The sequence below is a fragment of the Sphingobium sp. B2 genome (assembly GCF_007693735.1).
Taxonomy (GTDB): domain Bacteria; phylum Pseudomonadota; class Alphaproteobacteria; order Sphingomonadales; family Sphingomonadaceae; genus Sphingobium; species Sphingobium xenophagum.
In genome coordinates this window covers 1,936,956-1,993,496 of record NZ_VDBZ01000001.1, presented here as the reverse complement: position 1 = coordinate 1,993,496, position 56,541 = coordinate 1,936,956, and the positions used below count along the sequence as shown (strand labels likewise).

General features: G+C 62.7%; 53 protein-coding genes (2 of these 53 running past the window's edge). 24 read left to right on the top strand and 29 right to left on the bottom strand.

What is annotated here, in order from left to right:
* From FE851_RS09575 to FE851_RS09550, 6 genes are all read right to left on the bottom strand, one after another.
* Positions 1-1,117: the 5' portion of an acetyl-CoA C-acetyltransferase gene (locus FE851_RS09575; protein WP_130752186.1), read on the bottom strand. Its footprint begins 59 nt before the window's first position; the window shows 1,117 of its 1,176 coding nt (coding positions 1-1,117); its start codon is at positions 1,115-1,117; the stop codon falls past the left edge of the window.
* A 17-nt stretch (positions 1,118-1,134) separates the two neighbouring features.
* A complete protein-coding gene (locus tag FE851_RS09570) occupies positions 1,135-2,313 on the bottom strand; it encodes an acyl-CoA dehydrogenase family protein (protein ID WP_145204296.1) in 1,179 nt (392 codons plus the stop codon).
* Positions 2,314-2,317: 4 nt separating this feature from the next.
* Complete coding sequence (locus tag FE851_RS09565) at positions 2,318-3,466, bottom strand: thiolase family protein (protein WP_130752188.1); 1,149 nt, start codon at positions 3,464-3,466, stop codon at positions 2,318-2,320.
* Positions 3,463-3,885 carry a Zn-ribbon domain-containing OB-fold protein gene (locus FE851_RS09560; RefSeq protein ID WP_145201953.1) on the bottom strand — a complete coding sequence of 141 codons (423 nt, stop codon included), beginning with the start codon at positions 3,883-3,885 and terminating at the stop codon, positions 3,463-3,465. The genes FE851_RS09565 and FE851_RS09560 overlap by 4 nt, the downstream gene beginning before the upstream one ends.
* Before the next feature lie 66 nt (positions 3,886-3,951).
* Positions 3,952-4,749: a helix-turn-helix transcriptional regulator gene (locus FE851_RS09555; protein ID WP_130752189.1), complete on the bottom strand. Its 798-nt coding sequence runs from the start codon at positions 4,747-4,749 to the stop codon at positions 3,952-3,954.
* A 2-nt stretch (positions 4,750-4,751) separates the two neighbouring features.
* The gene (locus FE851_RS09550) at positions 4,752-5,369 is read right to left on the bottom strand and encodes a TetR/AcrR family transcriptional regulator (RefSeq protein WP_017181703.1); all 618 of its coding nucleotides are present in this window, start codon (positions 5,367-5,369) and stop codon (positions 4,752-4,754) included.
* Positions 5,370-5,587: 218 nt separating this feature from the next.
* Here FE851_RS09550 and FE851_RS09545 point away from each other — a divergent pair, with 218 nt between their 5' ends.
* On the top strand, positions 5,588-6,340 hold the full coding sequence (locus tag FE851_RS09545) for an SDR family NAD(P)-dependent oxidoreductase (RefSeq protein ID WP_145201950.1): 753 nt from the start codon (positions 5,588-5,590) through the stop codon (positions 6,338-6,340).
* A gap of 11 nt (positions 6,341-6,351) precedes the next feature.
* Here the strand turns inward: FE851_RS09545 and FE851_RS09540 are convergent, their stop codons facing one another.
* A complete protein-coding gene (locus FE851_RS09540; RefSeq protein ID WP_145201947.1) occupies positions 6,352-7,041 on the bottom strand; it encodes a carboxymuconolactone decarboxylase family protein in 690 nt (229 codons plus the stop codon).
* A gap of 169 nt (positions 7,042-7,210) precedes the next feature.
* Here FE851_RS09540 and FE851_RS09535 point away from each other — a divergent pair, with 169 nt between their 5' ends.
* From FE851_RS09535 to FE851_RS09510, 6 genes are read left to right on the top strand one after another with little or no spacing between them, the layout of a single operon-like run.
* A complete protein-coding gene (locus FE851_RS09535; protein ID WP_145201944.1) occupies positions 7,211-8,098 on the top strand; it encodes an SDR family NAD(P)-dependent oxidoreductase in 888 nt (295 codons plus the stop codon).
* On the top strand, positions 8,095-8,847 hold the full coding sequence (locus FE851_RS09530) for an SDR family NAD(P)-dependent oxidoreductase (protein WP_145201941.1): 753 nt from the start codon (positions 8,095-8,097) through the stop codon (positions 8,845-8,847). The genes FE851_RS09535 and FE851_RS09530 overlap by 4 nt, the downstream gene beginning before the upstream one ends.
* The gene (locus FE851_RS09525; protein WP_145201935.1) at positions 8,844-10,004 is read left to right on the top strand and encodes an acyl-CoA dehydrogenase family protein; all 1,161 of its coding nucleotides are present in this window, start codon (positions 8,844-8,846) and stop codon (positions 10,002-10,004) included. The genes FE851_RS09530 and FE851_RS09525 overlap by 4 nt, the downstream gene beginning before the upstream one ends.
* Positions 10,001-11,440: a DUF1254 domain-containing protein gene (locus tag FE851_RS09520; protein WP_145201932.1), complete on the top strand. Its 1,440-nt coding sequence runs from the start codon at positions 10,001-10,003 to the stop codon at positions 11,438-11,440. Before FE851_RS09525 ends, FE851_RS09520 begins: the two co-directional genes overlap by 4 nt.
* Positions 11,437-12,507: a phosphotransferase family protein gene (locus FE851_RS09515; RefSeq protein WP_145201929.1), complete on the top strand. Its 1,071-nt coding sequence runs from the start codon at positions 11,437-11,439 to the stop codon at positions 12,505-12,507. The genes FE851_RS09520 and FE851_RS09515 overlap by 4 nt, the downstream gene beginning before the upstream one ends.
* Positions 12,504-13,286: an enoyl-CoA hydratase/isomerase family protein gene (locus tag FE851_RS09510; RefSeq protein WP_145201927.1), complete on the top strand. Its 783-nt coding sequence runs from the start codon at positions 12,504-12,506 to the stop codon at positions 13,284-13,286. The genes FE851_RS09515 and FE851_RS09510 overlap by 4 nt, the downstream gene beginning before the upstream one ends.
* Before the next feature lie 565 nt (positions 13,287-13,851).
* Here FE851_RS09510 and FE851_RS09500 read toward each other — a convergent pair.
* Both FE851_RS09500 and FE851_RS27265 read right to left on the bottom strand, forming a co-directional pair.
* Positions 13,852-18,528 (bottom strand): NAD-glutamate dehydrogenase, encoded by a 4,677-nt coding sequence (locus FE851_RS09500; RefSeq protein ID WP_145201924.1) that lies wholly within the window; start codon positions 18,526-18,528, stop codon positions 13,852-13,854.
* A 288-nt stretch (positions 18,529-18,816) separates the two neighbouring features.
* Complete coding sequence (locus tag FE851_RS27265) at positions 18,817-19,068, bottom strand: hypothetical protein (protein WP_409994500.1); 252 nt, start codon at positions 19,066-19,068, stop codon at positions 18,817-18,819.
* 228 nt (positions 19,069-19,296) lie between these two features.
* Between FE851_RS27265 and FE851_RS09490 the strand changes: the two genes are divergently transcribed.
* Positions 19,297-19,899 (top strand): hypothetical protein, encoded by a 603-nt coding sequence (locus tag FE851_RS09490; RefSeq protein WP_145201921.1) that lies wholly within the window; start codon positions 19,297-19,299, stop codon positions 19,897-19,899.
* A 257-nt stretch (positions 19,900-20,156) separates the two neighbouring features.
* Here FE851_RS09490 and uvrA read toward each other — a convergent pair whose 3' ends face one another.
* Positions 20,157-23,075 (bottom strand): excinuclease ABC subunit UvrA, encoded by a 2,919-nt coding sequence (gene uvrA, locus FE851_RS09485; protein ID WP_145201918.1) that lies wholly within the window; start codon positions 23,073-23,075, stop codon positions 20,157-20,159.
* A 575-nt stretch (positions 23,076-23,650) separates the two neighbouring features.
* Positions 23,651-23,785 carry a hypothetical protein gene (locus FE851_RS26705; RefSeq protein WP_019051473.1) on the bottom strand — a complete coding sequence of 45 codons (135 nt, stop codon included), beginning with the start codon at positions 23,783-23,785 and terminating at the stop codon, positions 23,651-23,653.
* Between the two features lie 156 nt (positions 23,786-23,941).
* Here FE851_RS26705 and FE851_RS09475 point away from each other — a divergent pair, with 156 nt between their 5' ends.
* Positions 23,942-24,274, top strand: coding sequence for a UrcA family protein (locus FE851_RS09475; RefSeq protein WP_107123678.1), 333 nt, complete (start codon positions 23,942-23,944; stop codon positions 24,272-24,274).
* An 88-nt stretch (positions 24,275-24,362) separates the two neighbouring features.
* Here FE851_RS09475 and FE851_RS09470 read toward each other — a convergent pair whose 3' ends face one another.
* Both FE851_RS09470 and FE851_RS09465 read right to left on the bottom strand, forming a co-directional pair.
* A complete protein-coding gene (locus FE851_RS09470; protein WP_130752200.1) occupies positions 24,363-25,106 on the bottom strand; it encodes a LytR/AlgR family response regulator transcription factor in 744 nt (247 codons plus the stop codon).
* A 5-nt stretch (positions 25,107-25,111) separates the two neighbouring features.
* On the bottom strand, positions 25,112-26,224 hold the full coding sequence (locus tag FE851_RS09465; RefSeq protein WP_145201912.1) for a sensor histidine kinase: 1,113 nt from the start codon (positions 26,222-26,224) through the stop codon (positions 25,112-25,114).
* A gap of 134 nt (positions 26,225-26,358) precedes the next feature.
* Between FE851_RS09465 and FE851_RS09460 the strand changes: the two genes are divergently transcribed.
* The 3 genes from FE851_RS09460 to FE851_RS09450 all read left to right on the top strand — a co-directional run bounded on the left by FE851_RS09460 (position 26,359) and on the right by FE851_RS09450 (position 27,606).
* Entirely contained in the window at positions 26,359-26,571 is a 213-nt protein-coding gene (locus FE851_RS09460) for a hypothetical protein (protein WP_241763599.1), read from the top strand.
* Positions 26,572-26,653: 82 nt separating this feature from the next.
* Entirely contained in the window at positions 26,654-26,908 is a 255-nt protein-coding gene (locus FE851_RS09455; protein WP_017182022.1) for a hypothetical protein, read from the top strand.
* 149 nt (positions 26,909-27,057) lie between these two features.
* Complete coding sequence (locus FE851_RS09450; RefSeq protein WP_145204293.1) at positions 27,058-27,606, top strand: hypothetical protein; 549 nt, start codon at positions 27,058-27,060, stop codon at positions 27,604-27,606.
* A 73-nt stretch (positions 27,607-27,679) separates the two neighbouring features.
* Here the strand turns inward: FE851_RS09450 and pgl are convergent, their stop codons facing one another.
* The 5 genes from pgl to FE851_RS09425 all read right to left on the bottom strand — a co-directional run bounded on the left by pgl (position 27,680) and on the right by FE851_RS09425 (position 33,419).
* Positions 27,680-28,369 carry a 6-phosphogluconolactonase gene (gene pgl / locus FE851_RS09445; protein ID WP_145201906.1) on the bottom strand — a complete coding sequence of 230 codons (690 nt, stop codon included), beginning with the start codon at positions 28,367-28,369 and terminating at the stop codon, positions 27,680-27,682.
* Between the two features lie 4 nt (positions 28,370-28,373).
* Entirely contained in the window at positions 28,374-28,850 is a 477-nt protein-coding gene (locus tag FE851_RS09440; RefSeq protein WP_145201903.1) for a YbaK/EbsC family protein, read from the bottom strand.
* Positions 28,850-29,848 carry a UDP-glucose 4-epimerase GalE gene (galE, locus tag FE851_RS09435; protein ID WP_017182026.1) on the bottom strand — a complete coding sequence of 333 codons (999 nt, stop codon included), beginning with the start codon at positions 29,846-29,848 and terminating at the stop codon, positions 28,850-28,852. The genes FE851_RS09440 and galE overlap by 1 nt, the downstream gene beginning before the upstream one ends.
* 66 nt (positions 29,849-29,914) lie before the next feature.
* The gene (locus FE851_RS09430; RefSeq protein ID WP_145201900.1) at positions 29,915-32,092 is read right to left on the bottom strand and encodes a 3-hydroxyacyl-CoA dehydrogenase NAD-binding domain-containing protein; all 2,178 of its coding nucleotides are present in this window, start codon (positions 32,090-32,092) and stop codon (positions 29,915-29,917) included.
* 118 nt (positions 32,093-32,210) lie between these two features.
* Positions 32,211-33,419 carry an acetyl-CoA C-acetyltransferase gene (locus FE851_RS09425; RefSeq protein WP_145201897.1) on the bottom strand — a complete coding sequence of 403 codons (1,209 nt, stop codon included), beginning with the start codon at positions 33,417-33,419 and terminating at the stop codon, positions 32,211-32,213.
* Between the two features lie 181 nt (positions 33,420-33,600).
* Here FE851_RS09425 and FE851_RS09420 point away from each other — a divergent pair, with 181 nt between their 5' ends.
* Positions 33,601-35,262, top strand: a complete 1,662-nt coding sequence (locus tag FE851_RS09420; RefSeq protein WP_017182029.1) for an MFS transporter — start codon at positions 33,601-33,603, stop codon at positions 35,260-35,262.
* Here the strand turns inward: FE851_RS09420 and FE851_RS09415 are convergent, their stop codons facing one another.
* Positions 35,263-35,862, bottom strand: a complete 600-nt coding sequence (locus FE851_RS09415) for a nucleotidyltransferase family protein (protein ID WP_017182030.1) — start codon at positions 35,860-35,862, stop codon at positions 35,263-35,265.
* Positions 35,863-36,020: 158 nt separating this feature from the next.
* Here FE851_RS09415 and folE point away from each other — a divergent pair, with 158 nt between their 5' ends.
* The 5 genes from folE (at position 36,021) to FE851_RS09390 (ending at position 42,149) form a co-directional block, all read left to right on the top strand.
* The gene (gene folE, locus FE851_RS09410; protein WP_017182031.1) at positions 36,021-36,626 is read left to right on the top strand and encodes a GTP cyclohydrolase I FolE; all 606 of its coding nucleotides are present in this window, start codon (positions 36,021-36,023) and stop codon (positions 36,624-36,626) included.
* On the top strand, positions 36,623-37,459 hold the full coding sequence (locus FE851_RS09405; protein ID WP_145201894.1) for an SDR family oxidoreductase: 837 nt from the start codon (positions 36,623-36,625) through the stop codon (positions 37,457-37,459). The genes folE and FE851_RS09405 overlap by 4 nt, the downstream gene beginning before the upstream one ends.
* An 85-nt stretch (positions 37,460-37,544) precedes the next feature.
* On the top strand, positions 37,545-38,321 hold the full coding sequence (locus FE851_RS09400) for an enoyl-CoA hydratase-related protein (RefSeq protein ID WP_017182033.1): 777 nt from the start codon (positions 37,545-37,547) through the stop codon (positions 38,319-38,321).
* Positions 38,322-38,550: 229 nt separating this feature from the next.
* Positions 38,551-40,926 carry a TonB-dependent receptor gene (locus FE851_RS09395; protein ID WP_145201891.1) on the top strand — a complete coding sequence of 792 codons (2,376 nt, stop codon included), beginning with the start codon at positions 38,551-38,553 and terminating at the stop codon, positions 40,924-40,926.
* Positions 40,926-42,149: a dipeptidase gene (locus tag FE851_RS09390; protein WP_145201888.1), complete on the top strand. Its 1,224-nt coding sequence runs from the start codon at positions 40,926-40,928 to the stop codon at positions 42,147-42,149. Before FE851_RS09395 ends, FE851_RS09390 begins: the two co-directional genes overlap by 1 nt.
* Positions 42,150-42,247: 98 nt before the next feature.
* Here FE851_RS09390 and mmsB read toward each other — a convergent pair whose 3' ends face one another.
* The 3 genes from mmsB to FE851_RS09375 form a co-directional block, all read right to left on the bottom strand.
* Positions 42,248-43,234, bottom strand: coding sequence for a 3-hydroxyisobutyrate dehydrogenase (gene mmsB / locus FE851_RS09385; RefSeq protein WP_261370886.1), 987 nt, complete (start codon positions 43,232-43,234; stop codon positions 42,248-42,250).
* Positions 43,235-43,286: 52 nt separating this feature from the next.
* Positions 43,287-44,345 (bottom strand): enoyl-CoA hydratase/isomerase family protein, encoded by a 1,059-nt coding sequence (locus FE851_RS09380; RefSeq protein WP_145201884.1) that lies wholly within the window; start codon positions 44,343-44,345, stop codon positions 43,287-43,289.
* Positions 44,346-44,519: 174 nt separating this feature from the next.
* Positions 44,520-45,665, bottom strand: coding sequence for an acyl-CoA dehydrogenase family protein (locus FE851_RS09375; protein WP_130752211.1), 1,146 nt, complete (start codon positions 45,663-45,665; stop codon positions 44,520-44,522).
* Between the two features lie 144 nt (positions 45,666-45,809).
* Here FE851_RS09375 and FE851_RS09370 point away from each other — a divergent pair, with 144 nt between their 5' ends.
* On the top strand, positions 45,810-46,124 hold the full coding sequence (locus tag FE851_RS09370; RefSeq protein ID WP_145201881.1) for a GIY-YIG nuclease family protein: 315 nt from the start codon (positions 45,810-45,812) through the stop codon (positions 46,122-46,124).
* Between the two features lie 29 nt (positions 46,125-46,153).
* Here the strand turns inward: FE851_RS09370 and FE851_RS09365 are convergent, their stop codons facing one another.
* Complete coding sequence (locus FE851_RS09365) at positions 46,154-47,650, bottom strand: CoA-acylating methylmalonate-semialdehyde dehydrogenase (RefSeq protein WP_130752213.1); 1,497 nt, start codon at positions 47,648-47,650, stop codon at positions 46,154-46,156.
* Positions 47,651-47,758: 108 nt separating this feature from the next.
* Between FE851_RS09365 and FE851_RS09360 the strand changes: the two genes are divergently transcribed.
* The 4 genes from FE851_RS09360 to FE851_RS09345 all read left to right on the top strand — a co-directional run bounded on the left by FE851_RS09360 (position 47,759) and on the right by FE851_RS09345 (position 51,181).
* Positions 47,759-48,661: a LysR family transcriptional regulator gene (locus tag FE851_RS09360; RefSeq protein WP_145204290.1), complete on the top strand. Its 903-nt coding sequence runs from the start codon at positions 47,759-47,761 to the stop codon at positions 48,659-48,661.
* Between the two features lie 117 nt (positions 48,662-48,778).
* A complete protein-coding gene (locus tag FE851_RS09355; protein WP_130752214.1) occupies positions 48,779-49,408 on the top strand; it encodes a class I SAM-dependent methyltransferase in 630 nt (209 codons plus the stop codon).
* Between the two features lie 73 nt (positions 49,409-49,481).
* Positions 49,482-50,414, top strand: a complete 933-nt coding sequence (locus FE851_RS09350) for an ABC transporter ATP-binding protein (protein ID WP_145201878.1) — start codon at positions 49,482-49,484, stop codon at positions 50,412-50,414.
* Entirely contained in the window at positions 50,411-51,181 is a 771-nt protein-coding gene (locus tag FE851_RS09345) for an ABC transporter permease (protein WP_019051452.1), read from the top strand. The genes FE851_RS09350 and FE851_RS09345 overlap by 4 nt, the downstream gene beginning before the upstream one ends.
* 107 nt (positions 51,182-51,288) lie before the next feature.
* On the opposite strand, the gene FE851_RS09340 is transcribed toward FE851_RS09345, so the two are convergent.
* From FE851_RS09340 to FE851_RS09315, 6 genes are all read right to left on the bottom strand, one after another.
* Positions 51,289-51,609 (bottom strand): hypothetical protein, encoded by a 321-nt coding sequence (locus tag FE851_RS09340; RefSeq protein ID WP_017182045.1) that lies wholly within the window; start codon positions 51,607-51,609, stop codon positions 51,289-51,291.
* A gap of 85 nt (positions 51,610-51,694) precedes the next feature.
* Positions 51,695-53,065 carry an MATE family efflux transporter gene (locus FE851_RS09335; protein WP_145201875.1) on the bottom strand — a complete coding sequence of 457 codons (1,371 nt, stop codon included), beginning with the start codon at positions 53,063-53,065 and terminating at the stop codon, positions 51,695-51,697.
* Between the two features lie 143 nt (positions 53,066-53,208).
* Complete coding sequence (locus FE851_RS09330; RefSeq protein WP_145201871.1) at positions 53,209-54,138, bottom strand: DUF808 domain-containing protein; 930 nt, start codon at positions 54,136-54,138, stop codon at positions 53,209-53,211.
* Positions 54,139-54,249: 111 nt separating this feature from the next.
* Positions 54,250-54,483, bottom strand: a complete 234-nt coding sequence (locus FE851_RS09325; protein WP_017182048.1) for a hypothetical protein — start codon at positions 54,481-54,483, stop codon at positions 54,250-54,252.
* Positions 54,480-54,809, bottom strand: coding sequence for a hypothetical protein (locus FE851_RS09320; protein ID WP_145201868.1), 330 nt, complete (start codon positions 54,807-54,809; stop codon positions 54,480-54,482). Before FE851_RS09320 ends, FE851_RS09325 begins: the two co-directional genes overlap by 4 nt.
* Positions 54,810-54,865: 56 nt before the next feature.
* The gene (locus tag FE851_RS09315) at positions 54,866-55,195 is read right to left on the bottom strand and encodes an ArsR/SmtB family transcription factor (protein WP_017182050.1); all 330 of its coding nucleotides are present in this window, start codon (positions 55,193-55,195) and stop codon (positions 54,866-54,868) included.
* Between the two features lie 287 nt (positions 55,196-55,482).
* Between FE851_RS09315 and FE851_RS09310 the strand changes: the two genes are divergently transcribed.
* Positions 55,483-56,541, top strand: the 5' portion of a protein-coding gene (locus FE851_RS09310) for a site-specific DNA-methyltransferase (protein ID WP_017182051.1). Its footprint extends 72 nt past the window's final position; the window shows 1,059 of its 1,131 coding nt (coding positions 1-1,059); it begins with the start codon at positions 55,483-55,485; the stop codon falls past the right edge of the window.

The following is a 56,541-nucleotide window of genomic DNA, read 5'->3' as shown; positions in this document are numbered from 1 at the left end:
GACCGTAACGTTGGCCGCGCGCCTTGAGCGCATGGATGAGCGTCGCCATCAGCTTCGTGCCGGTGGCGCCGAGCGGATGACCCAGCGCGATTGCGCCGCCGTTGACGTTCAGTTTGGACGGGTCCGCATCAAGTGCCTTCATCCAGGCCAGCGGGATGGATGCGAAGGCTTCGTTCACTTCAAACAGGTCGATGTCCTTCATCGTCATGCCCGCGCGATCGAGAACGCGGCGGGTTGCAGGGATCGGTTCCTCCAGCATGATCACCGGGTCGCCAGCCGTCACCGCCAGATTGACGATGCGGGCGATGGGCTTCAGGCCATGCGCCCGAACCGCCGCTTCGGATGCGACGAGCACGCCGCTAGCGCCGTCGCAAATCTGGCTCGCAGCGGCGGCAGACAGCGTGCCTCCCTCGCTGATCAGCTTGACCGAGCCAATTGACTCCAGTGATGCATCGGCCCGCACCCCTTCGTCGCGATCATGCACTGCCTGCTCGCCGTCCGCAGTTACGATCGGCACCGGCACGATCTCCCGGTCGAATGCGCCCGCCTTCATCGCCGCCGTCGCCTTCTGATGGCTGGCGAGCGCGAAACGGTCATGATCGTCGCGGGTGAAGCCATATTTGTCGGCGATCATCTGCGCACCGTCAAACTGGCTGAACATCGCAACCCCATAGCGCCGCTGGATGGCTTGGGAGAAGGGATTGGCGCCGATACCGCCAGACTTGGCCAATGTGATGGCTGATCCCATCGGCACGCGCGTCATGCTTTCGACGCCGCCTGCAATGACGATGTCCTGAAGGCCGGACATGACCGCCTGCGCCGCGAAATGCACCGCCTGCTGGGATGATCCGCACTGCCGGTCGATCGTCACGGCCGGCACGCTGTCGGGCAGGCTAGAAGCGAGCACGACATTGCGACCGAAGGCGAATGTCTGCTCGCCCACCTGGCTGACGCAGCCGATGATGACATCGTCGATCGCCGCAGGATCGACACCCGCGTCCGCCACCAGCGCATCCAGTATCAGTGCGCCCAGATCGGCTGGATGACAACCGGCAAGGCGGCCATTGCGGCGGCCACCGGCGGTCCGGCGTGCGGAAACGATATAGGCTTCAGGCATGATGCATCCTTCTTTGTCTAAAGGCCGAGCGCGGCCTTCGCGATGAGTGTGAGCTGAATTTCGCTGGTGCCGCCAAAGATCGACCAGGCGCGGGCGTTGAGGTAGCGCGCCGCCGCGATCTGAGCCTGGGCCGACTCGACAGGGATCGGCACGTCCTCGCCATAAAATGGGCGTTGGACGGGTAGTTGAAGGCCGGCCAGGCCAAAGGCGTCGACCGCCAACGCCTCGATACCTTGCCGGATTTCGGACGCCAACAGCTTGGTGATCAGGCTGCGCGGGTCAGGCGCTGCGCCCTGCTCGATCTCCATCGCCGTCCGCAACTCGGTCATCTCGAGCGCTTCTGCCTCCAGTTGAAGGCGAATGGCGCGATGGGCCAGTTCGCCGGTCAGCGGCCCTCCCGATGCGCGCAATCGGGCGAGATCGGCCAGAAGCAGCGGGGCGAAGCTGGAGCCGCCCCGTTCGTTTTCCAGCAAAAATTTGGCGATTGACCAGCCTTGCCCTTCCTCGCCAACGCGCTCCGAAACCGGCACCCGGACTTCGTCGAGGAACACCTCGTTCAGTTCATGATCGCCCGATGCGCTGAGGATCGGCTTTACCGTCACGCCCGGCAGGGCCATGTCGATCAGCAGGAAGCTGATGCCTTGCTGCGGCTTTACCTCGGTATCGGTGCGGACCAGAGCGAACAGCCGGTTTGCATATTGGGCCTGCGTCGTCCAGATTTTGTGGCCCGACACGACATAATGGTCGCCGTCGCGCACAGCGCGGGTCCGCAGGCTGGCAAGGTCGGAGCCCGATCCCGGTTCCGAAAAACCCTGCGCCCATATATGTTCACCTGTGCGCAGGCGCGGAAGATATTGGTCTTTCTGCGCTTGTGTGCCGAATGTGTAGAGCACTGGCCCCACCAGCTTCAGGCCCATTCCGGGCAGGACCGGCGCGCCTGCGTCCGCGCATTCCTTCTCGAATATCCAGCGCTGGATCGGCGTCCATCCCGGCCCGCCCGCCTCCGTCGGCCAGTGATAGACGAGCCATCCCTTGGCTTCCAGGATCGCCTGCCATTCACGCGCTATATCGGGTTCGGCGAACACGCCCGATGTCAGCGCCGCCCCGCGTCGCAGCTCCGGCGAGAGGGAAGATGCCAGAAATGCGCGAACATCGTCCCGGAATGCACACTGCTGATCGGTAAGAGCCAGATCCATCGCTTTAGCGTTCCACGATCGCAACGGCGGAAACACCGGGCGCACCATAGACATGGCTGTAGCCAAGGCGAATCTTGCCGGGCACCTGCCGCGCGCCGGCCTGTCCGGTCAGTTGCACATAATTTTCATAGACCTGGCGCAGGCCCGATGCGCCGATCGGCTCTCCGCAGGCGAGGCACCCGCCGTCGGTATTGACTGGCAAGCGGCCATCGATCCGCGTGCGTCCCTCTGCGATCCATGCAGCCTGATCGCCATCCGCGCAGAAGCCGTTTTCGGCCATGTGCATGATTTCGGCGCCCGCTTCGGTGTCCTGCAACTGCGCAATATCGATATCCTCCGGCCCGACCCCCGCCATGGCAAAGGCCGCCTGGGACGCTACGCTGGTCGGCGATCCGCCCCGCTCCAGATCAAGCGCTGGCGAGAATACCTCGAATGACCCAGGAGGCCGGGTGCGAACGGCTGCGGCGCGTAGCCGTACGGCCGGAAGGCCAAGTTCGCGGGCTTTTCTGCCGCTGGCCAGCAATAGCGCCACAGCGCCTTCTCCCGGTGAGCAGAACATGAATTTGGTGAGCGGATCGCTGACCATTTGCGAATTCAGGATCGTGTCGATGTCGACAGCTTCGCGCCGCCAGGCATGGTCGGCCAGAACGCCGTTGGCAAAGGCCTTTTCGGCGACCGCGCCCAGCATAGGCGGCGTTATGCCATACAGGCTCATATAGCGCTGGATCTTCATGGCGAAGAACTGGGTGGTGAGCATAAGCCCCGTCTCACCATACCAGTCGGGCAATCCCCAATCCGCCGGCAGAGGGGAAAAGGAGCCGCGCGGATGCTTGTCGAAACCCACGGCCAACCCAAGGTCGAACTCGCCGGACTTTATCGTGCTGTAGGCACCGAACATGGCCGAACCGCCAGTCGCGCATCCGTTGGCAACATTGATGAAAGGGATGCCCGTCAGCCCCAGTTCCGACACCATCGTATCCGCATTCCCCGCAGCATCCGATCCACCGAAGGCGAACTGGACATCGGGCCATGAGAGCCCCGCACGGTCGAGCGCCTGCCGGACGGCGAACACGCCCTGCTGAAGGCCGGACAGGCCGGGCGTACGGCCAAAGGGATGGATTCCTACGCCCACGATGAAGACATCCTCGCTCATGCCTGTGCGCCCTTATCGGGAGCGAAGCCAAAGCTGGTGCGTGGCGTACCGTCCGCCAGCATGAACGGCAGCGGGACGACCCGCATTGCCATGCCGATTTCCAGAGCGTCAAATGCCACGTCGACCAGGCGGGCCTCGACGATCAAGGCATCGTCCAGTTCGATATAGCCCACAGCGTAAGGCTCAAACGCTTCCGGGCCAGCATAAGGCGGCGATTTGGGGCGAAACCGCTGCACCGTCCACGACCAAAGCCGGCCGGTTCCTGGCAGCACCACTTGGGCGTAGCGCGTGTCATTCGCTGGCCGCGCCGGGAAGCTGAGCCGACCGGTCTCACGATCGCGGGATGCAAGCAGGGCAATGCCCTCGCCATAGGGGCAGATCAGGTCATCGGCGATCGGAATGGACATGGTTTCGGGCACGGCTTATCTCCTTCCGAAGATATAGCGCCCGACCGTTCGGTCGGCTTCTGACCAATGCGACAGCTGCTAGTTGATCATCCCCAAAAAGCCGAGCTGCGCTGCCTTGAACATCGTCTGGTCGCGGTTAACGGCGTCCAGCTTTACTGACGCCGAACGGATGTGGAACCGCACCGTCGTGCGTTGCAGGCCCAGGATGATTCCGATTTCCTCGTTCGTCTTTCCGGCAGCCGCCCAGCGCAGACATTCCACTTCGCGCTTGGTCAACGATATGCTCCCCAGACCCGGTCTCGCGCGCGCCGTCACCTTGACATAGCTTTGCACGAACGCGCGGGCCAGCACCGCCAGTGCATCGGCGGCGCGGACATAGGCATCGGACAGGTCATTGGTTTCCGGATCGGGCGACAGGAAACTCGCAGCGCCGATCTGTCCGAATGGCAGGTGGATCGGAACCACGATCGCCGCCGCCGTCATTGCCCGGATGCGGAAATCGTGCAGATCGATGATGTCGAGCAGCGGGTTGGGCAGGCGGGTTCGAAAGCCGTGCGCGTTACACCAGAAGGGTTCGGCTTCCACCCGACATGCGTGAACGATCGGGGAGGAAAGGGCGAGTTGGGGGACGTCCCACCAGCGCGATTCGGCGCCACGAAAGCCGAATATCTCGCTTGCAAGAATAGCCCCATTGCCGTCGCGCATCGGTTCGCGTGAGGCCACATTGTGCGTGACCGCCGTGCTTAGCCCGCAAATCTCCGTAACGGCGTCGCGCAGCCGCTCTGCCGCCGGTGCTATGCCGCCAGGTTCCGAAAAGCGGACCGCGTCGATCAAAGCGCGGGACGGCATCGTGCAGGAATGGTTGGTTGCGGACATGGTCAGTGGTTCTTGAGGCTCAGCCCCTCGAAGAAAGGCTGGCAAATGGCGTCAGCGACATCTTCGGGCGGCCTGCGCTTCGCCAGTGGAGGATACCATTTATAGGCCCAGTTGCACATGCCCAGGAAGCCAAGCGTGGTAAGGCCGGGATCGCATTGCCGGAAATGGCCATTTGCGATCCCCTGTTCGATAATCCCGCGCATCCGCTGAAGATAGGCGTTGCGTTGCGTCCGGATATGGTCGCGCATCTTGCCTTCGAGATCTTCATAATGATCCATGAAGGCCCGGACATAACCCGGATGCTCGGCTATCTGCCGCAATATGTCGATACAGGCGGCGCGCAGGCGATCGAGCGGATCGTCCGATTCTCCCTCGCCATCCAGTCCGGCCAGCAGCGCGCTCATGTGCGCATCGTGCATCGCAAAGAGAATGGCATTCTTGCTTGGGAAATAGTGATAAAGGGTCGGCTTGCCGAGGCCCACCTCGTCGGCGAGCATCTGCATTGACGCCTTGTGATATCCGACCCGGTCGAACAGCGCTGCGCAATGCCTCAATATCTCATTGCGCTTTTCGTCATGCGCTTCAGTCGTCTGCCGTTTCTTTGCTGCTTGTCGCGCCATTGTCGGCTTTGTTCCCTATGTCTGCGCCGGTCAGCCTGGGCCGACGCCTTTCGTTCTGGCCACTGGATAGCCCGAACGGTCGCCGGATCACAATCGATGATGACCCAACTGACCGAGCGGATGCATCCCACCTCTCCAAAAGGTAAGTCGACCGTCTGGTCGGTTCGTTCTAGGGATGACGGCTGGATCACAGGATTGCAAGCATAAGGACGCGAACAATGCAACTTGAAGGCAAGACAGCGCTGGTCACCGGCGCCAGTTCGGGTTTGGGCCGGCATTTCGCTCGCCTGCTGGCGCGGGAGGGGGCAACCGTCTTGGCTGCGGCGCGCCGCATCGACGCGCTTCGCGCGCTCTCCGATGAAATCGAGCAGGAGGGCGGAGCTTGCATCCCTGTCGCCATGGACGTGACTGATCCGGAGGCGGTCATGGCAGCCTTTGCGCAGATTGAACGGGACGTCCCAGGGGGGCTTTCGATCGTCGTCAACAATGCGGGCGTCGCGCATACCCGTGCGGCGCTCGATCTTGACGCGACCGAATGGGCGCAGGTGCTTCAGCCCAATCTGACCGGCGCTTTCCTTGTGGCCCAACAGGCCGCGAGAGCAATGCGGAGCAGGGGTGGCACGATCGTCAATGTGGCCTCTATCCTTGGGGAGCGCGTGTCCAAGGGACTGGCGGCCTATGCCGCCAGCAAGGCCGGCCTTATCCAGTTGACGAAGGCGCTCGCACTGGAATGGGCCACGCTCGACATCCGGGTCAATGCGCTAGCGCCCGGCTATATCGAGACTGACCTCAACCGGGATTTCTTCGCGTCCGAAGCGGGCCAGCGACTCATCTCGCGCATCCCGCAAAAGCGGCTGGGTCAGATGCAGGATCTGGATGGGCCGCTGCTGCTGCTATGTTCCGATCAGTCGCGCTACATGACAGGTTCCGTCATCGCCGTGGATGGCGGGCATCTCGTAAGCGGTCTTTGAACGGGCGTCTTTCAGGCGTCCATGGCTGTCGCGCCGATCACCCAGGCGGAGAGGCCGGCTGTCGGTACAGCGCAGATCACGGCTTCCGCTACCGCCTCCTCGCTGGCGCCTGCGGTGCGCGCACCTTTCATATGAACGGACGCCCACGAACTATAGTCGGCGACAAGCACGGTGACGAGCAGCAACTCGGCATAAATCGGCCCCAACGCGGTGCCTGATAACGTGCCCTCGCGCATCAGATAATATGCGTCGGCACCCAGCGGCTTGACCTCCAACAGCTTGGCCAAGGATGGCGGCATCGTGCCGAAATATTGAAGGAAGTTGGCCTCTGCTGCGCCCTCTTCCACGATCATGTCGTCGTCGGGCCAATCGGGGTCTGCGGCCCCGGAATATATCTCGCGAAAAAGAGCATGGAAGCGCAGCGACGCGCCCTCACCGCGCACGCTCGCCAGGATCGCGATCGCCGCACCGGCTTCCGCCTCGGTCAGCCCGGCCGCCTGCGCTGCCGCCAATTCCCGCGCTGCAAGCTCCCCATAGCCTTTCACCGTGGCTGCGCAGGCGACGAACAATCGTTTCACCTTTGCTGGAACGGCGCCATCGGTATCAATGATGGAGCGCCAGCGACGGAAGCCCGCGACCGTTTTCGGAGCGTCGCGACGCAGGCGGCCAAGACTGGCGAGGGTGGGTAGATGATCAGACATCGTCTCTCCGATAAAATACAGACCGTCCGGTCGGTTGAACATGGCTATGCCGCTTCGTGCGTGGGGTCAACTGTCCCATAGGTGGTTGACGTCCGACCGGACGGTCGACTACATCGCGCCCTATAACGGGCCGATCCAATTCGGCCGACATGAGAGGAGTACGCTCCCGATGAAAGACTTCAAGGGCCGGACGGCAGTCATTACCGGCGCGGGCAGCGGCATCGGCGCGGCGCTCGCGCGTGTCGCCGCGCAAGAGGGCATGAACCTGGTCCTTGCCGACATCAATCTTGCCGACCTTGAAGCGGTAGCCGCGACCATCGACTGTTCGGCAATCATGCTCCAAAGGACCGATGTGGCCGACCCGGAAGCGGTTCAGGCTCTTGCCGACAGCGCTTGGTCCCGTTTTGGTGAGGTATCCTTGCTGTGCAACAATGCCGGCGTCGTGCCTGGGGGGCGTCACCGGCCGGTCTGGGAATATGCGCTGGAGGATTGGCGCTGGGCCTTTGGCGTGAACGTGGATGGCGTAGTCAACGGCATCCGCAGCTTCGTGCCCAGGATGCTGGCAGAGGGACGGTCGGGGCATATCCTGAATACCGCATCCGTCGCCGGCTTCGTGAGTGGCGAAGGCTCGGCTGTCTATGGCGCGTCAAAACATGCTGCCGTGCGCGTTACCGAAGCCCTTTATGCTGGCCTGCGCGCGCGCAATGCTCCGATCGGTGTCACTATGCTATGTCCTGGTCTGGTCGCGACGCGCATTTACGAGGCCGAGCGATCACGGCCCGCCCATTTGCAATCAGCCCTTGGGCAGCCTGTGGAAGCGCCCGAATTTCAGTCTATTTCCGACAAGCTGTTCCAGAACGCGCCGTCTCCGGAACAGGTCGCCGCGGAGGCATTTGACGGCATCCGCAAGGATCAGTTCTACGTCTTCACCTCCGCGCGGTACGACGCGGCTATCGCACAAAGGACGCAAGCCATTCTAAACCGGGAAAATCCCCGGTTCGACAGTTTGATCTCACTCAGCGAAGGCAAGGCTGATCTGGATAAGGAAAAATTATGAACAGGCTGGACTCGCGGATCGCGCTGATTACCGGCGGCGCCTCTGGCATCGGGTTCGCGACGGCCCGGCGTTTTGCGGAGGAGGGCGCCAAAGTCGTGTTGGCGGACCGCAACGGCGACGCCTTGTCGACTGCTTGCGCATCGCTGCGCGGTGACGGGCATGATATGGCGACGATGGACGTAACCGACGAGCAGGCATGGGCGGCGCTTGCCGATCGGATCGGCGCACGGTTCGGGAAACTCGACATTCTGGTGAACAACGCCGGTTTCGGCAAATTCGCGTCCATTGCCGACACGACTTTGGCGCAGTGGCGGTCGATCCTGGCCGTCAATCTGGACAGCGTGTTCCTGGGGACAAAATATATGCTGCCTTTGCTCGCTGCCTCCGGTCATGGCGCGATCGTAAACATGTCCTCGATTCGCGGTATCGTCGCCGGCGTCGGTACCGGTTCCTACAGCGCCGCGAAGGGGGGCGTTCGTATGTTCACCAAGGCGACCGCGATTGAATGCGCGGAGGCAGGCAATGGGGTACGCGCCAATTCCATTCATCCCGGCCACATCGCCACGCCCCTGACCGCGCCGGCCTATGCCGATGCGGAGATCGCCAAGACCCTGCTGGCGGACGTCCCGATTGGCCGGATCGGGCAGGCGGAGGAGATCGCGGACGGGATCCTTTTCCTGGCAAGCGATGAATCCCGTTACATGACGGGCGCCGAACTGGTGATCGATGGGGGGAGCACCGCACAATGACCGATCGAGCCATGGCCATCGCAACGAAGGTGGAAGCCTTCGTCCGCAATGAAGTAATCCCCTATGAAAAGGACAGCCGGCTGGGTTTCCATGGCCCGGAGGAAGCACTGGTCAGGGAGTTGCGCGCAAAGGCGCACTCGGCGGGCGTCCTCACGCCGCATATCCTGCAAGACGGGTCGCATCTGACGCAGCGGGAGACAGCCATCGTCCTCATAAAGACGGGGCTGTCGCCTCTCGGTCCGCTCGCGTGCAACACGGCCGCGCCTGACGAGGGCAACATGTATTTGCTGGGTAAGGTCGGGAGCGCGGAGCAGAAATCGCGCTTTCTTGAACCATTGGTGAGCGGCGAAGCGCGATCGGCCTTCTTCATGACGGAGCCTGCCGAAACCGGGGGGGCAGGGTCCGACCCGTCGATGATGCAGACGACCTGCCGTCTGGATGGCAATCACTGGGTGATCAACGGCCGCAAGAAATTCATCACCGGCGCGGATGGTGCGCGCGTGGGCATCGTCATGGCCCGATCCGACGATGGCGCATGCATGTTCCTGGTCGACTTGCCCGACCCTGCCATCCGAACAGTGCGCGTGATTGATACGATCGACAGTTCAATGCCCGGCGGGCATGCGGAGGTCGACATCGTCGACCTGCGCGTATCGGCAGACCAGATGCTGGGCGCGAGCGGTGAAGGCTTTGCCTATGCGCAAATCCGCCTCAGCCCCGCCAGGCTGTCTCATTGCATGCGCTGGCTTGGGCTTGCGATGCGCGCGCACGAAATCGCGACGGACTATGCCTGCCGTCGCCATGCCTTTGGCAAGCCGCTCGTCGATCATGAAGGCGTCGGCTTCATGCTGGCGGACAATCTCATTGATCTGAAGCAGGCGGAACTGATGATCGACTGGTGCGCGGGCGTGCTCGACACCGGATCGCTCGGCACGGCCGAAAGCTCGATGGCCAAGGTCGCCGTGTCGGATGCGCTGTTCCGTGTCGCTGACCGATGCGTTCAGGTGATGGGCGGAACAGGCGTATCTGGCGACACTATTGTGGAGCAGGCGTTCCGGGAAATCCGTGCCTTTCGTATCTATGATGGTCCAACCGAGGTCCACAAATGGAGCCTCGCCAAAAAGATAAAGCGGGACTGGAAGGGGGGGCAGGCATGATCGCCGGACGAAATGCGCGCGCCGCGAAATCGCTGCTGTTGCTGCTGCCACTCCTGGCATCGACGTCGCTACATGGTCAGGCTGGGAATTTTGCCGCACCCGAAGCCCCTGCTACGCACTCCGGCTATGGCGAGGATCTGCTGCCAAGGGACGAGAAGGACCGCGCCGCCCTGCTTCATACCATCGCGTTCGATGCGACCGTCTATGGCATGTCGGCTTATCTGCATTATGAGCAGCTTTATCGGCAGGTGTTCGATCGCGGTTCGGACAACTACACCGGCTTCAACCGCTTCGCCCATGATCGCAACCTTGCCGGGCCTGACTATGCCACGTTCAAGGTTCCCAACACCGATACGCTCTATTCGACCGCATGGATCGACCTCAGCAAGGGGCCGGTCGAAATCGATATTCCGGCGACGCAGCTCAAATATTTCACGCTCAACATCTTCGACATTTTCGGTAATCCCAGCAATTTGAGCAACCGGACGATTGGATTTGAAGGCGGTCGTTTTTTGCTGGTTCCGCGTGACTGGAGTGGAACCCCGCCCGAAGGCGTGCGCATATATCGGGCGGCCACGCCCCAGCTCTGGATACTCATGCGCGCCTTCGCCCAGTCCGACGGCGATGTGCAGAAGGCGCGCGCCTTTCAGGACGCGGTCAGGATTATTGTTCCGCAGGGCATTGGAATGGCGAACGAATCCGGCATTCCAACCCCGCCGCCGCCTGCGCCGGGGGCCATCGGCTATCTTCGCGTCCTCGACTATGTTCTTCGTGCCAATGGCTGGCAGCCGGGTGAGGACGCGCTGGTATCGCGCTTCCGGCCGATCGGCATATTGGGTGACAAGGGGTTTGATCCCGACGCGCTGAGCCCTTTGGCGCGGGCGGCGATTGAAAGCGGTTATGCAGAGGCGCTGGCCATGCTTACTCGTGCCAAGTCGCAATTGGGCGAACCCACCGGTACTGGTTGGATGAAGGTCAACAAGGGCGTCTATGGTTTCAACTATGTCCGCCGGTCCGTCATCAATATCGCGGGGCTGGGCGCGAATGTGCGCGAAGAAAATGCCTCTTACACGACCTTCGTCGATGGTAAGGGCGCAGTGCTGGATGGTGCGTCGTCCCGCTACACGCTCCGGCTGCAAACACCGCCACCCGTCAACAGCTTCTGGTCCGTCACGCTATACGACGCAAAGACATTTGCTCTCTATCCCAATCCTTTGGACCGCTATTTGGTAAGCGATCGGACCAAAGGGTTGAAGGTGCAGAAGGATGGATCGATCGACATCCGGATTCAGCACAAAGCCCCGGCCGGCGGGAACTGGCTTCCCGCTCCGGCCGGGCCGTTTTTCGTCGTCATTCGCGCCTATGGACCAAAACCGGAAATGCTCAACGGCCATTGGTTGCCGCCGGCCATTGCGCAGGAGCAGGGCGGGCGATGAGCGCTTTGGTCGATGCCAATAGCGGCACCGCCGCCGTTCGCCCTGGTTATGAACTGGACCTGGGCGCGCTGGACCTGTGGATGCGCGCCAATGTTGCCGATTATGCGGGACCGCTCGGCTTAGAGCAGTTCAAGGGTGGCCAGTCCAATCCGACCTACAAGCTGATCACGCCCGGCAAGACCTATGTTTTGCGCAAGCAGCCGCCCGGCCCCTTGCTCAAGGGCGCCCATGCGCTCGATCGGGAAGCACGCGTGCTGACCGGCCTCGCGCACGCCGGTTTCCCGGTCGCCGCTGTCCATGGCCTGTGCAGCGATCCAGCCATTATCGGCACCATATTCTATGTCATGGACATGGTGGAAGGGCGCATCTTCTGGGACGCAGCGGTTCCGGGCATATCAACCGCTGAACGATCCGCGCTGTTCGATGCGATGAACGCGACGATCGCAGATCTTCATAGTATCGACCATATCGCAGCCGGGCTGGCAGACTATGGCCGACCCGGCAACTATTTCGAACGGCAGATCGCGCGCTGGTCCCGCCAATATGCCGAAGATGCAGAGGCAGGCCGTGATCCCTATATGGACCGGCTTGTGGAATGGCTCCCCCTCCATATCCCGCCGGGTGAAGAAACGAGCATCGTCCATGGCGACTTTCGCATCGATAATCTGATCTTCCACCCAACGCAGCCGCGCGTGCTGGCGGTGCTCGACTGGGAGCTTTCGACGCTGGGGCATCCGGGCGCCGACTTCGCCTATCATGCGATGATGTACCGCATGCCGCCCCATATCGTCGCCGGGCTTGGCGGACGCGACCCGGCCTCGCTCGGCATCGCCGATGAAGAGGCCTATCTCGCCGCCTATTGTCGGCGCAGGGGACTAGCGGACATGCCGGGGTACGACTTTTACATTGCGTTCAATTTCTTTCGGCTCGCGGCGATTTTCCATGGCATCAAGGGCAGGGTGATCCGCGGCAATGCCTCCTCCGCGCAGGCCCGTGAGCGCGTTGCGGTGCTGCCGGAACTTATGCGCCTTGCGTGGCAGCAGGCGGAAAAAGCAGGTGCCCGATGAGCAGTCCGGCCATCACGCTCGACATCCAGGACAGCGTCGCATGGCTGACGCTGGCGCGGCCGGACAAGCGCAATTCGGTCGATCCCGCATTCGCATTGCGACTCCATGAACTGGCGGAGCGTTGCGCGGCAGACCCTGCGATACGATGTGTCGTCCTTACCGGAAGCGGCAAATTTTTTTGCGTCGGTGGCGACATTGACGCCTTCTCTGCAGCTGGCGACGATGCCGAAGCGGCGGTTGGCGCTCTCGCGCGGAGTTTCCACGCCGGCATCTATCGGCTTGCTACGATGGAAAAGCCTCTGGTCACGGCGATCAATGGGCCCGCTGCCGGCGCGGGGCTAAGTCTTGCCATCATGGGGGATATCGCACTTGCTGCCGATTCTGCCCATTTCACTTCGGCCTACAGCGCTGTTGGACTGACGCCGGACGGCGGCGCATCATGGTGGCTGCCACAGCTTATCGGCATGCGGCGGGCGCAGGAGATGCTGTTCACCAATCGACGGATCGGGGCGGAGGAAGCGGTATCCATCGGCCTTGTTACGCGCGTGGTCCCTGACGATGCACTGCATGTCGAAGCGTCCGCGGTTGCGACGGCGCTGGCAAAGGGGCCAGTCCGCGCCCTGGCCCGATGCCGCGCCCTGCTGATGGAATCGGCGAACGCTAGCTTGCGCGACCAACTGGATCGCGAGACCGCCTCGATCGCTAAGTCCGCCGGCGCAGTCGAAGGCCGGGAAGGCGTCGCCGCCTTCCTGGCGAAGCGATCACCCCATTTTGTATAGTCGCGTGTTGATCGCCAGGACGCGCCAGTATCCCAACATGCGTTTTACCTGTTCCGACAGGTCTGCCCGCTTTTCATGAGGCCCGCGCAATTCAACATTCCGCTCAACCCAGACTATGGGACCGGTTCACCTTGCGTCGCATCAGTCTGCGTGCGGGGAGCAATCGAGTTGTTGGTCATCTCCTCGACAATATTCACGAGATGCGCTGCTCTGTCCTGCGCGACGCTTCAGTCGTCACTGCCATAGGGCGAAAGCGTCCGCGTACCCACAACGGCCTGCCCAAGGGCAATCGACCAGCTTCAATCCTTGGTCAGGCTTCCGATCCGCACATGAGGGCGCGATTTCTACGCCAAGGATATTGCGCGCCGTCATTGTACACACCTTCTGGATTTGGCGGTCATGGCCATTGGCCATGCTCAAAACCCATCGACGGAGATACTGCATGAAGCAGAAGTCTCCGACGAAGTCGAATTGCCCGTCGTCAGGAGAATCTGGCTACAAAGTCGTCGTCATCCATCTTCTTCTCGTTTGATCAATGGCCGCCTTCGTCCCTCAGCGGCGCTGGTTACCGGCCCAGCAGTCCGCGCGCTTGACCGGCAATTTCGGCCAGCATCGCCACATTGGGCGTCGCCGCGGCCTTGGCGCGTTGTACCAGGGTGCGGAACTGGCGGATGCGGGGGCCGCGCTGGATCAGCCATTGCTCGACATGGTCCGATATGTCCTTGCCTTTGCCATGGGCCAGGAAATCGAGCCGGACCTGCTGCATGTCGCGGGCGACGCCCGAAATCAGCAGCCGCTCCCACGGGTCGCTCGGTTCCATGCGCGCGGCGGCGGACTGGACCCAGTCGATTCCGACCGCTTCGCCCAGATGGGTGAAGGCGCGGGTCAGCGCGACTTCATCCACGCCCATCTTTCCGGCCAGGGCTGCGATTCCGACTGCGCCGTCCAGCTTGAACAGACCCGCCGCACGCCGCGCCAGAGCCTCTGGCGCGCCGAGCGCCAGCAGCCTGTCTGTCACCGCATTGGTGCGGCGCTGCGCTTCGCTCGTCAGCAGATCGTCGACCTGCGCCGCCAATGTGCCAACTCCCTGCTTAAGGGCGGCCAATCCGGCGCTGGGCAATGTTCCGGCCGGTTGGCTACGCAAGATATCGGCAATCTGCGCCCGCATCCCGCTGGCAATGTCGCCGAACAGGGCAAGGCGCGCGCTTTCCGCCATCTCGGCGGCGTCAATATCCGCCCATAGCGCGTCGATGTCATAGAGGCGCTCGGCAATCAGGAAGGCGCTGGCCATGTCGCCCAGCGAACAGCCTTCCTCCTCCACCATTTCGAACGGATGGATCAGGCCCAGCCGGTTCACGATGCGATTGGCGACCTTGGTGGCGATGATTTCCCTGCGCAGCGCATGGGCGGCGATCGCATCGGCCTCCTTTTCCTGCATCGCAGGGGGGAAGGCGGCCATCAGTTCGCCAGTCATGCTGTCGTCGCTGGCGATGTCGCTTTGTTCGATCGCATCCTGCAAGGACAGCTTGGCGGTCGACAGCAGCACAGCCAGTTCGGGTCTGGTCAGCCCCTGGCCGTCCTGCCCACGCCGCAGCAACTGGTCATTGGCGGCCAGTCCTTCAACCTGCCGGTCAAGGCGCCCGCTTTCCTCGAATGTCTCGATCAGGCGGACATAGCTTGCCAGATCCGCCGCGCCGCCATTTTCGGCGATCGACAGTCCCAACGCCTGAAGGCGATTATCCTCCAGCACGATCGCGCCGACGGCATCGGTCATGCTTTCCAGCAGCGCATTGCGCTCCTCGAACGGCAGGCGACCCTCGGCCATCTCCTTGTTGAGCGCGATCTTGATATTGACCTCATTATCCGAACAATCGACGCCCGCGCTATTGTCGATGAAATCGGTGTTGATCCGTCCGCCATGCAGCGAAAAGGCGATCCGGCCCGCCTGCGTCGTGCCCAGATTGGCACCTTCACCGATCACCTTGACGCGCAGTTGTTCTGCATTCACGCGCAACCGGTCATTGGCGGGATCGCCGACATCGCTGTGGCTTTGCGCGGCCGCCTTTACATAGGTGCCAATGCCGCCGAACCAGAGCAGGTCGGCCGGGGCCTTGAGGATCGCGGAAATCAGCGCGGTCGGCTCCATCTCGGCATCGGTGACGCCCAGTATCGCCTGGATTTCCGGAGTCAGCGTTATGCTCTTGAGCGCGCGGGAAAATACGCCGCCACCCTTCGAGATCAGCGCCTTGTCATAATCGTCCCAGCTTGAGCGGGGCAGCTGGAACATACGGTTGCGCTCCTCCCAGCTTCTGGCGGGATCGGGCGCAGGATCGAAGAAGATGTGACGATGATCGAAGGCGGCGACCAGCTTGATCGCCTTGCTGAGCAACATGCCGTTGCCGAACACATCGCCCGACATGTCGCCGCAGCCCACGACGCTGATCGGCTCGCTCTGCACGTCGACGCCCATTTCGGCAAAGTGGCGCTGGACGGAGATCCACGCTCCGCGCGCGGTGATGCCCATCGCCTTATGGTCGTAACCGTTGGACCCGCCGCTGGCAAAGGCATCGCCCAGCCAGAATTTGCGGTCGAGCGCAATGGCATTGGCCACGTCGCTGAAGGTCGCCGTCCCCTTGTCGGCGGCGACCACGAAATAGGGGTCGTCGCCGTCGCGCACGACGACCTGGGCGGGGTGCTTCACATGATCGTTGACGATATTGTCGGTGACCGACAGCAGCGCGCGGATGAAGATGCGGTAGCTTTCCGTGCCCTCGGCCAGCCAGGCATCACGATCGGCCTGCGGATTGGGCAATTGCTTGGGATAGAAGCCGCCCTTGGCCCCGGTCGGCACGATCACGGCGTTCTTCACCCGCTGCGCCTTCATCAGGCCCAATATTTCGGTGCGGAAATCATCGCGCCGGTCGGACCAGCGCAACCCGCCGCGCGCGACTGGCCCGGCACGCAGATGGATGCCCTCTACCCTGGGGGAATAGACCCAGATTTCGCGCCATGGCAGTGGCGCAGGCAGGCCGGGAACCTGGGCGCTGTCCAGCTTGAACGCCAGCGCCTCGACTGCGGCCTTGCTGAAGAAATTGGTGCGCAGCGTCGCGGTGATGACCGCACGCAACAGGCGCAGCACCCGATCCTCGTCAATCGCGGTCACGGCTTCCAGCCCGGCGTCGATCGCCGCCTGCGCCTCCGCCACGCGCGCATCTGCGCCATCGCGCGTGGCGGGATCGTGCAGCGCCTCGAACAGGGCGACCAGATTGACCGCAACCCCCTGCGCACGGCGCAGCGTTTCGGCAAAGGTCGCCATGCCATAGGCCATGCCGGTCTGACGCAGGTAGCGGAACAGCGCCCGGAACAGCACGACCGATCGCGGCGTCAGCCCGGCGGTAACGATCAGTTCGTTGAAGCGGTCATTTTCCGCCCGGCCTTCCAGTACCTGGGCGATCGCTTCGGTGACGATGTCGGCGCGGTCGACCACGCCCTGCGCATCGCCGCCAGCGGGCAGTTCCAGTACGAAACGCTGGACATGGCCCAGCGCGCCCTTCTGGCCATTCGCGTCGATGGCCGTCGTCATCTCCTCGATCACGCGAAAACCGAAATTCTCGAACGCCGGGACGACTTCGGACAAGGCGATCGTCATATGGCTGTAGAGTTTGAGCCGCAGCCGTTCCGCGCTATCCTCAGGGTTGCGATAGATGCGGATCGATTTGTCGTCCGCTCCGGACAGACCATGGATCAGGCGGATGTCGATAGCCGCTTCGGCTGGCCCGGCGCCGTTGCGATAGACCGCAGGGAAACCCCCGGCGTAGCGTTGCGCCAGCGCGGCGGCGCGGCCCGGCTCCTCGGTCTGGGCCAGCGCTTCCTCGACGGCGGGCAGCCAGCCGCGCACCATCTGCTTGAGTTGATGGTCCAGTTCCGCGTCATCGGGCACCACGCCGCCTTCGCGCAGGTCGAGCGTGATGCGCAGCAGCGCCAGTCCGCCTTCCTCCAGCGCGATCGACCAGCTGAGAACCGGCCCGTTCGACGCCTGCGCCAGCATGTCCTGCACCGCCATCCGGCGCGCGGTCGACAATTCGTCGCGCGGCAGCCAGACAAAGGCATAAAGATGGCGCGCCAAAGCGCTGGTCGCGAGCGCCAGCTTCGGCCGCGGCCGGTCCGTCAGCGACATGAAGGTCAGCGCCAGCCGCTCCAGCGTTTCGCGATCGAAACCGATCGTGATGTCATGGGGCAGGGCGGTGAGCGCGTGGGCCAGCGTCTTGCCCGCATGGCCCGCCGGATCGAAGCCGAACTTGTCCATCAGGTTCGACAGCGTCGATCGCAGCAAAGGCACCTTGTCCGGGGTCGCCGACAGGCCCGAACTGGTCCACATGCCCGCATGGATCGACAGCGCCTTGACCTCGCGCCCTTCGCGCACGGGGATGATGATCAGGTCGAGCAGCACATGGCGATGAATGCGCGAAAGGCGGCTGGACTTGATGATCAGCGGCGTGCGTTTGCCTTCCTCGAACCACACGAAGGCGGCTTCCAGCGAAGCCGGGGCGATCAGCGTCTTGTCGCGCAGGGTGCAGATGCCGAGCTGCGACTGGGTGGTACCGTCGCGGTTGCACAGTTCGTGCCCGGTCTGGGTGAAATGGCGCGCCAGGAACCAGCGCAGCAGCGCCGCGCCTTCCTCATCCGGCACAGCATCGGCGTCCGCCGACATCGCCGCCTGCATCGGCGCCCAGTCCGCCACCGCCGCCCGCACGTCGGCCAGCGTATCGCGCATCGCCTTTTCCAGCGCCCGTCGCGCCTTGGCGTCTGCCCGGTCCGCTTCCATGTAAATCATCGATTCGCGTCGCGCGCCTGGCGCGTCATCGTCCAGAATCGCGGCGATCGATCCGTCGGCATGCCGGGTTACCGACAGGACGGGGTGCAGCAGGCGGTGGATGGTGATGTCGGCGGCCGCGAGCGCGTTGGCGATACTGTCGACCAGAAACGGCATGTCGTCGTTGACGATCGCGATCCGCATGTAGCGGCCATTGGCGCCTTCGCCCAATGTTTCGACCATGATGGCGGCTTCGCCCGGCTTGCGCCCGTTGGCGGTGCGGCCCAGAAAGGCGGCGGCGGCGGCAATGCCATGCTCGTCCAGCCCTTCGCGTTCGCCGGGCAGCGCACCACGCTCCAGCGCTGCCTCCAGCGCCTCCCGAATGAACTTGTCGACTTCCTTGATGTTCGCGTCCGCCAGCGCCGTCATTCGCCTAACCTCTCATGCGGGTTCGTCCCGCTTGGAATTGAACGGAGGAGGCACTGGATCGCCGCCATGCGTCTCCTCGGCTTTCGAGCGTCTATATGCCTCCGCCCTTCGGGAGGCTCAAGTCTGATTGCGAAATAAAGTGTCTTAACATTGAAATAATATGATGCAGCGCAACATGCCCCGAACAGGCTGGCGGGGCAGGTCGTGACGCGACTATCGGCCAGCCCGCGCCGCATGTCGAGCGGGGATCAAGGCGCTTTCGGCGCATTTTGCCGCGATCCGCCCAAGCTAGGCGGCGCGTCGTGCCGCTCTGCGCGTGCGATAATGGCTAAGGCGTCCACCAACTCCAGGCGAGCAACGCAACATGCTCCGCGTCAATATGTAACAGCGCAGGCTCAAAGGGAGTGGATCGGTTCCTAATCCAGCCATCACCAGATCGTGCGGAATGACGGGTTCGCCAGATGCCATCGCTGCTTCGATTTCTGCACGGAGCCATGCGTCATGGGCGGTGGGATATTCTGGTTCTTCCGACCTTAGTATGGGTGATGTGCGGCCGGCGCTGGGTTATCCTTTTCGAAGATGTCTGATCATCCCGCGGCGGTTGCCGTCGAATGAATTTCTTGGTTAAATTTAGTTACCTCTCGCGCTGCGCTGATTGTTGTATTGGGAAATGAGCAGGATCAGGCATAGTTGGAACGCAGCGCCGTTAGCGATGAATAAAAAATAATAAATCCTACAAGGCAGTTCATTACGGAATGATTTTGAGATATGTCGATCAAGCAAAGTATATGCATTTATTGTGGCCGCAATAATGTAACAAAAGAACAAATATACGGAAAATGGTCAAAAAAGCATTCTCTATCACATTTTTCTAATACTCCTAAGATGACTCATATAATTCAAAATTATAAGGATCTTAATCCAGATTTCCCTGTTGAGCAATATAAAGGCGCACTCAATAGGCCAGGTTCTAATCGTTCTCAAACGCTAAAAATTGCTTGCCGAGAATGCAACGGTGGTTGGATGAAAAATAATGTGGATGCTGCGATCCCCATTTTGACTCGATTGAATTACGGAAAAGGAATTATTAAATCCGAAGAGTTTGATGTGCTAGCTCGTTGGATTGCGCAGTTCACAATGAGTTATGAATTTGCAGATCGAAAATCGGCGATGATACCACAATACGTGCGTTCTAATTTTGCACAATCTAGTATTTTGAGTGGCTATTGGGTCATCGCATTGGCTTTTGTATCTAAAATATCAGGGAAAGAGCCTGTTTTCCACAAAGCTATGGCTCGGCTTAACAGAAATACGCCAGCAGACTATATGCAGGCTACGGCATTCATGTTTGGAAAGCTTCTAGCGTTTTAATTTTTTTCCCAAATCCCAACTCCCCCACCAATATTCCTAACGCTAGCAAGTATGGGTCTCATCACGATATATCCTCATTCGCCTCAAGGGGTCTGCCAGCCAAACTTTCTAAATGACGATGGATCAGTATTTGAAGTTATGGATGCAGTTTCCGATTCTGTAAGACATTGGATTGAAGGTGATAATTCAAACAGAGTATTCACTATAACTTAGGAATTAATTCATCGCGGTTTTGCTATAGGCGGAGTAAGGGGTGTTCACTCCGCCGCCACACTCTCCAACCCCAGCAACGGTGCGAGATAATGTCCCGTAAATGACCGCGGTTCCTTGGCGACCTTTTCCGGCGTGCCCTCGGCAACCACTTCGCCCCCCTTCACGCCGCCTTCCGGTCCCATGTCGATGATCCAGTCGGCGGTCTTGATGACGTCCAGATTATGTTCGATCACGACGACGCTGTTGCCCTGGTCGACCAGCGCGTGGAGGACTTCCAAGAGTTTGCGGACATCCTCGAAATGCAGGCCCGTGGTCGGTTCATCCAGAATGTAGAGAGTGTTGCCGGTGGCGCGGCGGGAAAGTTCCTTGGCGAGCTTGACCCGCTGGGCTTCGCCGCCGGACAGGGTCGTGGCCTGCTGGCCGACCTTGATATAGCCAAGACCCACTTCGGCGAGCATCGCCATCTTGTCGCGGATAGGGGGGACGGCCTTGAAGAATTCGACCGCGTCCTCGACCGTCATGTCCAGCACGTCGGCGATCGACTTGCCCTTGAACTTCACCTCCAGCGTTTCGCGATTGTAGCGCGCGCCGTGGCATACGTCGCATGTCACATAGACGTCGGGCAGGAAGTGCATCTCGATCTTGAGCACGCCGTCGCCCTGGCACGCTTCACAGCGGCCGCCCTTGACGTTGAAGCTGAAACGGCCGGGCTTGTAGCCGCGCGCCTGGGCTTCAGGGAGGCCCGCGAACCAGTCGCGGATGTTGGTGAAGGCGCCGGTATAGGTGGCCGGGTTGGAGCGGGGGGTGCGGCCGATCGGTGACTGGTCGATGTCGATCACCTTGTCGCAATGTTCCAGGCCCGTCACCTTGTCATGCGCGCCGGCCAGAATGCGGGCGCCGTTCAGGGCGCGGGCGGAGGCGGCGTAAAGCGTGTCGATGGTGAAGCTGGACTTGCCGGAGCCGGAGACGCCGGTGATGCAGGTGAAGGTGCCAAGCGGGATCGATGCGGTGACGCCGCGCAGATTGTTGGCGCGGGCATTGTGGACGGTGATCTTCTTGCCCGATCCCTTGCGGCGCTTCTTGGGCACGTCGATGCGGCGGGTGCCGTTCAGATAGTCGGCGGTCAGCGACCCTTTGGCGGCCAGGATTTCAGGCAGCGTGCCCTGAGTCACGATCTGCCCGCCATGGATGCCCGCGCCCGGCCCCATGTCGACGATATAGTCGGCGTGACGGATGGCATCCTCGTCATGCTCGACGACGATCACGCTGTTGCCCAGGTCGCGCAGGCGCTTCAAGGTCACGAGCAGACGGTCATTGTCGCGCTGGTGCAGGCCGATCGAGGGTTCATCGAGGACGTAGAGGACGCCGGACAGCCCGCTACCGATCTGGGACGCCAAACGAATGCGCTGGGATTCGCCGCCGGACAGCGTGCCGCTGGTGCGGTCGAGGTTGAGATAATCGAGGCCGACATTGTTGAGGAAGCCGAGGCGCTCGACGATTTCCTTGAGAATGGCCTTGGCGATCTGGTTCTGCTGATCGTTGAGCTTGTCCGGCATCGCGGTGAAGAAATTGAGCGCGTCCACCACCGATCGGCGAGTAGAGAGGGAAATATCCTCGCCCGCAATCTTGACGGCCAGCGCTTCGGGTTTGAGGCGCGCACCGTGGCAGGTTTCGCAGGGTTGGGCGCGCTGATATTTGCTCAGTTCCTCGCGCATCCAGGCGGATTCGGTTTGCAACAGACGGCGGTTGAGGTTGCCGATGACGCCTTCAAACGCTTTCTTCACCTCATAGCTTTTGCGGCCATCCATGAATTTCAGGGTGACCGGCTTGCCGCCGGTACCGTGCAGGATGATGAGCTTCACTTCGCCCGGCAGGTCCGCCCAGGGCGTGTCGAGGCTGAAGCCGAATTCCTTGGCCAGTGAGCCGAGCACTTGCATATAATAGGGACTGGGCGGGTTGGATTTTGCCCAGGGGACGACCGCGCCCTTCTTGAGGCTCAGGGCTTCGTTGGGGACGACCAGTTCGGGGTCGAACTCCAGCCGTTCGCCAAGGCCGTCGCACGCCGGGCAGGCGCCCATGGGCGCGTTAAAGGAAAAGAGGCGCGGCTCGATCTCCGCGATGGTGAAACCGCTGACAGGACAAGCGAATTTTTCGCTGAACACGATGCGGTTGGCGGGGATGCCGGACCCCTTCATCTTCTTGTCGGCGGCGGGGGCTTCATCCTCGCGGCCCGGCACGACGCCATCGGCCAGATCGACATAGGCCAGGCCGTCGGCAAGTTTGAGCGCCTGCTCGAAACTGTCGGCGAGGCGGGTGCCCATGTCGTTTTCCACGGCCAGGCGGTCGACCACGACTTCGATGTCATGCTTATATTTCTTGTCGAGCGCGGGAGCGTCCTCGATCAGCATCATTTCGCCGTCGATGCGGACGCGGGTATAGCCCGCCTTCTGCCATTCGGCCAATTCCTTGCGATATTCGCCCTTCCGCCCGCGCACGACGGGCGCAAGGAGGTAAAAGCGGGTGCCCTGCGGCAGCAGCATCACGCGATCGACCATCTGGCTGACGGTCTGGGCGCTGATCGGCAGGCCGGTGGCGGGGCTGTAGGGGATGCCGACCCGCGCCCATAGCAGGCGCATATAATCGTAGATTTCGGTAACGGTCGCGACGGTCGAGCGCGGATTCTTGGATGTGGTCTTCTGCTCGATGCTGATCGCGGGGCTCAAACCCTCGATATGCTCCACATCGGGCTTCTGCATCATCTCCAGAAACTGGCGCGCATAGGCGGAAAGCGATTCCACATAGCGCCGCTGTCCTTCGGCATAGATGGTGTCGAAGGCGAGCGAGCTTTTGCCCGATCCCGACAGGCCAGTAATGACGATGAGGGAATCGCGGGGCAAATCGACATCGACGCCCTTGAGGTTATGCTCGCGCGCGCCGCGCACACTTATGTGGGTCAGACTCATGGGGCGTGTTGTTCCAGATTTGTTCTGTTCGGGCAAGTCCATCTGCCGATCGTCCCGACAGATGGGGCGAGGGCAGGGATTTGAGAAGGGAAAATCCGCACCGTGGAGCGCAAAGCTAGCCGCCCTGTACCAAAGACATGGAGGTTGATTTGCGCGTCATTGCCGATTTTGTCGGCCATGACGTAGCGTCCAGTCGATCGATTGAGCCTATCCCGGCCAACGCAGAAACGCAGCCAACGGCCCGTCCCATGTCGTTGGTGGATGTCGGTCGGCGGTTTGTCGCCGGGGAATGCCGCCGGGCGTATTGCCGGGGCAGGTTGTCGAACGGGGCGTTCGCGCAGCGGCATTGCAGCTATGATGAGCGCCATGCAGAAAACGGCTGTGCCCATGTCGCACCGTCTTTTCCGCAACAGTTCATCCTGATCCCGGTGCCCGACAGCATCCTGGATACGCCCCCGGCCATCCCTTGCGCCGGGGGCGTTTTCGCGTCCGGCGCGCGCGGACCAATGCGCTGACCCGGCTATTGCAGGCGAGCGAATCCTGCATCCGCCATTCGTTGCGATTCCCGCTTTCCGTTACGGCAAATGTCGTTTGGCGGCCTGTTCATGTCGTTCGTCGCGCTGTTTGTCCGAGCCGTGCGGCGCTTTGTCGATGGGAGCGTCGTTGGCCGATGCGGAGTGCCGCCGGTCGAACCAGGCGGGCGTCATCATCGGCCCGCGCCTAAACAGGGTGGGCGAACGGGAGACGGCGCCGACCCCAAATGACCCCCAGGCCCGCCCCGTTCGCACCCGGACCGCCGCCCGCCCCTAACAGGCGGTGGTCGATAAGTGGCGATTGAGCCACAGCAGATTTGAGGAGATAAGCCCATGTTCCGTTCGACCCTTTTCGCCGCGCTCGGTTCCTTCGCGCTGATCGCCACCGCCGGTTCGGCTTCGGCTGGTGAATTTATATCCAATGGCCGCACGAGCGAAGTGCGCCATGGCGACCTGAACCTGTCCAAGGCGTCCGACCAGCGGGAATTGCGTCAGCGCATTTCCCGCGCGGCAAACCAGGTTTGCAAGTCGACCGACCACGCCACCAAGCAGGCGTGCAAGACGCAGGCGATCGCGCATGTCGAAGCGCCGGTCAACGCCGCCATCGCTCGCGCCGAAACCAGCGAACGCTATGCCGATGCAGGCGCAAAGGGCATGCAGAACTGATTGCCGGCGTACCCGCCAAATCGTGAAGAAGCCCGGCCAATGCCGGGCTTTTTTGCGTGAGGGCAGGGCGACGCGCCGTTGTTTCGCCTCAGCGTCCCGTCATGGCACGGGCGTTCGCCAGGAAGGTGCGGCCAATGCGGATTTCGTTACCGTCGACGAGCGCGGCGAACCAGACGCCGCTGCCGTCATGACGCAGGCGGGCGATATGATCGCGCCGCACGATATGGGAACGGTGGAGACGCACGAACTGCTGCGGATCGAGCCGCTCCTCCAGGCTGCTGATCGTCTGGTGCAGCAGATAGCTGTGGCTGCCGACATGCAGGCGCATATAGTCGCGCTCCGCTTCGATCCGGTCGATCTGGTCGGTGGCGATGCGGATCAGTTCGGAACGATGGGGTACCCAGAATTCTTCGGCCCAGTCGGGTTGTGGTTCAGCGGGTGTAGGGATGCCTTCTGGCGCGCGATTGCGCAACACTGCCTCGACCCGGTCGATGGCGCGGGTCAGGCGATCGTGGGCCACGGGCTTGAGCATATAATCGATGGCGGCCAGGTCGAAGGCTTCGACCGCGAACCCTTCAAAGGCGGTGACGAAGATGACGGCCGGGCGGATGCCCATGCGCCCGACCGCGCGGGCAACGCCGATGCCGTCGAGTAACGGCATGGCGATGTCGAGCATGACAAGGTCGGGCTTCAATCCTTCGATCAGGCGTAGCGCAGCTTCGCCATCGGTGGCGGTGCCCACAAGCGCGATGCGCTGTTCACGCGCGCACAGCATCTGGAGCCGCTCGACGGCAAGCGGTTCATCGTCAACGATCATGGTGCGGATGGACATGGGCGTCAGCAACCCCGGCGGATGATGGGTAGGGTGAGGAGGACGGAAAATCCCTTCTCCTCGCGCGGACCATAGGCGATCTGGCCCTGATCGCCAAAGCGCGCCGACAGCCTGTCCCGCACATTGGCAAGGCCAATGCCGCTGCCGCTGTCCGACAGGCTGGGCGGGTTGTCGCCATCGTCGGTGACGGCAATGTGCATCAATCCGCCATCTTCCCTCGCGGTGATACGGATCTCGACCGGGCTGGAGGTGCGCGAGACACCATATTTGATGGCATTTTCGACGAGCGGCTGGAGGATGAGGCCGGGGACGCAAGCGCTCATCAGGCCGGGAGGAATATCGATCACAGTATTCAGCCGGTCGGGAAAGCGAACCCCCTCAATATCGAGATAGAGTTTCTGGAGATGGACTTCCTCCTCCAACGGTACGTCGTCCAGCGGATCGCCGGTCAGGCTGGTGCGGTAGAAGTTGGAGAGTGACATGATCATCTGCTCCGCCTCGTCCCGCCGGTCCTTCATGACGAGGGAGGAGAGGGAGTTGAGCGTGTTGAACAGGAAATGCGGGTTCACCTGATAGCGCAGCGATCGCAGTTCGGCCTGCTGGGCTGCGCGCTCCAGCCGGGCAGCGCGGCGTTCCGTACGATGGGCTTCGCTGGCGTAGGACAAGGCGAGATAGAGGCCAGCCCAGGCGGCGAGGAAGAAATAGCGGCTGATCGCATCTTCGACGATCTGGATCAGGGCAAAAGCCTCTTCGCTGGCATATTTGCCCCGATCGCCGTCGGTGAAGATATTCACCGGGTCATAGACGTTGAACATGTAGAAATTGGCAGACGCCATGGCGAGCGCGAAGGGGGCGGCGAGCGAGAAGGCGGCGACGATGCGGACGCTTAAAGGCTTGGCGTCGAAGCGGCGCAGCACCAGGTAGACAACCCATGTGACGACTATGCCGATCACCGTGACGACGGCGCGGCGAATACCCAGTTCGCCCTGCGATTCAAAGCCCATCACGGCGGCGCGCAGGGTTACGAGTATGGCGTAGAAGAGCCAGAAACCAAGAATGGAATAAAGCGCGATCGCGGGGGATACGCCGCGTTCGCCGTCGTCGGGAAGGCTTGTCATCTTCACCTTTTACGCGCTGGCGGGGGAAATGTCGCCCCATGGCACGGTAGCTGGTCGAACTGCCCCGCCCGTTGGTCGAACATGGGAACCGCCGCCCGCCGCCGCCCGTTGAAACATACAAGAAGGAGAGTGTGATGAACGATCAGGATGATGTCCGCCCCAACAGTCGCGAGGAAGCGGGCGATGCGCGTGAATCCGATGCACAGGATCATGTGCTGAGCGAGGAGGAGAAGCTGGACGAAGGGTTGAAGGATTCGATGGATGCGTCCGATCCGCCAGCCGCCACCCGTCCGGGTGACAAGGGCGATCCGGTGCCTTCGTCGGGCTTCAAGGAAGGGCAGGATTGATGGTTCTTTGCCGCAAATCATGCTAGTTTTGCTTCGCGGGACTGCGAATACGCACCTGCGTTTTTGAGAGGAGCGATCATCCATGCCGACATCTGCCACCCCCGCGATCGAACGCATAGCCCGCGTTCTTGCCGGCCGTCAGCTTAGCCTGAATGGCGGCGGCAGCGATCCCCATGCGGCAGGCGCGGTGGATGCGGCGTGGCCCAGCCATGTCGATGATGCCTATGCAATATTGCACACCCTCCGCGAACCGGACGCGCAGATGGCGCAGGCGGGCGATGTCGCGGTGTGGCGCAGCATGATCGGCGCAGTTCTGGAGCGACAGACGGGCGCGTGAAAGATTGCACAACCGAGGCCAAATTTTCATGTTGCGCCGCACAACAAAATCTGGTCCGTTGTGAATGGCCGTGGAACAGGCGCTTAAGCCTTTAGCAACCATAAGAGGCGCATGTTCCTACGATCGACTTGGAGTCGGAGGGCATGACAATGGGTACGAGTGCAAGACCTGCGGACGGGGCCGTAACCTTGGCGGAATTGCGTGAATTCGCCAGCTTCCCGTCTGCCACGCAACGCTATATTCGTCGATCGCTGGATATTGGGCTGCATCGTCGCGATGCGATGAAGCTGTGGTCGCGCGACATGGTGGAGGAAGCCTCCATCCGCGCACAGGCCCGCATCTATGGCCGGATCGAGGAGATCAAGGCGCGCGTGCCCGATGATAGTGGGCTGGACCAGGTCGAGCCATTCATGGCGCCGCTCGTCACCATCTCCGCCTTTGATCTGGGGCAGGACCGGCTGGCAAGTTTTTCGGCCTATCGTTTTCTTTATGAGCGGCTGCTGGGTGCGGGGGCACGGCCCTGGCTTCCGGGCGCCTTCTGCGCGGCGGCCAGTCTGCCGCATTTGCATCCCGAAAAGCGTCGTACGCTGCTTCAGTCGATCAGCGAAGCGGCGGCGACGGCGGCTGGCTGGTCCAACCGTGAGCCGACCTTCTACCCCGAATGGGTCGAGAAGGTGGATCTGAGCAAGGCCAACTGAAATTGGGCAAGACGCCGCTTCCGGGGGGAAGCGGCGTTTTTGTCGTGACCCCTCGCCTGCAAGGGGAGGCGTTTTAGGCGCTGATCCAGACTTCCACCGGGGTGGCGTCCTGACGCAGGGCGAGGCGGATAGGCAGTTCTTCGACCGGGCCATCCTCCAGAGCATGCGCATAGACCGCCTTTTTGGCGTCACCGCTGATTTGCAGAAAGACGTGGCGCGCGGCCAATATCGCGCTGGCGGTCAGCGAGAGGCGCTGGTGCGGCGCCGCGGGGGGTGTGACCGCGATGGTGCGGGCGGTGCTGGATAGGCCATCGGCCAGTTCCGTCGCAGCGGGAAAGAGCGAGGCGGTGTGGCCATCTTCCCCCATGCCCAGCAGCACTATGTCGAGCGGCCAGGGAATGGCGGCGAAGGCGGCTTCAACAGCGGGCTGGCCTGCATAAGCATCTGCCGCGTCATTTTTCATCGGCACGAATTGCGCGGCGGCGGCCGGGCCGGTCAGCAAGGTATCGCGCAGCAGCCGTTCATTGCTGTCGGGCGCATCGGGCGCCACCCATCGTTCGTCGACCAAAGTCACGACAATCCTGCTCCAGTCGAGCGGGGTGCGGGCGAGTGCCTCCAGCACGGGCTTTGGCGACCGGCCACCGGACAAAGCGAGGCTGGCTGTGCCGCGCGCTGCGATCGCTTCGCTCAGCAGGCTCGCGATGCGGGTGGCGAGGTCGGCGGCGGCTGCACCACCGTCGGTGAAATGATACTCTGTCGGCATGTGATTATTCCACGGTTTCAGGCAGGGTGCAGATGTCGATCCATGTGGCGTCAGTCAGTTGCGCGAGGCGCGCGGGGGTGAGTTCGACCGAACTGGTGCGTGAACCGGCGGCGGGAAAGACGGTGGCGAAGGCTTGGAGCGAGACGTCGCAATAGACCGGGAGCGGCGCAGCGAGGCCGAACGGGCAGACGCCGCCGACCGGGTGGCCGGTGACGGCCTCGACTTCGTCAGCTCCAAGCATGCGGGGTTTGGCGCCGAGCGCGGCTTTCGCCTTGGCGTTATGCAGGCGGGCATCGCCACGGGTGCAGACCAAGGCGACGGTGTCACCGACGCGCAGCGACAGCGTCTTGGCGATGCGGGCAGGCTCGACGCCCAGCGCCTGCGCGGCCTCCAGCACGGTAGCTGTGCTGACGCCCTGGTCGATGATTGCGATGTCCGGCGCATTTGCAGCGAACCAGGCGCGTACGGAGGCTTCGCTCATCAGGCGCGTTCGCTCAGGCTGCGCTCCCATGCCAGGGCGTGGCGGACGATGAGGTCGAGATCGGCGTAGCGCGGTTCCCATGGGAAGGTGGACAGAATGGCGCGATTGTCGGAGATCAGCGCATCGGGATCGCCCGCGCGGCGCGGTCCCAAGGTGCGGTTGATGGTCATGTTGGTGACACGATCCACCGCGTCGAGCACTTCAAGGACGGAGAAGCCCCGGCCATAGCCGCAATTGAGCAGATGGCTGCGTGCGGGATCGGCCATCAGCGCTTCGAGGGCGAGGACATGGGCGGCGGCAAGGTCCGTCACATGGATATAGTCGCGCACCCCGGTGCCGTCAGGGGTGTCGAAGTCCGTGCCGAAAACCGAAACGCCCGCGCGCTTGCCGAGTGCCGCTTCAACCGCGACCTTGATGAGGTGGGTGGCGCCTGCGGTCGACTGGCCGCTGCGTCCCTGCGGGTCTGCCCCCGCGACGTTGAAATAGCGCAGGGCGCAAAAATTCATCGGATGGGCCGCCGCGACGTCGCGCAGCATATATTCGGTCATGAGCTTCGACATGCCGTACGGGTTGATCGGCCGTTGCGGCGTCGTTTCCTTGACCGGGCTTTCTTCGGGAATGCCATAGGTGGCCGCCGTCGAAGAGAAGATGAAATGGTTGACGCCGACGCGAACCGCGCTCTCTATCAGGTCGCGGGTCTTGGCGCTGTTATTGTGATAATATTTGAGCGGGTTTTCGACGGATTCCGGCACGACGACCGATCCTGCAAAATGCATGATCGCGCGGATTTCATGCTTGCGCAGGGTGGATTCGACCAAAGGCTGATCGGCAATGTCGCCACGCACCAGCGGCACCCCATCGGGCACCGCCCAGTCGAACCCGGTGACAAGATTGTCGATGACGACGACGCCATAGCCGGCGTCCTTCAGAGCCAATACGGCGTGGCTGCCGATATAGCCTGCGCCGCCTGTTACCAGGATCGTCGGTTTGTCGCTCATAAAGAATAGGTCTCCCCAGATGTCATGGGGAGACCTAAACGAGCGACGCTACGATTTACAGTCTTTTCATGCCGCAGCGCGGGATGGCGCAGGGCGGTAGAATGTGCCGCCGGTGGACGCCATCTCGCGCAGTTGCGCCGTGGGCGCGAAGCGATCGCCATGGGTCGCTGCCAGCCGGTCCAGCACCGCAACGACATGGGCGATGCCGACCGTGTCCATATGAGCAAAGGGACCGCCGGTGTAAGGCGCAAAGCCCCAGCCGAAGATCGCGCCAATGTCGCCATCTTCGGGCGTTTCCAGCACGCCTTCCTCGAAGCAGCGGGCGCATTCGACCAGTTGGCGATAGAGAAGGCGCTCCTTGACCGCCTCGACACCCGGCTGATCCTCGGCACGGGGGAACAGATCGGCGATGCCCGGCCAGAGCGCTTTCTTGCCATTTTCTGGATAGTCATACCATCCCTTGGCATTTTTGCGGCCCAGGCGATCGAGTTCTACCATCTGCGTCATGACGTCGTCGGAACGTTGCGCGACATAGGCGTCGCCCAGTTCCTTCTTGGCCGCCGTCATCACCTTGTAACCCAGTTCGATCGACACTTCGTCGCTGACCGCGAGCGGACCGACGGGCATACCCAATTGCTTGCCCGCATTTTCGATCAGCGCGGGATTGATCCCTTCGGCCACCAGTTCCGCACCTTCCTGCACATAGGTGCCGAAGCAGCGCGAGGTGTAGAAACCGCGCGAGTCATTGACGACGATCGGCGTTTTCTTGATCTGGGCGACGAAATCGAGCGCCTTGGCAATGGCGGCGGGGCCAGTCTGCTTGCCCAGGATGATTTCGACCAGCGGCATTTTTTCGACCGGCGAGAAGAAATGGACGCCGATGAAATTTTCCGGCTTGGACCATGCGCCCGCCAGCTTGGTGATCGGCAGGGTGGAGGTGTTGGACCCGAAGATGACGTCGGGGCCAAGCACGGCCTCGACCTGCTTCGTGACTTCAGCCTTAATCGCGACATCCTCGAACACCGCCTCGATCACGAAGTCCGCGCCTGCCAGGTCGGCATAGGTTGCGGTCGGCGTGACGCGGGCGAGGGTCGCTGCCAGCTTTTCCGGCGTCATCCCCTTGCCAAGCCGCTTGGACAGGACGGATTCGACATGCGCCTTGCCCTTTTGCGCATAGGCAATGTCGCGGTCGAACAGGATGACCTCCATCCCCGCCTGCGCGGCGACGGTGGCGATCCCTGCACCCATCATGCCCGCGCCCAGCATGGCGAGCTTCATGGTCGGGGCCTTGGGCTGATCCTTGGGGCGGCGCGCGCCGCGTTCGGCGGCCTGCTTGTTGACGAACAGGCTGCGGATCATGTTGCCGGCCTGCGGATCGGCTGCGACCCTCGCGAAATATTTGCTTTCGACGCGGATCGCGCGATCGAAGGGCAGGATCGCCCCTTCATAGACCGCCGACAGCAAGGCGATGGGCGCATTCATGTTACGCTGGGTTTGCTTGAGCGTCATCGGCAGCGCGCCCACCATGGTCTGGACGAAGGCGGGGTTGAACCCGCCCGCACCACCGGGAAATTTGAAGCCCTTGACGTCCCATGGCTGGCTCGCGGCGTTGGGGTTGGCCTTGACCCATTCGCGCGCGGTTTCCAGCGCCGTGCCCTGCGGCACGACCTGATCGACGGCTTTCAGCATCGCCGCTTCGGCGGGGCGGAACAGCTTGCCTTGCAGCATGTACATGAGCGCAGCCTGCACGCCGATGAGGCGTGGCAGACGCTGCGACCCGCCGCCGCCGGGGAACAGGCCGATCAGGATTTCGGGCAGGCCAAGCTGGGTCTTGGGACTGTCGCCCACGACCCGGCGGTGGCAGGCGAGGGCGAGTTCAAAGCCGCCGCCAACGCAGGTGCCTTCGATCGCGCAAGCAACGGGCTTGCCACAGGTTTCGAGGCGGCGGAACAGCTGGTTGAGAACGAACACCTGATCGAAGATCGCAGCGGGCTGCGGGCGGCTGCCATCGCTGGTGGCAAGCATTGAGCCGAAATATTTAAGGTCCATGCCGGCCATGAAGCCGCTATCCTTGCCCGACGCGATCACGGCGCCCTTGATCGCGTCGTCCGACGCGATGCGGGTGATCGCGGCGTCCAGATCGGCGATGAAATCCGGGCCGATGACGTTCATCGACTGGTCGGGCACGTCGATCATCAAGGTGGCGATGCCGTCGGCGTCGGTGCTGATAGTGATGCTGTTCATTTTGATCTCCTCTCCCCCGTTCGCCCTGAGCCGGTCTAAGGGCTCGCCTGAGCGGAGCGAAGGCATCTCACTGCGTTCGATGGTGGGCTTCGACGTCGCTCAGCCCGAACGGAAATAGCTAGATACGTTCGATGATGATGCCGGTGCCCATGCCTGCGCCAACGCACAGGTTGATGAGCGCGGTGCCCTTGCCCGACCGTTCCAGTTCGTCGAGCGCGGTGCCCAGCACCATGGCGCCGGTCGCGCCGAGCGGATGACCCATGGCGATCGCGCCGCCATTGACGTTGATCTGATCATGGTCGAGCTTCATCGCCTGCATGTAGCGCAGCACGACGCTGGCGAAGGCCTCGTTGAGTTCCCACAGGTCGATGTCGGCGGCAGTCATGCCCGCGCGCGACAGCAGCTTGCCTGCGACAAATTCCGGCCCTGTCAGCATGATGAGCGGTTCCGAACCGATCGAAGCCATGGCGCGGATGCGGGCGCGGGGCTTCAGGCCATATTTGTCGCCAATATCCTTGCCACCGACCAGAACGGCGGCGGCGCCATCGACGATGCCGCTGCTGTTGCCGGCATGGTGGATATGGTTGACCCGTTCCAGTTCGGGATAGCGCAACAGGGCGACGGTGTCGAAGCCGGGCATCTCCTCACCAAGGGCGGTGAAGCTGGGCTTCAGCGCGCCCAGCGACTGCATCGTGGCGTCCGGGCGCATATGTTCGTCATGGTCAAGCACGACCTGGCCGATCACGTCGCGGACGGGGACGATCGATTTGGCAAAGCGGCCTTCGTCCCACGCCATCTTGGCGCGCTTCTGGCTTTCCACGGCATAGGCGTCGGCATCGTCGCGGCTGATGCCGAACTTGGTGGCAATGACGTCCGCGCCGATGCCCTGCGGCGCAAAATAGGTCTTGTAGGCGACTGCGGGGTCCATCGCGATTGCGCCGCCGTCAGATGCCATAGGCACACGGCTCATCGATTCGACGCCACCCCCGATGGCGAAGAGCGCTTCGCCTGACATGACCTTCGCCGCCGCGATGTTCACGGCCTCAAGGCCCGACGCGCAGAATCGGTTGACCTGCACGCCCGGCGTTGTCTGTGCATAGTCGGCGTTCAGCACGGCGGTGCGCGCAATGTCCGCGCCCTGTTCGCCCACTGGCGTCACGCAGCCCAGAATCACATCGTCGACATCGGCGGTGTCGATGGCGTTGCGATCACGGATCGCTTCCAGCGTCTGCGTCGCCAACTGGATCGGGGTGATTTCGTGCAGCGACCCATCGGGCTTGCCCCGACCACGGGGCGTCCTGACGGCGTCATAAATATAGGCTTCCATAAGATTTTCCCTCTCCGTGGGTCACCCTTGCCGGGGGCATCGGATACGCACATGAATGTATTTACGTTTACGTAAAGTGCAAGCAAGAAATGCAGTTTTTGCGTGGCGTGGCTCTGACGTAGGGGCAGGGACCAAAGACCGACGGGTTTGACCGCCGGACGATATTCCGCTTCATGGGCATGTGCCCGATGTTGATTCCCCCAAAGCCCCGTCGCCGCTTTCCATTCCCATTTTTCGTGCGATCTGGACGGCCAGTCTGGTGTCGAATTTTGGCGGATTGATCCAGTCTGTCGGCGCGGCATGGATGATGACGTCGCTTTCGGCTTCCCCGTTGCTGATCGCGCTGGTTCCGGCGGCGACGACACTGCCGATCATGCTGCTGTCGCTATGGGCGGGGGCGGTTGCGGACAATCTGGACCGGCGCATGGTGATGATCGGTTGCCAATTGGCGATGCTGATCGTGTCGGCTGCGCTGGCAATCACGGCCTGGGCGGGGATGATTACGCCATGGCTGCTGCTGGCCTTCACCTTTGCGCTGGGCTGCGCCACGGCGATCAACGGCCCGGCCTGGCAGGCATCGGTGGGCGATATGGTCCCGCGCGCAATCCTGCCGAGCGCGGTGGCGATGAACAGCATGGGGTTCAACCTGGCGCGTAGCGTCGGCCCGGCGCTGGGCGGGGTCATCGTCGCGACCGCAGGTGCCGCAGCCGCATTCCTGACCAATGCGCTGACCTATATCGCGCTGCTGGCGGTGCTGTTCCGCTGGCGGCCCGACCTGCCAGCCAAGCTGTTGCCGCGCGAGCGGCTGGGCGTCGCGATGCGCGCAGGCGTGCGTTATGTGGCGATGTCGCCCAAAATCCAGCTGGTGCTGCTGCGCGCGGGCGTGTTCGGCATCGGCGCGAGTGCGGTGTCGGCGCTCATGCCGCTGGTCGCGCGCAACATATTGGGCGGCGGGGCGCTGACATTCGGCGTGACGAGCGGCGCTTTCGGCATCGGCGCCGTGATTGGCGCGCTGTCCACGCGCCGACTGCGTACGCGCTATTCCGTCGAAACCATCGTGCGGACAGCGGCGCTGACGCTGGCGCTTGGAACCGCGATCACCGGCGCGAGCGGCTGGCTGGCGCTGGCCTTGCTGGGCTATCTCCTCGCCGGGTTCGGCTGGGTGACGGCGCTGGCGACGTTCAACGTGTCGGTGCAGATGTCCGCGCCGCGCTGGGTGGTGGCGCGCGCGGTGTCGCTCTATCAGATGACTGCCTTTGGCGGCATGGCGATCGGCGCCTGGCTGTTTGGTTGGCTGGCCGAGTCTCATGGCGTGGTCGAAGCGCTCTATGCGTCGGCGGCGGCCCAGTTTGTCGCGGCGATGCTGGGCCTTGTCTGGCGCTTGCCACAGACGGGCGATGACAATCTGGACCTGCAAAACAGCTGGCGTGAACCTGATACCGCCGTGCCGGTCGAACCGCGTAGCGGGCCAGTGGTCGTGACCATCGAATATCGCATTCCGGCGGGGTCGATCGTCCCCTTTCTGGCGGCGATGAGCGAGCGGCGACGGATCAGGCGGCGCGATGGCGCACATGGCTGGTCGCTGATGCGCGATCTTGGCGATCCTGAACTATGGCTGGAACGCTATCATGTGTCGACCTGGCTGGACTATGTGCGCCATAACCAGCGGCGCACCGTGGCCGATATTGCCAATAGCGACGCGATCTGGGCGTTGCACACCGGCCCTATTCCGCCAGTGGTTCACCGGATGCTGGAACGGCAGACCGGATCGCTGCCGATCAGCCGCGCGCCCGATCCGCGCGAAATGGGCGATGCGATGACGGACCCGACGCGATCGAGCTGATCAATCGGAGGGTGCCGGTCGCCAGCCGGGCAAGTCCTCCGGCGTGTCGATGTCATGCAGGACATTGCCGGTGGTTTCGATCTGAAGCCCGTGGCTGAGCAGCGCCCGCGCCCCTTGATCGCCCTTGAGCGCCAGCAATTCGGGGAAATGCTTGCGGCCTATGAAAGCGGGCGGGGAAGAGGAGAAGCCGTCGGTGCTGGCGACGACCGATCTTATGTCCTCCGCTGCCAGGCAGATGCGGTTATAGTGGGTCTGGGGCACTTCGGGCATATCGGCCAGGCAGATAAGGATGCCGCGGATGCGGTTCACCGGCATGACATGCTCGACCGCGCGCACGATGCTGCCCGAAATTCCGTCTTCGGGACGATCGTTGACGATGATGGTGTAGCCGCGCCGGTCAAGCTTGCGATGCAGGACGGGGGCGACCTCTATCGGACGGACGACGGCGATCAGTTCGGCAAACGCCATCGAAGCTACGGTTTCAAGCGTGTGGGCGGCGAGCGGCTTGCCGCGCAACTCCGCCATCAGCTTGTCCTCCTCACCAAAACGCGATGATGTGCCGGCCGCCAACAGGACAGCTGCGATCCGTTCAGTACGCATGAGACGAGACAATGATTGGCATATTATGTGTGGCGACCTTCTGTTTTTGTCCGATTTGCCACCGCCGCGATCTTGTGTCCACCACCGTCAAAGGGTCTGGTCATCGGCGGGGCTAGTCGCCATATGCGGGGCCGATACGATAAGGAGTGGCCCTGTTCATGGCATGTGATCCCGATGCGGAGATGGTTGGCGAAGGCAAGGAGCCGGTTCCGGCAGAGGTTTCGGAAGCGATCCGCACGCTGATCCGCTGGTCGGGCGATGCGCCCGAACGCGAAGGGTTGATCGAGACGCCTGAACGTGTGGCGCGGGCCTGGCGCGAATATTGCCGGGGCTATCATGACGATCCCGCCTATCATCTCTCGCGCATCTTCCATGAGGTGGGCGGATATGACGATGTCGTGTTGTTGAAGGACATTCCGTTTCAGTCGCATTGCGAACATCATATGGCGCCGATCGTGGGGAAGGCGCATATCGCCTATCTGCCGGGCGACTATGTGGTCGGCATTTCCAAGCTGGCGCGCGTGCTGCATGCCTTTGCCAATCGCTTGCAGGTGCAGGAGCGGCTGACGTCGGAAGTGGCCAACTGCATCTGGGAGCATCTGAAGCCGCAGGGTGTGGCCGTCGTGATCGAGGCGACCCATGGTTGCATGACCGGTCGCGGGGTCAGGACGCCCAATGTCATTATGAAAACCAGTCGGATGCTGGGCGTATTCCGCGATGATGAAAAGTCGCGCGAGGAAGTGCTGAAACTCATCTCGTCATGATCGAGGAGGACGTCCCCTATCGCCCATTGGGCAGCGCGCGCGGTCAGGGCGAGGCGGGTGCCCTGCCGATCGCGAACAAAAGGCTGGCGCTGGTGACCGGCGGCCATCGGCGTCTGGGCGGGATCATCGCCGGGGCGCTGGCCAAGGCGGGCCATTCGCTGGCGATCCATGGCAGCCATGATACGCGGCTCGATTCGCATCTGGCGCTGACGCTGGAGGAGGAGGGGACGCAGTGGGAAGGCTTTGTCGTCGATTTCGCCGACCCTGAAAATGCCGAGGAACTGATCGCACAGGTCGCGGCGCGCTTTGGCCGCCCGCCCGACATCCTTATCAATAGCGCTGCGCTGTTCGGGCAGGACCGGCTGGACGATGTGACCGCCGAGGATCTGATGCGCCATTATGCGGTCAATTGCGCCGCGCCTGCCATGCTGACCAAGGCGTTTGCAACCGTCCCGGCCGGGTCGGGTGACAGGTGCATCATCAATATATTGGATCAGCGGATCGACCATCCCCATGGCGACCAGCTGGCCTATACATTGTCCAAACTGGCGCTGGCGGGTCTGACCCGGACGACCGCGAGCAGTCTGGCGCCGCAGGTGCGGGTCAATGCGGTGGCGCCGGGGCTGACGATCGCGACGCCTGACTATGATGCGGATCAGATGGCGCGGCTGGAGCATATGATGCCGCTGGGTCGCCTGCCGCAGGCGGAGCAGATTGCGCAGGCGGTCCTCTATCTGGTCGACGCCAGTGCGGTGACGGGGCAGACGCTATATGTTGATGGCGGCGCGCATATGCGCAGCTACGACCGGGACTTCATGCATCTGTGCCGATAGGTGCGGCGCAAATGCGGCGGAGTAGGGGCTGGCGGTCGACGCGCGTCGACCATAGAGCCTGTCCAAAGGCATAAGGGAGACGGCGATGACCTATGAGACGATTTTGGTGGAACAGCGCGACGCGGTAACGCTGATCACGCTCAACCGCCCGCAGGCATTGAATGCACTGAATGGGCAGGTGTTGACGGACCTGAGCGCCGCCTTTGCCGCCTATGACGCTGACCCGACCCAGCATTGTGCGGTCCTGACCGGCAGCGAAAAGGCGTTTGCGGCGGGCGCGGACATCAAGGAAATGGTCGAAAAGGAAGCGGCCGATTTCTTCCTGCAGGATTTCTTTTCCGGCTGGCAGACCGGCGTGGTTGCGACGCGCAAGCCGTGGATCGCGGCTGTGGCCGGTTTTGCGCTGGGTGGCGGATGCGAACTGGCGATGATGGCGGACTTCATCATTGCGGCGGACACGGCGAAATTCGGCCAGCCCGAAATCAAGCTGGGCGTCGCGCCGGGCATGGGCGGGTCGCAGCGCCTGACCCGCGCGGTGGGCAAGGCCAAGGCGATGGAAATGTGCCTGACCGGGCGCATGATGGGCGCGGAAGAAGCCGAGCGGTCCGGGCTTGTCAGCCGTGTCGTGGCTGCGGCTGATCTGCTGGACGATGCGCTCAAGACGGCCGCCGCGATTGCCGCGATGCCGCCGATGGCCGCGATGGTGAACAAGGAAATGGTCAATATCGCGTTCGAAACCGGCCTTGCCCAGGGGCTGCTGACCGAACGGCGCATGTTCCAGATATTGACGGCGACGCAGGACAAGAAGGAAGGCATGACCGCCTTTGTCGAAAAGCGGCCGGGCGTCTGGAAAGGGCGCTAAGCGTTCCGGGTACGGCGGTCTCCTGCGAAGGCGGGAGACCAGTCGGCCCGCTCAACTGGGTTCCGCCTGCAGGGGACCAGGGCGGTTCATAGTCTGCTGACAAATTCGCATCAGCCCATGGAGGGGTTTTCCGGCACTTTCGTTTCACTTGGAAACGGAACAACAGACATGGAGAGGTGTGGCGCGGCGCGCCGCCCTGAAAGGCTCATAATATGCAGGGAGCCTCTTCATGTCCGACCTATTTTCCGCCCGCCTGTCCATTCGCGCGCTGCTGCTCGCCTGCGCGGCGGGCACACTGACGCCGGTGGCCTTCGCGCAGGAACCGGCCGCCGACGACGAAATGAACATCACCGTCACTGGCCGCCGTATTTCGCAATCGTCCGAAGCGATTGGCGAGGATAAGGTCAGCAATGTCGTGGCGGTCACGCGGGAAGCGCTGCTGTCGGCCCCTTCGGGCATTTCGGGCCTGAAAATGCTGGAGCAGTTGCCCGGTTTCAACGTCCAGACCGACGGCGCTCTGGGCCTGTATGAATTTGGCAACAGCGTGCAGACCCGCGCCTTCAACCTCGACCAGATCGGCTTTGTGGTCGATGGCATTCCGACCGGGCGCAGCGACGCCTTTGGCGGCAGCCCGGTATTCCGGTACGTCGACAATGAAAATCTGGGCGTCGTGGAAGCCGCGATCGGCGCGGGCGACGTCAGCCTGCCCAGCTATTCGACGCTGGGCCCGGTCATCCAGTATAACAGCATCGCGCCACAGGAAGAGATGGGCCTGTTCGTGTCGCAAAGCTTTGGCGATCAGGATCTGCGCCGCACCTTCATTCGCGCGAGCACGGGGCGGGTCGGGCCGTTTACGGCCTATGTCAGCCGCACCAAGCTGGACACGGAATTGTGGCGCGGTCCCGGCACGGTCGATCGCGAGCATTGGGAAGGGCAGATTCACGCGGACCTGGGCGGCGACAGCTGGGCGCGGTTCAAATTCGTGTCGAACGACTTTTTCGATTATGACTCGCCCACGATCAGCCGGGCGCAATATAATTGCACGGTTCGGAATGCGCTGGGCCAGTGCGGCCGGAATTTTGCGCTGATCGAAAATGTGCCCAACACAACGCCCGGCTTTGCGCCATTGGCGACCGCGCCCGGCGTCTATTATTCGAACGCCGCCTATACCGCTGTCTATAATCTGGCGATCAACGTGCGGAAGGACAAGCTGTATGGCGCGACCTTCCATGCCGGGATTGCCGAGGGCGTATGGGCGGAATCCACCCTCTATTGGGAGGATAAGGACGGCTATGGCGTGTCGCCCGACGGCTATGCCAACTCGCTGGGCCGCTACACGCCGCAGGCGCAGGCGGGACTGCCCGTGGTCGCGCCCAAGGGCGTGCAATATGGCTTGTCGGGCGTGGGCGGTGACCGGTACGGCATTACCAGCAAGCTGCATTGGGAGATGGGCACCAACACGGTCGAGGCGGGCGTGTGGGCCGAAGTCGATAAATATCATCGGACTCAGGCACGGTATAATACGGTCGGCGGCGCGCCCGATGGCGCACCCAATCTGGATGAACTGGTCTATCTGCGCCGCGATTATCGGACCAAGCGCGATACGCTTCAGATCTTCCTGAAGGATACGCTCAAGCTGGCGGATGATCGTTTCATCATCGATGTCGGCTTCAAGGGGCTGAACCTGGACTATGTCCATAACGGCTATCGCGAATTTGACGATTTTTATCGCGTCGTCGGCGGGGTTGGCGTGCCCGGCTATGGTCCGCAGATCAACACGGCGCACTATAGCGATTTCTTCCTGCCGATGGCGGGGCTGCTCTACAAATTTGACGAGCGCACGCAGGTCTTTGCCTCCTACGCCGAAAATATGGCGCTGCCCAAGGGGCTGGACGACATCTATTCGGTCATCCGCCCCGGCGGCGGGCTGGTGCCGCAGCCTGCGCCCGAACGATCCAAGAATATGGAACTGGGCATCCGCACCAACCAGGGACAGCTTTATGCGTCGCTGGCGGCATTCTACACCAAATTTGACAATCGCATCCAGTCGATCACCAGCCTGATACCGGGCGGCGGCCTGGCGACCGAAACCTTTTTCCAGAATGTCGGCCGGGTCCGTTCCTATGGCGTGGAATTTGCCGGAACCTATAAGCCGTCCTTCCTGAACGGACTGGCCTACGGCAATCTGAACGTCACCTATAACAATGCCAAGTTCAAGGATGACGTGCCCGCGGCGACGCCGATCCTGATCGCCGACAAATATATCCCCGACAGCGCCAAATGGATCGTCAGCGGCGGCGTGACAGTGGAGCCGGCGAGCTGGCTGGTGGCCAATATTTCGGGCAAATATACGTCCAGGCGCTGGTCGACCTTCACCAACTCGCCCGGTTCCAGCGTGTCGGGGTTCACCGTGTTCAGCGCTTATGTCGATATTGGCGACGGCATCAGCTTTGGTCCGGTCAAGGGGATAAAGGTGCGCGCCAATGTCGACAATCTGTTCGACAAGGATACGCTGTCCTATATTTCGCCGGTGGTGACGGGCGACGGCTTCTTCCGACCGCTGTCGCCGCGCACGTTCCAGCTGACCATTTCGGGTGAAATCTGATGCGGAGGACTTTGGTGATGGGGGCAGCGCTGGCGGCGCTGCTTGCAGGTCCGGCGTCGGCGCAGGCAGTGCCCAAGAAGGTGCAGCAATTGCACCGGAAATTACTGACGCTCGACAGTCATCTCGATACGCCAGCCTCTCTCGATCTGCCGGGATGGTCGATCGACGAGGAGCATGACGTCCATCTGGATTATACCCAGGTCGATCTGCCGCGCATGAAGAAGGGCGGGCTGGATGGCGGTTTCTGGGCGATCTATACGAGCCAGGGACCGCTGACGGTCGAGGGTTTCCACAAGGCGCGCGATTTTGCGATCCTGCGCGGCGTGTCGATCCGCCAGATGGTGGCGGCGGACCCGGCCAATTTTGCGCTGGCGCTGGAAGCCAAGGACGCAGCGCCGATCGCGGCGGCGGGCAAGCGGGTCGTCTATATGTCGATCGAAAACGCCTATCCGCTGGGTGAGGATGTGTCGCTGCTCCAGACATTTTACGATATGGGCGTGCGGGTGGTGGGCTTTGCCCATTTCGCGCACAACCAGTTTGCCGACAGTTCGACCGACCCGTCGAAAAAGCCGCGTTATGGCGGGCTTAGTCCGCTGGGCAAGGAATTGCTCAAGGAGATGAACCGGCTGGGCGTGGTGCCCGATGCGTCGCATAGCTCAGACCAGGTACTGGACGATCTGCTGGCGCTATCGACCACGCCGGTGCTGCTCACCCATTCGGGGTGCAAGGCGATTTATGACCATCCGCGCAATATTGACGATGATCATCTCAAGGCGCTGGCGGCGAAGGGCGGCGTCATTCAGATGAACGCCTATGGAAGCTATCTGAAAGCATCCAAACCCAACCCGGACCGGCAGAAGGCGATGGGCGCGCTATTCGCGTCGCTGCGCGAGGGTGGGACGATAACGGCCGAGAAGCGCGCCGAACTGCTGGCCAGGCGGCAGGAGATCGACCGGCTCTATCCGGAAACCGACCGGGCGACCTTCGACGATTTCATGACGCATATGCTGCACGCGCTGAAGGTCGTGGGGCCGGACCATGTCGGGATCGGCGCGGACTGGGACGGCGGCGGCGGCGTGGTCGGGATGGAGGATGTGGTCGACCTGCCCAGGATCACCGACGCGCTGCTGAAGGCGGGCTATAGCGAGGCGGACGTCCAGAAAATCTGGTCGGGCAATGTGCTTCGCGTGCTGGCGGCGGCGGAGGCCGGGAAGGGGAAGTAGATACTGCCCCCGTCATCCTGACGAAAGTCACGATCCAGGGCGCAAGACTCAGCGCGTGCCGCCCTGGATCCCGGCATTCGCCGGGATGACGAATATGCTTATTTCCCCTCCAGCATTTCGATCATCAGCGAGAAGTCGCGGCCTGCTTCGCCCCGATTGGCGAGCAGCTGATAGAGGGCTTCGGCGGCATTGCCCATCGGTACCGACGCGCCGACCAGCGCGGCGGCTTCGGTGGCGAGCTTCAAATCCTTGAGCATCAGGCCGACGGCGAAGCCGCCCTGATAGCCATTGTCGGACGGGCTTTGCGGGCCGACGCCGGGGACGGGGCAATAGCTGGTCATCGACCAGCTCTGGCCCGACGAGACGCTGCTGATGTCGTAGAAGGTCTGGGGATCGAGGCCCAGTTTCTTTGCCATGGCGAAGGTTTCGCAGGTGGCGACCATGGTGGCGCCCAGCAGCATGTTGTTGCAGATTTTCGCCGCCTGGCCATTGCCTGCGCCGCCCGCGTGGATCACTGCCTTGCCCATGGCGGAGAGGATGGGCTTGGCCTTGGCAAAGGCGGCATCGGTACCGCCGACCATGAAGGTCAGCGTGCCGCCATTGGCGGCCGCGATGCCGCCGGAAACAGGGGCGTCGACCATGTCGAAGCCGCGATCCGTCGCTGCATCAATGACGCGGCGGGCGGTCGCGACGTCGATGGTCGAGCAGTCGAGGAAAAGGGCGCCCGGATTGGCCGCGCCATAGACTTCACCGGCATAGACGCTTTCGACATGCTTGCCCGCAGGCAGCATGGTGACGACGGCGTCAGCGCCGGTGGCGGCGTCGGCGGCGCTGCTGGCGCGGATCGCGCCATGGGCCTGCGCCTTGGCCAGTGCATCTTCCGACAGGTCGAAGGCGCGGACGGCATAGCCGTTCTTGATCAGATTGGCGGCCATGCCGCCGCCCATATTGCCAAGGCCGATGAAGGCGATCGTCTGGGTCATGATGGCATTTCTCCTGCTTAACTTCGCATATTTCCCGGTAAATCGGACATATTCTTGCGTGGCCCTGATCCTATCGGAAAGCGGCCGGTATCGGGCAGGCAAGGCGCGCCGGGATCATAACGGGCGTCTGCCATGTAGGACAGCTTACCCCCCTTTAGGTCGCGACGTCGGGCAGCGGCGTCCATTGCCGGTCGGCGGGCAGGGGCGTGAAAATCGCGTCGATCATCGCGTCGCTCACCTGCTCCAGCGTCGCCGGCGTCCATTGCGGCTTGTTGTCCTTGTCAAAGATCAGCGCGCGCACGCCTTCGACAAAATCGGGGCGGCGGATGATCGCACAGGCCAGGCCATATTCCATCACCATGTTGGACGCGAAATCGGGCTGGGCCGCGCCCTCGATCAACTGGCGCAGCGCGACTTTGATCGTCTGGGGGGATTTGGTGGCGAGGGTGGCGCGCTGCTTGGCGGCCCATTCGCCACCGTCGGCGTCAAGCGCGGCGACGATCTCCTCCGCCTTGTTCGAGGCGAAGAGGCGGTCGATGTCGGGACGGGCAGCGTCGAGCTTGGAAGGGGGCGGGGTCTGCGCGGCAGCGTCCAGAATGGCGGTCAGGCTGGCGGGATCGGCCAGGATACGCGCCTTCACATCGTCCAGCGTGTCGGACGGCATATAATGGGTGGCGATGCCGATGGCGGCGCAATCGGCCCCGTCAATCCGCGCGCCGGTGGCAGCCAGCCATGCGCCGACCCGGCCGGGCAGGCGGGGCAGATACCAGCCGCCGCCGACGTCGGGGAACAGGCCGATGCCGGTTTCGGGCATGGCGAAAGTCGTCCGTTCGGTCGCGACGCGGTAGCGGGCGGGGAGGGAGATGCCCACGCCGCCGCCCATGACGATGCCGTCGATGAAGGCGACGATCGGCTTTTCATAGACGAACAGCAGATGGTTCATGCGATATTCGAGATGGAAGAAGCGTTCAGCCTCCACGCAATCGGCCTTCGCGCTGTTGGCGATAAGGGCGATGTCGCCGCCCGCGCAGAAACCCCGCCCTTCGGTATGATCGATCATCACCGCGGTGACGCTGTCATCGGTGCGCCAGGCCAGCAACGCGGTGTTGATCGCGTCGCACATATCGGGCGTCAGCGCGTGGATCGCCTTCGGGCGGTTCAGGCGGATGCGGCCGATATTATTTTCGATGAACGTCAGGACTTGGTCGGTCATGTCTCTCTCCTGCCTCTCCCCGGCGGGGAGAGGATACGAAGCCTTGGCGCGGCACGCGCCTAGGCGAAGTTGGAGAGGGGGTGCGCCGCGTTGGCCCTGTCCCCCTCTCCCAGCTACGGCTAGGCAGCACGCTGCCAAGCCTTCGCAACCCTCTCCCCCACGGGGAGAGGGGGGTTAATCCCGCAACATATCCCGCGCGACGATCATCCGCATGACCTGGTTGGTGCCTTCCAGGATGGAATGGACGCGCAGGTCGCGCCAGAAGCGTTCGATGGGATAATCCATCAGATAGCCGTAGCCGCCATGCAGTTGCAGCGCGCGGTCGACAACCGACGATCCGGTGTCGGTGGCGAAACGTTTGGCCATGGCGGCAAAGCGGGTCTTGTCGGGCGCGTTTTCGCTCACCTTGACAGCAGCGGCGTAGAGCAGGGTGCGGGCGGCCTCCAGCTCGGTCTGCATGTCGGCCAGGGTGAATTGGGTATTCTGGAAATCCGCGATGGACTGGCCGAACTGCTTGCGGTCCTTGGTATATTGGACAGCCTCGTCGATGCAGCGCTGCGCGCCGCCCAGCGAACAGGCGCCGATGTTGAGGCGGCCGCCGTCCAGCCCCGCCATGGCGATGGCGAAGCCCTGACCCTCGCTGCCGACAAGGTTGGCGACGGGGACGCGGACGGCATCGAAATTCACCTGCGCCGTGGGTTGGCTGTGCCAGCCAAGCTTGCGTTCCTGCGCGCCGAAGCTGACGCCGGGCATATCCTTGTCGATGACAAGGCAGCTAATGCCTTTCGGCCCATCCTGACCTGTACGGACCATGACGACATAGACTTCATTTTCGCCGCCACCGGAGATGAATTGCTTGGAGCCGGTGACGACATAATGGTCGCCATCGCGCACCGCCTTGGTCTTGAGGCTGGCGGCGTCGGACCCCGCGCCTGCCTCTGTCAGGCAGTAGCTTGCCATGCGGTTCATGGGGATGAGATCGGGAAGATAGGCGTCCTTGACCGCCTGCCCGCCAAATGTGTCGATCATCCAGGCGGCCATATTGTGGATCGAGATGAACGCGCTGGTCGAGGGGCAGCCATAGGCCATGGCTTCCATGATCAGCGCGGATTCGAGCCGGCCAAGGCCAATGCCGCCGGACGCTTCGGAGACATAGATACCGCCAAAGCCCAGTTCCGCCGCCGCGCGGATCGTGTCGCGCGGGAAGATATGCTTCTCGTCCCACTCCGCCGCATGGGGCGTGATCGCGTCGGCGGTGAAGCGGCGGGCGAGATCCTGGATTTCGCGCTGGTCGTCGGTCAGGTCGAACTGATTGGTCATTGCCTTACCCTAAATTGCCGTCATGCCGGACTTGATCCGGCATCCAGAGCGTCATGGGTCGCGCCTGGAACCCTGGATCCTGACTTTCGTCAGGATGACGATGATTGGCTTGATTCGTCATCCGGAGCATCGCAGCATTGCCCTATGGATCGTCAACCTGCCGCTTATATCATGGCCAGTGATCGCAACGGGACGCTTTATATCGGCGTCACGTCCAACCTGATGGCGCGCATCCATCAGCATCGCACGAAAGCCATGGACGGATTCACCGCGCGATATGATGTGAACCGTTTGGTCTGGCTCGAGATGTGCGACACCATGGAAGTGGCCATTGTTCGAGAGAAACAGTTGAAGAACTGGAAGCGGAAATGGAAGCTCGATCTGATCGAGGCAGGCAATCCCCGCTGGCGCGATCTTGCCGAGGATCTGGGGTTCGATCCACTTTCACCGTCATCCTGACTTTCGTCAGGATGACGGTGAAATAGGGCTTACCCCATCGTCGGGATGACAAAGGCGCTGTCGGCCGATGCGCCGCCGTCGGGCCAGCGCTGCGTGACAGTTTTCACCTTGGTCCAGAACTTCACGCCTTCCATGCCGTGCTGGTTGGTGTCGCCAAAGGCCGAGCGTTTCCAGCCGCCGAAGGTGTGATAGGCGACCGGGACCGGGATCGGCACGTTGATGCCGACCATGCCGACATCGACGCGGGCGGCGAATTCGCGGGCGGCGTGGCCGTTGCGGGTGAAGAGGGCGACGCCGTTGCCATATTGATGCTTGCTGGGGAGCGAGACCGCTTCCTCGAAGCTTTCGGCGCGCACCATTTGCAGCACGGGGCCGAAAATCTCTTCCTTGTACGCGCTCATGTCCGTGGTGACATGGTCGAACAGGGTGGGGCCGACGAAGAAGCCGTCCTCATGACCCTGAAGCTTGAAGCCGCGCCCGTCGATCACCAGTTCCGCGCCTTCATCGACGCCGGTCTGAATCCAGTTTTCGATCTTCTGCTTGTGCGCGGCGGTGACGACCGGGCCATAATGGGCTTCGGCATCGGTCGAGACGCCGACGCGCAGCGCCTCGATCGCCGGGATCAGCTTTTCGCGGAGCGCAATCGCGGTCTTTTCACCCACCGGGACGACCACGGGGAGCGCCATGCAGCGTTCGCCAGCCGAGCCGAAGGCAGCGCCCGACAGGTCGTTGACGACCTGATCGAGATCCGCGTCGGGCATGACGATGCCATGATTCTTCGCGCCGCCCATTGCCTGGACGCGCTTTCCGGCGGCGACACCGCGATTATAGACATAATGGGCGATGTCGGACGAACCGACGAAGCTGACGCCCTTGATGTCCGGATGGTCGAGGATGGCGTCGACCATTTCCTTGTCGCCCTGGACGACCTGCAAAATACCTTCGGGCAGGCCCGCTTCCAGGAAGAGTTCGGCCAGGCGGACGGGCACCGACGGATCGCGTTCGGAGGGTTTCAGGATGAAAGCGTTGCCGGTCGCGATCGCGACGCCCGACATCCACAGCGGGATCATGCCGGGGAAGTTGAACGGGGTGATGCCAGCGCCGATGCCGATCGGCTGGCGGAAGCTGTAGACGTCGATGCCCGGCCCGGCGCCCTGGGTATATTCGCCCTTCAGCACATGGGGGATGCCGCAGCAGAATTCGATGACTTCCAGACCACGCTGAATGTCGCCCTTCGAATCCGCGATCACCTTGCCATGTTCGGAGCTGAGCAGGTGCGCCAGTTCGTCCATATTGGCTTCGACCAGCGCCTTGAAATTGAACATGACGCGGGCGCGGCGCTGCGGGTTGACGGCGGCCCAGGCGGGCTGCGCCTTCTTGGCGGCTGCGACGGCAAGGTCGAGCAGCGCAGCGTCGCCCAGCGCGACGCGGGCCTGAACCCCGCCATTATTGGGATCGAACACGTCGCTGTAGCGCGTGGGCTGTGTATCGTGGACGAAGGCGAGCTTGTGCGAAATCTCACGCATGGGGAGGCATCCTCTCGGTTAATGGCGGCCTTCTAGTCTGGTTGCGTTATTGCAAGCAATGGGGAAGTCTTGCATAGCCGCGCTGCAAATATGCAGGTGGTGGCGGCAATGTTCGATTGGGATGATCTGCGCGTATTTCTGGCGGTGGCGCGGGCGCGCAAGGTCGCCCCGGCAGCGCGTTCGCTGGGGATCGACGCGACGACCATCGCCCGGCGGCTGGCGCGGCTGGAAAAGGCGCTGGGGGCCGAACTGTTCGAGCTTGGCGTTGGCGAACGGACGCTGACGGCGCGAGGGCAGGAATTGCTGGGCCATGCCGAAGCGGCGGAAAGCGCGGCGCTGGCGGCGATGGAGGATGCGCAGGGGCAGGAGCATCGGCTGGCGGGGCAGGTGCGTTTGTCGGTGGCGGAAGGGTTCGGCACTTGGGTGCTGGCGCCGGGCATGGGCGATTTCAACCGGCGGCATCCGGGCATAAGGCTGGACCTGATCACCGCGTCGGGCTTTCTCAATCCGTCCAAGCGAGAGGCGGACATGGCGGTGATGCTGGCGCGGCCGCAGCGCGGGCGGCTGCTGGTACGGCGGCTGGGGGATTATCGGCTGCACCTCTATGCATCGCCCGATTATCTGGCGCGGGCGGGGCGGCCGGGCCGGGCGGCGCAGCTGCGGGACCATACGCTGATCGGCTATGTGCCCGAATTCATCTTCTCGCCCGAACTGGATTATCTGGACGAAGTGGAGGCGGGGCTGGAGGCGACATTGCGATCGACCAGCATCATCATGCAGCAGCGGATGATCGCGGAAGGGGCGGGGATCGGCGTTTTGCCCGACTTTATCGGGCGGCGCGACCCTGCGCTGGTGCAGTTGATGCCCGATCAGGTGGAGATCGTCCGCAGTTTCTGGCTGGTCATGCATGGTGACCTGCGCAAGCTGGCGCGGATCGCGGCGGTGGCGCAATGGCTGCAGGAGCGCATCGACACATTGTCCGGCCATCGCGATGGACATTCGCTGGCCTGAAGGCTCCCGCCCGTCGGGTGACACCACCGGACGGAAATCGCTCATAAAGCCAATCGACGGGGCGGCTCCGGCTCGTTAAGGGAGTCGGGATGGATAGAGAGCGGTCGCATTTCGCCCATGCAGCATAAGCCCAAGCGGAGCCGGGCAATCGCTTTGCCGCGCGCGGAGTTTCGCGCCCGCGCCACCGAATATCTCGATTTTCTGGCGGCCTGGGTGCAAAAGCCGCGCCAGACCGCTTCGGTCGTGCCGAGCAGCCGCTATCTGGCGCGCTTGATGGTGGCGCAGATCGACCCGACCGATGGCCGGGTGCTGGAGCTGGGCGGGGGCACGGGCGTGTTCACGCGTGCGATATTGGGGACCGGCCTGCCACCCGAAAAGCTGGAGGTGGTGGAGATCAACCCGGCCTTCGCGCGTGGGTTGCGGCGGCATTTTCCCAATGTTTCGGTGCTGGAAACCCCCGCGCAGATCGTGTCGACGGCGGCGGCGGGAGAGCCGGGCACCTATCAGACGGTGGTGAGCGGCCTGCCGCTGCTGGCGATGGACCGGCACGTGCATTATGATATTTTGTCCGAATCCTTCCGCATGTTGCAGCCGGGCGGCAGTTTCGTGCAATTTACCTATTCGATGCGCCCGCCGGTGAGCCGCGACGTGATCGACGCGCTGGACCTGGATGTCGAGCGCGCCGGACAGACGGTACGCAACTTTCCGCCCGCAACGGTATTCCGGTTCACGCGCCGCGGCGCATAGAGGGTGGTAGATAGGTTGCGTTTGGCAATCGGCTTCCTATCTTTGCCGCAACGCAAAAGGGGCAAAGCCACCCATGGCATCCATCATTGAAATTGAAGGCCTGACCAAATCCTATGCGTCGGGCTTCAAGGCGCTCAACGGCGTCGACCTGACCATCGAGGAAGGCGAGATTTTCGCGCTGCTGGGGCCGAATGGCGCGGGCAAGACGACGATGATCTCCATCATCTGCGGCATAGCGCGGGCGAGCAGCGGCCGCGTGAAGGTGGCCGGGCATGACATTGTGCGCGACTATCGCGGTGCGCGCGCGGCCATCGGGCTGGTGCCGCAGGAATTGTCCACCGACCAGTTCGAACGGGTGATCGACACGGTGACGTTCAGCCGGGGTTTGTTCGGCAAGCCGCGCAATCCGGCCCATGTCGAGAAAATATTGCGCGACCTGTCGCTGTGGGACAAGCGCAACGCCAAGATATTGGAACTGTCGGGCGGCATGAAGCGCCGGGTGATGATCGCCAAGGCGCTGAGCCATGAGCCGCGCGTGCTGTTTCTGGACGAGCCGACCGCGGGCGTGGACGTGGAGTTGCGCCGCGACATGTGGAAGCTGATCGGCCAGTTGCGCGAAACCGGCGTCACCATCATCCTGACCACCCATTATATCGAGGAGGCCGAGGAAATGGCCGACCGGGTGGGGGTGATCAACCGCGGCGAGTTGATGCTGGTCGAGGACAAGACCGCGCTGATGAAGAAGCTGGGCAAGAAAACGCTGACCGTCGTGCTGGCCGAGCGGCTGGATGCGGTGCCGGCTGAACTGGCGGAGTGGCAGGTGACGCTGAAAGGGGACGGCCAGGAGATCGAATATATTTTCGATACGCAGGCGGAGCGGACCGGCGTGTCGTCGCTGCTGCGGCGGCTGGGCGACCTGGGCATCGGGTACAAGGATCTGAATACGGCGCAGAGCAGCCTGGAGGATATATTCGTGGCGTTGGTGCATCAGGAGAAAGCGGCATGAGCCTGTCCAACCTGCGCGCCATTGCCGCCATCTACAAATTCGAGCTGCACCGTTTCCGCCGGACGCTACTGACCGGGTTGCTGGTGCCGGTGATTACGACGACGCTCTATTTCGTGGTGTTCGGCGGGGCGATCGGGTCGCGAATGACGGAGGTGGACGGCATTCCCTATGCCGCCTTCATCGTGCCCGGCCTGATCATGATGGCGATGTTCACCGAAAGCATCTTCAACGCCAGTTTCGGCATCTACATGCCCAAATTCACCGGCACCATCTATGAATTGCTGTCCGCGCCCGTATCCGCGACCGAGACGATCATCGCCTATGTGGGGGCCGCGGCGACCAAGTCGCTGATCATCGGCACCATCATCTTTCTGACGGCCCATCTGTTCGTCGACGTCCCGGTGGCGCACCCGTTGGCGATGGTGGGCTTCATGATCCTGATCGCCGTCAGCTTCTGCCTGTTCGGCTTCATATTGGGCATATGGGCGCAGAGTTTCGAGCAGTTGCAGGTGATCCCGATGCTGCTGATCATGCCGATGACGTTTCTGGGCGGCGCCTTTTATTCCGTGCAGATGCTGGCCGAGCCGTGGCGCACCATCACCCTGTTCAACCCGATCGTCTATCTGATCTCAGGGTTCCGCTGGACCTTCTTTGGCAAGGGCGATGTGGGCATCGAGTTCAGCCTGATCTTCGTCGCCGGGATGCTGACCATCTGTCTGGGGATCATCGGCTGGATGTTCAGGACGGGCTATCGCCTGAAGAAGTGAGGGGGAAACACCTACCCGTTCGTTTCGAGCGAAGTCGAGAAACCTGCGCGCAATGTTTCTCGACTTCGCTCGAAACGAACGGTGTGTAGTGGGCAACCGCCCGCCAATCAGGCGGCGGCGCTCTCCGGCGCGACGGCGAACAGGGTGACACCCCGATATTTGTCGTCATTCTGGTCGTAGAGGCCGTGCATCGCCTCAAACGGTTCGTCCAGCACCTTGATGTCGGACAGACCCACCAGCTTGAAGGTGCCGAGTTTGAGTTCGCGCGGCGGCCTGCCGTCGCGGTCCACGGTCACGGCGTCGATGAACATTTCATCATGGCGCGTGTAGAGGATGTGCGGGGCCAGGGTGACGACCATCTTGTTGTAGGTCACCAGCAGGCACTTCTGGAGCGCGATCGCTTCGAAAATCTCGGTCGGGGCTTGCATAATGACGCATATCTGACCGATTTGTCCGATTCGATCAATTGCTTTGTGCGCTGCACCATTGTCCTGCAACGCAATCCTGTCGGCGTTACACCAGCCCCAGCCGCTCCCGCAGGCTCCAGCGCGTGACCAGCAGGATGGCGACGGACCCCAGACCGGCGGCCAGGCCCAGCCAGATGCCCAACCCAGCCATCCGCAGCGGAAAGGCAAGGATGGCGCCAACGCCAATGCCGACGAGCCAATAGCCGATCATCGCGAAGATCATCGGCACTCTGGTGTCCTGCACCCCGCGCAACACGCCAGCGCCCACCGCCTGCGCTGCGTCGACCAGTTGGAATAATGCGGCGACTGCGAGGAAGCTGACAGCGAGCTGGACGGTGCGAGCATTGGCGGGATCGTGCAGGTCGAGAAAGGCCGAGACGAGCGTGCGCGGCATCAGGATGAGGGCAAGCGCCGCGCAGCAGGCAAAGCCGGTGCCAAGGAAGAGGGCGAGCCAGCCCGCCCGGCCGACGCCCGCGCGATCATGGCGGCCATAGGCAAGGCCGACGCGGATCGTCGCTGCCTGGCCGATGCCCATGGGGACCATGAACACCAGCGCCGCAATCTGGATCGCGACGGCATGGGCGGCGAGCGAATCGCGGTCGATCAGGCCCATGAGCAGGGCCGATGCATTGAACACCGTGGTTTCAAACCCCAGCGTAATGGCAATAGGCAGGCCCAGCGCCCAGACCTGCCGGTGGCGTTCGCGGTCGCGCGTCCAGAAGCGGCCGACCAGCCAGTAGCGGCGAAAGCGGCGGTCGATCAGGATGACCGCGAGCAAGCCGAAGAAGAGGAAGCAGGAGGAGGCGGTGCTGGCCAGCCCGGCACCGAACAGGCCGAGCGGGGGAAACCCCAGATGACCGAAGATGAGCGCCCAGCCCGCCAGGATATTGAACGGGATGGCGGCCAGCATGATCAGCAGACCCCAGACCGGGCGCTCCAGCGCGGCGATGAAGGTGCGCAGCGTGGTAAAGCCCAGGAAAGGCAGCAGCGCCCATTGCAGGCCGCGCATCAACCGGCCCGCGCCATGGGCAAGATCCGCGTCCTGCCCCATGGCGAGCAGGATCGCCTCGCTCTGCCACAATATCGCCCAGGCGGGGATGACGAACAGCGTGGCGGCGCGCAGCGTTTGATGAACGGTGCGGCGCACGTCGCGCACCGAATGGCGGCGGCGGCCCCGTTCGCTGGCGATCAACGGCGATGCGGCAGTGACCAGCCCCATGCCGAACAGCAGCAGCGCATGAAACAGGTTGATGGCGAGCGCGCCCGCCGCGACGGCCTCCGCCCCCAGGCGGCCCAGCAGCAGCAGATCCGTCGCGGCAATCGCCGACCAGGCGATATTGCCCGCGATCATCGGCAGCGCGAGGGCGACAAGCGCGGCGGCTTCGATACGCCAGGGGGAGGGGTGGATGAGTGCCATGTTTCTGCGCCGGGAGGATATGGGCTCCGTTCGCCCTGAGCCTGTCGAAGGGGCGTCCTCCTTCTCAGGAAAGACAGGGCTTCGACAGGCTCAGCCCGAACGGAATTGTCAAAGGGCCGATCGCGTGAGACCCTTGCGAAACGTCAATGCTTCTTGAACAGGTGCAGCGCGGCGACGATGATGCCGCCGACGATCAGCCCGACAATCGCGCCGCCAATCGCGTTCACGGTCCAGTCGACCAGCGGGCCGACAGAGGGCAGGGCGCTGGCTGCGGCCTGCGCTGCGTGGTGGATCGTGCCGGGGATCGCATCCCAGTGAAATTCGTGCAGGCCATGGACGATCAGGCCGCCGCCGACCCACAGCATCGCGGCGGTGCCCACGACCGCCAATATGCGCATCAGGACCGGCATCGCCTTGACCAGGCCGCGCCCGATCGCACGGGACATGGCGGAGGCGCGGGTGGCCAGATGGAGGCCGATATCGTCCATCTTCACGATGAAGCCGACAACGCCATAGACGCCGGCGGTAATCAGGATGGCGACGACGACGAGGATGAGCGCCTGCTCCCAGATCGGTTCGGATGCGACGGTGCCGAGCGAAATGGCCATGATCTCGCCCGACAGGATGAAGTCGGTGCGGATCGCGCCCGACACTTTCTGGTTTTCAAGTTCGGTCGAGTTGAGGGTTTCCAGCGCTTCCTTGGCGACATCATGGCCGCCCTGCACGGCCTCCAGCAGCTTTTCCGCCGCTTCATAGCACAGGAATGCGCCGCCCAGCATAAGGAGAGGGGGCAGCAGCCAGGGCGCGACCGCACTGATCAGCAGCGCGGCGGGCAGCAGGAAGAGCAGCTTGTTGCGCAGCGATCCCTTGGCGATTTTCCAGATGATCGGCAGTTCGCGGTCGGGGGTGAGGCCCATGACATAGCGCGGGGTGACGGCGGTATCGTCGATGACCACGCCCGCGGCCTTGGTGCCCGCCTTGCCAGCGGCGGCGGCGACATCGTCCAGCGAGGTCGCGGTCAGCTTAACAATGCCCGCCACATCATCGAGCAGCGCGATCAGACCCGAAGGCATAGACAGTGATTCCCCTGTTTGGGCCGGTGCATCGACCGCCCGTCATGCCGCCTCAATAGGGGGCAGGCGGGGCAGGGGCAAGCAAGGGCGAGCGGCAGTATTTCAGCTTTTTCAATAGTTGCCCGGCGGGTCGCTGGCGGGGAAGGATTCGTCGGATTGTTCGTCGACCATGTCCCAGTCGCGCGCTGCCGTTTCCCCTTGCGGCCCGGCGTCGCGGACGACGCCCGACGAACCCACCGGCCCGCGATCGTCAAGCGGCTGCGCGGTGCCCATCCAGTCTCGCCATCCCTTTACCGCAAATGCGCCAAGCCCGGTGACGATGGCGAGTTTGAGCAGACCCTTCATGGCGCTCTCTCCTTTGGTTCTTGCAGATGGACCCAGTCGGCCCGGTTGCCGCCAACCGCATCGGGGGGCAGGCGGAACTCGCCTTCCTCGTCGGCGCCAGCGGGGGGCTGATCGTCGGCGGCTGGCTGGGTGACCGTCCAGCGTTCGCGCAGCGCCGCATCGATCATGCTTTCCCACATGCCCGCGTCCCCGACCGCGCGCATGGCGTCGTCGGGCTGTTTCAGGATCGCCAATATGCTGGCGGCATCCTCGACATGGGCGGGCCAGTCGTCCGGCGTGGCGGCGAGATGGCGGGCCAGGCGTTCGATGAGGGGGCGGTGTTCCATGACGGGGCAACGCGCCTTGTCAGCCTGCGTTCCGCGCCGTCATGACGCCAGCGCAATTATTCGCCCAGTCCGTCGAGCGCGGTGAAGCGTTGCGACCAGAGCGCGCCATAGACGGCCATCCATTGCACCACCGGGGCCAGCCCCTTTGCCCTGGCGCTATACCAGGTTTCGCGGCCCGTGCGGCGGGCGGTCACGAGCGCGGCGCGCTTGAGCTTGGCCATGTGGCGCGACACCATCGGCTGGGATACGCCGGAAATGGCGGTCAGGGCGTGGACACTCTGTTCGCCTTCGCGCACCAGATATTCCAGCAGGGCGCGGCGGGTGCCGTCCGACAGAGCCTTGAACTGGGCGTCGATGGTGGCGGGGGTATTGGCGCTGTTTGTCATCAGCGCGCCATAACCATAAGGTTATGAATTGGTCAAGCGGGAGGGCATTTTTGCCCATGCCGCACGCGTTAACCAAAAAAAGTCTGGCGGGCGATCGGCTGAGTCTTTTGAGTCACACTGGCCGATATTGAGTCCCACCAGCCCGCCGCGACTCAACATATAGTGGCTACCCGCTTCGTTCTGACCCATGTTAACCATTTCTAGAAAGGTTAACGCTAAGTCGCTGATCTTGACGGGAGTCTGCCGAGGACTCATCGCTGGGCCTCAGTACAAACGGGGGTTGCATTATGGGTGTCATGGAACGGGTCGCGCCGCGACGGAAAAAGGCGGTTGCGCTCGCACCAGTCACGATCGAGGCGGATCGCCTGCTGCGCGGCGACTGCATCGCCGAAATGGCCAAGCTGCCCGATGGCTGCATCGACATGATCTTTGCCGATCCGCCCTATAACCTCCAACTGGGTGGCGATCTGTTCCGGCCCGAAGGCGGGCGGGTGGACGCGGTCGATAATGACTGGGACAAGTTTGACACGCTGGGCGCCTATGACCGTTTCACCAAGGCGTGGCTGGCGCAGGCACGGCGCATATTGAAGCCCAACGGCACGATCTGGGTGATCGGCAGCTATCATAATATCTTCCGCGTCGGCACCGCGTTGCAGGATGAGGGCTTCTGGATCCTGAACGACATCATCTGGCGCAAGGCCAACCCGATGCCCAATTTCAAGGGCACGCGCTTTACCAATGCCCATGAGACGCTGATCTGGGCCAGCCAGGGCGAGGACGCCAAATATACGTTCAATTACAAAGCGATGAAAACGCTGAACGATGAATTGCAGATGCGGTCCGACTGGGTGCTGCCGATCTGTGGCGGACAGGAGCGGCTGAAGCGCAACGGGACCAAGGCGCACCCGACGCAGAAGCCGGAATCGCTGCTCTACCGGGTGATGCTGTCCTGCACGAAGCCGGGCGATGTGGTGCTCGATCCCTTTTTCGGCACGGGCACCACGGGCGCCGTGGCCAAGCGGCTGGGGCGCAAATGGATCGGCATCGAGCGTGAGGAGAGCTATATCGAGGTCGCGCTGGAGCGGATCGAGGCGGCGCTGCCGCTCGATGAATCATCGCTCACCATCATGCAGACCGCGCGGCAGCAGCCCAAGGTGGCGTTCGGTACGCTGGTCGAGACCGGCTATCTGAGCCCCGGCACGACGCTGAGCGACGTCAAGCGTCGCTGGACCGCCGTGGTCAGGGCCGACGGGTCGTTGAGCGTGGGCAGCGACACAGGATCGATCCACAAGATGGGCGCGACCTTGCAGGGCGCGCCGAGCTGCAATGGCTGGACCTTCTGGCAT

What these genes read in the sequence shown, in the direction of transcription:
- FE851_RS09550 (WP_017181703.1), bottom strand. Translation starts at nt 5,369, where the DNA reads ATGGCGCGACAAGCAGCAAAGAAACGGCAGACGACTGAAGCGCATGAC.
- FE851_RS09465 (WP_145201912.1), bottom strand. Translation starts at nt 26,224, where the DNA reads ATGACAAGCCTTCCCGACGACGGCGAACGCGGCGTATCCCCCGCGATC.
- FE851_RS09555 (WP_130752189.1), bottom strand. Translation starts at nt 4,749, where the DNA reads ATGTCCGCAACCAACCATTCCTGCACGATGCCGTCCCGCGCTTTGATC.
- FE851_RS26705 (WP_019051473.1), bottom strand. Translation starts at nt 23,785, where the DNA reads ATGATGACGCCCGCCTGGTTCGACCGGCGGCACTCCGCATCGGCCAAC.
- FE851_RS09350 (WP_145201878.1), top strand. Translation starts at nt 49,482, where the DNA reads ATGGCATCCATCATTGAAATTGAAGGCCTGACCAAATCCTATGCGTCG.
- FE851_RS09540 (WP_145201947.1), bottom strand. Translation starts at nt 7,041, where the DNA reads ATGTCTGATCATCTACCCACCCTCGCCAGTCTTGGCCGCCTGCGTCGC.
- uvrA (WP_145201918.1), bottom strand. Translation starts at nt 23,075, where the DNA reads ATGAGTCTGACCCACATAAGTGTGCGCGGCGCGCGCGAGCATAACCTC.
- FE851_RS09475 (WP_107123678.1), top strand. Translation starts at nt 23,942, where the DNA reads ATGTTCCGTTCGACCCTTTTCGCCGCGCTCGGTTCCTTCGCGCTGATC.
- FE851_RS09470 (WP_130752200.1), bottom strand. Translation starts at nt 25,106, where the DNA reads ATGTCCATCCGCACCATGATCGTTGACGATGAACCGCTTGCCGTCGAG.
- FE851_RS09335 (WP_145201875.1), bottom strand. Translation starts at nt 53,065, where the DNA reads ATGGCACTCATCCACCCCTCCCCCTGGCGTATCGAAGCCGCCGCGCTT.
- FE851_RS09515 (WP_145201929.1), top strand. Translation starts at nt 11,437, where the DNA reads ATGAGCGCTTTGGTCGATGCCAATAGCGGCACCGCCGCCGTTCGCCCT.
- FE851_RS09325 (WP_017182048.1), bottom strand. Translation starts at nt 54,483, where the DNA reads ATGAAGGGTCTGCTCAAACTCGCCATCGTCACCGGGCTTGGCGCATTT.
- FE851_RS09570 (WP_145204296.1), bottom strand. Translation starts at nt 2,313, where the DNA reads ATGGATCTGGCTCTTACCGATCAGCAGTGTGCATTCCGGGACGATGTT.
- FE851_RS09520 (WP_145201932.1), top strand. Translation starts at nt 10,001, where the DNA reads ATGATCGCCGGACGAAATGCGCGCGCCGCGAAATCGCTGCTGTTGCTG.
- FE851_RS09460 (WP_241763599.1), top strand. Translation starts at nt 26,359, where the DNA reads ATGAACGATCAGGATGATGTCCGCCCCAACAGTCGCGAGGAAGCGGGC.
- FE851_RS09455 (WP_017182022.1), top strand. Translation starts at nt 26,654, where the DNA reads ATGCCGACATCTGCCACCCCCGCGATCGAACGCATAGCCCGCGTTCTT.
- pgl (WP_145201906.1), bottom strand. Translation starts at nt 28,369, where the DNA reads ATGCCGACAGAGTATCATTTCACCGACGGTGGTGCAGCCGCCGCCGAC.
- FE851_RS09430 (WP_145201900.1), bottom strand. Translation starts at nt 32,092, where the DNA reads ATGAACAGCATCACTATCAGCACCGACGCCGACGGCATCGCCACCTTG.
- FE851_RS09315 (WP_017182050.1), bottom strand. Translation starts at nt 55,195, where the DNA reads ATGACAAACAGCGCCAATACCCCCGCCACCATCGACGCCCAGTTCAAG.
- FE851_RS09365 (WP_130752213.1), bottom strand. Translation starts at nt 47,650, where the DNA reads ATGCGTGAGATTTCGCACAAGCTCGCCTTCGTCCACGATACACAGCCC.
- folE (WP_017182031.1), top strand. Translation starts at nt 36,021, where the DNA reads ATGGCATGTGATCCCGATGCGGAGATGGTTGGCGAAGGCAAGGAGCCG.
- FE851_RS09425 (WP_145201897.1), bottom strand. Translation starts at nt 33,419, where the DNA reads ATGGAAGCCTATATTTATGACGCCGTCAGGACGCCCCGTGGTCGGGGC.
- FE851_RS09380 (WP_145201884.1), bottom strand. Translation starts at nt 44,345, where the DNA reads ATGACCGACCAAGTCCTGACGTTCATCGAAAATAATATCGGCCGCATC.
- FE851_RS09415 (WP_017182030.1), bottom strand. Translation starts at nt 35,862, where the DNA reads ATGCGTACTGAACGGATCGCAGCTGTCCTGTTGGCGGCCGGCACATCA.
- FE851_RS09320 (WP_145201868.1), bottom strand. Translation starts at nt 54,809, where the DNA reads ATGGAACACCGCCCCCTCATCGAACGCCTGGCCCGCCATCTCGCCGCC.
- FE851_RS09340 (WP_017182045.1), bottom strand. Translation starts at nt 51,609, where the DNA reads ATGCAAGCCCCGACCGAGATTTTCGAAGCGATCGCGCTCCAGAAGTGC.
- FE851_RS09405 (WP_145201894.1), top strand. Translation starts at nt 36,623, where the DNA reads ATGATCGAGGAGGACGTCCCCTATCGCCCATTGGGCAGCGCGCGCGGT.
- FE851_RS09510 (WP_145201927.1), top strand. Translation starts at nt 12,504, where the DNA reads ATGAGCAGTCCGGCCATCACGCTCGACATCCAGGACAGCGTCGCATGG.
- FE851_RS09345 (WP_019051452.1), top strand. Translation starts at nt 50,411, where the DNA reads ATGAGCCTGTCCAACCTGCGCGCCATTGCCGCCATCTACAAATTCGAG.
- FE851_RS09535 (WP_145201944.1), top strand. Translation starts at nt 7,211, where the DNA reads ATGAAAGACTTCAAGGGCCGGACGGCAGTCATTACCGGCGCGGGCAGC.
- FE851_RS09390 (WP_145201888.1), top strand. Translation starts at nt 40,926, where the DNA reads ATGCGGAGGACTTTGGTGATGGGGGCAGCGCTGGCGGCGCTGCTTGCA.
- FE851_RS09545 (WP_145201950.1), top strand. Translation starts at nt 5,588, where the DNA reads ATGCAACTTGAAGGCAAGACAGCGCTGGTCACCGGCGCCAGTTCGGGT.
- FE851_RS09355 (WP_130752214.1), top strand. Translation starts at nt 48,779, where the DNA reads ATGCAGCATAAGCCCAAGCGGAGCCGGGCAATCGCTTTGCCGCGCGCG.
- galE (WP_017182026.1), bottom strand. Translation starts at nt 29,848, where the DNA reads ATGAGCGACAAACCGACGATCCTGGTAACAGGCGGCGCAGGCTATATC.
- FE851_RS09400 (WP_017182033.1), top strand. Translation starts at nt 37,545, where the DNA reads ATGACCTATGAGACGATTTTGGTGGAACAGCGCGACGCGGTAACGCTG.
- FE851_RS09490 (WP_145201921.1), top strand. Translation starts at nt 19,297, where the DNA reads ATGTCGATCAAGCAAAGTATATGCATTTATTGTGGCCGCAATAATGTA.
- FE851_RS09450 (WP_145204293.1), top strand. Translation starts at nt 27,058, where the DNA reads ATGGGTACGAGTGCAAGACCTGCGGACGGGGCCGTAACCTTGGCGGAA.
- FE851_RS09360 (WP_145204290.1), top strand. Translation starts at nt 47,759, where the DNA reads ATGTTCGATTGGGATGATCTGCGCGTATTTCTGGCGGTGGCGCGGGCG.
- FE851_RS09500 (WP_145201924.1), bottom strand. Translation starts at nt 18,528, where the DNA reads ATGACGGCGCTGGCGGACGCGAACATCAAGGAAGTCGACAAGTTCATT.
- FE851_RS09565 (WP_130752188.1), bottom strand. Translation starts at nt 3,466, where the DNA reads ATGAGCGAGGATGTCTTCATCGTGGGCGTAGGAATCCATCCCTTTGGC.
- FE851_RS09525 (WP_145201935.1), top strand. Translation starts at nt 8,844, where the DNA reads ATGACCGATCGAGCCATGGCCATCGCAACGAAGGTGGAAGCCTTCGTC.
- FE851_RS09370 (WP_145201881.1), top strand. Translation starts at nt 45,810, where the DNA reads ATGGATCGTCAACCTGCCGCTTATATCATGGCCAGTGATCGCAACGGG.
- FE851_RS09440 (WP_145201903.1), bottom strand. Translation starts at nt 28,850, where the DNA reads ATGAGCGAAGCCTCCGTACGCGCCTGGTTCGCTGCAAATGCGCCGGAC.
- FE851_RS09530 (WP_145201941.1), top strand. Translation starts at nt 8,095, where the DNA reads ATGAACAGGCTGGACTCGCGGATCGCGCTGATTACCGGCGGCGCCTCT.
- FE851_RS09330 (WP_145201871.1), bottom strand. Translation starts at nt 54,138, where the DNA reads ATGCCTTCGGGTCTGATCGCGCTGCTCGATGATGTGGCGGGCATTGTT.
- FE851_RS09375 (WP_130752211.1), bottom strand. Translation starts at nt 45,665, where the DNA reads ATGACCAATCAGTTCGACCTGACCGACGACCAGCGCGAAATCCAGGAT.
- FE851_RS09395 (WP_145201891.1), top strand. Translation starts at nt 38,551, where the DNA reads ATGTCCGACCTATTTTCCGCCCGCCTGTCCATTCGCGCGCTGCTGCTC.